The following is a 57,671-nucleotide window of genomic DNA, read 5'->3' as shown; positions in this document are numbered from 1 at the left end:
GGTTATCCTACCGATGTGGAAGCCGTTTACTTTGGTTCATCTGGTATATTTGCAGCGGGAAGTGAAGGCCAGATCTTAATCGATATGACGACATCAAGTCCTGCATTAGCCAAACGTATTGCTAGCGTTGCCGTGAAACGTAACATGGCCTCTATCGATGCACCTGTATCCGGTGGCGACATCGGCGCGAAGAACGGCACGCTTTCAATTATGTGCGGTGGTGATGAGGCAGTATTTAATAAGGTGCTTCCAATATTGGAAGTTTTCGGGAAAGATATAATTTATCAAGGCGATGCAGGAGCAGGCCAACATACAAAAATGTGTAACCAAATAGCCATTGCGACAAATATGATTGGCGTTTGCGAGGCGATTGTCTATGCGGAGAAGGCAGGACTTGATCCGAATATTGTTTTAAAGTCGATTTCAACAGGTGCTGCTGGCTCTTGGTCACTTTCAAATTTAGCGCCTCGCATGCTACAGAAGGATTTCGAACCAGGATTTTATGTGAAACACTTTTTAAAGGATATGGATATCGCATTGGCAGAGGCTGAACAAATGGGATTGAACTTGCCAGGCTTGGAGCTCGCGCGTAGCATGTATCACCAATTGCTTGAACAAGGATTTGGGGACAATGGCACACAGGTCTTGTATAAAAAATATCAATCATAATTGTAATTAAAAAGGTGGACGAGCTGATTGCGATTATGCAATTAACTCGTCCACTTTTATTATTAGCCATCTAAATATGACGAACGAAAACTATTTGTTTTGTGAACGTTATGAACACTTTTCTTTTTTAGTTTACTTTTCTTTATAATTGGCTTTTTTGGGGGGATTCCTATGAAACCTTCAAGGAGCTCTTTGGCAACGCGTAAACTCATGCGCTCTTGAGGATTACGAGCAGTTTGGTCTTGTTGACCAAGATGTGGAAGAGATTTGAAGTCTTCTTTTTCAGGGATCATGTGGAAGAGGAAATCGCAACAACGAACCAAGGTCGTTGAATGTTGTTGACTAAACTTTGGATTATCGACGAAATGCAATCCGATTTTTGTTGCGTGACCTTTTTTTATGAGTTTCTCAAGCGCTAATTTTTTGAGGTCATATAACTCTTTATTATCCGGCGCGGTTTTTGCATGTCGATTTACAGTATAGATAGCGACTGTAAGGTCTCTAATAGTTGGACTGCTTTTCAAAATAGGCCTCCTTCTAGTATTGTTAAAATATATCTAATCTTTATAATATCAAAAAGGTGATTCTTTGTACATGAATTAAGCGGATTTGTGGAACGTTATGAATGACTGGAAAAGATAATTTAGAATCTTTCGTCGTCATTCTACTTCAGATGTGATATATTATGAGTGAGCATTCATTCACTAAGGGGGAATAATATGTTTAAGGAAAAAGTGATTATTGTTACAGGTGGATCAAATGGCATGGGGAAATATATGGCGAAAAAGTTTACAGATGAAGGCGCAAATGTTGTCATTACCGGCAGAAATCTAGACCGCTTACATGCGGCCAAAGAAGAAATTGGCGAAAATGCTTCTGTTTTTCAAATGGATGTCAGAGATGTTGAATCTGTTCAACAAATGGTCAACTTCGCAGATAAGAAATTTGGACGCATCGATGGCCTCGTTAATAATGCTGCAGGAAACTTTATCGTTCGTGCAGAAGACCTTTCAGCAAATGGATGGAAATCTGTCATTGACATTGTATTAAATGGAACATTTTATTGTTCGAGTGCGGTCGGAAAGTATTGGATAGAGAACAAGCAAAAAGGCGCGATTTTAAACATGCTTGCAACATATGCTTGGGATGCTGGTGCGGGTGTCGTACATTCGGCGGCAGCCAAAGCGGGTGTCATGTCGTTAACAAGAACACTTGCGGTTGAATGGGGAACGCAATATGGTATTCGAGTGAATGGGATTGCACCAGGTCCAATTGAACGGACGGGCGGAGCAGATAAGCTGTGGGAATCAGAAGAAGCAGCAAAACGAACACTAGCTTCAATACCATTAGGGAGAATTGGGAAACCGGAGGAAATTGCAGAACTAGCGGCATTCATCATGTCTGAGAAAGCTGCATTCATGAATGGTGAAATTGTTACGCTTGATGGCGGACAATGGTTAAATAAATTTCCGTTTTAAAAATATTTCAACGGTTAATAAGGGATTAATTGCACATCCTTTTATAAAGGAGTGATGTGTGTATGGACATTTGGACGATACCGTTTATTATTGTTGTCATTATTATTAGCACGATTTGTATTTTAACCGTTAAAAAAACAAGTCGAGCTGTCGGAATTTTGAACGAAAAAAATGCGTCAATACCTGAAGCGGTTGAGGATCATCCATTTACATTAAATCCAATATTCTGGATAATATTGGTGGCTACACTATTTGTCGGGATTATTATTTTGTACTATGCATTTTCAAACTATGTATGATAAATTGGATATCTCACTACTGTAAGAAAACCTCTTTTTCAAGGAAGAGGTTTTCTTTTCGCTCTATACAAAAGGCTTCTTGTGATATGATAGATGAGTAGGTTTAGAATTGTCTAGCACAGAGATAGAAGGAGCCGATTTGCATGATTTCTGTTAGAAATAAAGAGTTTTTGTTTACCCCTATCGCAGATTATATTATTTCAGCTGAAAAGGTAGTTCACGTTCAAATTGGTAACAATGCGGAACATGCCCTCCTCGTTTTAACTAAAACAGGATATTCATCAATTCCAGTGCTTGATGCAAACGACCGTTTAAAGGGACTTCTTAGCATTCGAACAGTTACGGATTCTATTTTAGGCTTAGCACATATCGAATATGAACGATTACCCGATTTAAAAGTTGATGAAATAATGAAAACCAATATTCCGACGATACGGACTACAGATCGCTTTCAAAGGGGATTGGACTTAGTAATTGATAATCCTTTTGTTTGTGTTGTAGAAGAAGATGGAACATTTGCCGGTATTTTAACAAGAAGGGTAATCTTAAAACAGTTTAAGAAGTATATATATTCCGTTGACTAACGGTGATGAAACAACCTGAGAAGGCTCCGTAGTAGGGGCCTTCTCTTTTTGAAAGGTGAAATATATGAGATTAAATAAAAAAGCAACGAACAGACCGCTCGTCCTTATATCAGTCATGCTTGCTATGTTTGTTAGCGCAGTCGAAGCGACTATTGTGACAACTGCAATGCCTGTGATTGCATCAGATCTGGGTGGTTTTTCGAGATATAGTTGGATATTTTCTGCATATTTGTTAATGAGTACCGTAACTGTTTTAGTTTACGGAAAATTAGCCGACCTATTTGGAAGAAAGCCAATTTTATTTATCGGTATGACGATTTTTATTATTGGTTCTTTTTTATGTGGATTTGCAACCACCATGGAACAGCTAATTTTATATCGACTTATCCAAGGCCTGGGGGCTGGTGCCGTTATGCCAATTGTGACGACTATTGTGGGGGACATTTATACAACAAAAGAACGAGCAAAAGTGCAGGGTTATTTATCTAGTATTTGGGGTATTTCGGCCGTTTTGGGACCAGCGCTAGGCGGCGGGATTGTTTATTACTTTAGTTGGGAATACGTTTTCTGGGTAAATATTCCACTTGGCATTTTAGCTATGATTGGGATTGGTGTTTTTCTTCAAGAACCTGAAAGGGAGAAAGAAGTTTCAATTGATTATAAAGGCGCAATCTTATTAACGATTTCTTTGTCTGCCATTTTATTTTGGCTAGTTGAAGGCGGTCAATCTTTCGGAAGGCTATCTTTCTCTAGTATCGCATTATTATTGATGAGTTTTGGTCTATTTACATTATTCGTTTTTGTGGAACGGACTGCTAAAGATCCATTAATGCCTTTTTCAATTTGGAAGAATCCAGTAATTTTATATGCCAATTTAGTTTCCTTTACCACTGGTTTTATATTAATAGGGATATCTGCCTATTTACCGACCTTTGTAACAGGCGTTATGGGTCAACCTGCAATTATCGCAGGATTTACTTTGACTGCAATGTCGATTGGTTGGCCAATAGCTTCATCATTCGCAGGGCATTTATTAATCCGTTGGGGGACATTCAAGGTGTCGTTTGTCGGAGGGATTTTTCTCGTTATCGGATCGATGTTGTTTGTCACGATGACTGCAACTTCAGGTCCATTATGGGCAGCGATTTCAAGCTTCTTCGTCGGCATAGGTATGGGGCTAACGGGTACTGCTTTCGTCGTTACAATCCAAGGAGCTGTACCGAGACACAAGAGAGGATCCGCAACAGCGGCGAATATGTTCATGCGTAATTTCGGGAATACAGTGGGCGCAGCTTTTTTTGGCGCAATATTAAATGCTACGCTGATGACTGCCTTTAAAAAGAATCAATCTAGCTTGGACGTTGATGATGTAAATCTTCTATTGACAGAAGAGGGGCGCAAAGCAATTTCGGTGCCAGACATTAATCTTCTCGAAAATGCACTTGGCCAATCCCTTCAATGGGTCTATGTTGGCGTTGCTGTATTTGCAGTAATTAGTCTTTTGCTCATTTTACGAATACCACGGGGAAAGGAGCTTTTAAATGTCGATGATTGAACTCGAAATCATAAAAACACTTGCCGAGGAAGGGAATATGCGAAAAGCTGCTGATCGTTTATTCCTATCCCAACCAGCCTTATCACAACGTCTCCAATCAATTGAAAAAGAATGGGATACATTATTGTTTATTCGCTCACAAAAAGGATTGGAACCAACGCCTGCCGGTGAACTAATCGTTGAGTATGCAAAAGAGGCTTTACTGAAAAAAGAAGAAGCCCTTGAAATGATTGCATCGATGGCGGATAAAGTGCACGGGACATTAAAAATAGCCTGTGCATCAATTATTGGCCATACGTGGTTGCCTCAGGTGCTGAAGGAATTTGTTGAGCGTTACCCGGATGCACAAATATCCCTAATGACTGGTTGGAGCTCAGAAATTGTGAAAGCGTTAAACGAACGGGAAGCGCATATAGGAATTGTTCGTGGTCAAACGGATTGGAAAGGTCGTAAGGAGTATTTATTTCGAGACCAATTGTATCTCGTAGACAATGAAATAACATCCCTTGATCAAATAAAAGAAACGACGCGTCCATTTGTTCAATTTAAAAGCGATTCGAACTACCATCGAGAAATTCAACATTGGTGGCAACGACACTTCGCGCAAAAACCTCAAAGGCAAATCACAGTAGACCAAATTGAAACCTGCAAACAACTTGCGCTTAATGGAATTGGTTATGCAATCCTGCCATCAATCACGTTAATCGGTGATGAAATAGTTAATAAAATCCCACTTTTGAACAGCGATGAAGAATTTGAATTGACGCGGGATACTTGGCTTATTGGATATGAATCGTCTTTTGCATTAAAGCAAGTATCCGCATTCACGGAAATTGTTCAACAACACGCGAAAAAAGTTCAAAGAAATAAAAATTTTCAGTAAGGGGAACTTTACTCTCGCTAATTCGTACTATTATGAAAGTATCATACAAAACGGGGGCCATAAATTATGATGAAAAAAGTTATGGGATTTTTACTGGCAATCACAGTATTTATCTTGATAATTCCGGGTGTAACTGCCTTGGCAAAACCAGATTTGACTGTGAAAGTGTCCGCCGGAATTGATGGGAAAGCAAAGTATGAAAAAGGTGCGCCCGTATCAATAACTATTGAAAATACGGGAACTCATTTTAGTGGTGATCTAGTAATCGATGTGGTGGAGTCCTATCAACAAGGAATGGGTAAAGCCTTTCCTCTTGAAATCGGAACAGGAGAAACAAAGACGATTTCTTTCTTTGTGAATAATTTAGATGGCATGTCTGGCATGTACGGAAATCAACATTTCAAATCCATCTACTTGTACGAAGGCGGTTGGAAAAAAGGTAAGGAAATTAAATATTCAGGTGCAAAGTTTCCAACTGCAACGATGTATCATGACGAAAAGATGATTGTGACATTTACAAATAACATAGACCGACTTATTGCACTAAAAAGTGTCGACATCGGACCCGTCCCCAATGTGTTGGTAATTAATTCGGAAAAAATAGATGTTATGAACTTTCCGGATGATGCACGCGGTTGGGATATGGTTGATTATGTTGTCATGGATGAATATGCTTTTGCTGATTTACAAAGCGAAAAACAACTTGCATTACTTGAATGGGTGAAAAATGGCGGAATTATAATAATAGGTAGTTCAGATAACTTGGAAAATGAAGTTGGCGTTTTTGCACCTTATTTACCATTGAAATTGACTGAACAAATTGACGTTGTCCCCACGGTGTTAAATGAATGGGCGGATACAACGGAATTCGAGGAAACAATCCGTGTATATTCATCCGAACTTAATGACGGCGCGTTTACACTCCTTGAAGAAGAAGGTCATTTACTAATTGCCGACAAAAAGCTTGGTCAAGGGCTAATCATTCAAACTGCATTTTCCTTAGGTGATGAGCCAATGGCAAAATCTTCTGGAATGACAGCTGTCTGGAATAAAATATTTTCTGTTGGAGAAAATGTGGTCAATTCTCCTTTTAAAAAAATGTATGATCCGTTGAATCAACTATCCTATACAGTTGGTACTACTAATGAATTATTTCCTTCCTTTAAAGTTTCTGCATCTCTAATTTTTGGAATCATTACATTATATATCATTATCATTATTCCGATATTGTACTTTATATTAAAACGTAAAGATAAACGTGAATATGCTTGGTGGATTATCCCTGCGATTGCGCTATTAACATCAGTTGCAATTTTCGGATACGGTGCGAAAGATCGAATTGGCCGGGCACAAATTCAACATACAGCAATTTTAAATGTAGAACCGGATGGAAACGTCAAGGGATATTTCGCGGAATCGATACTCTCCAATAAATCGGGAGATTATATCTTTAAGGCTCCTCATGGAACACTACTTGCTGCTTCACCCCAAAATACAATGTTTAACACAAGTGGCAATCTGTTGCATAAAAGAGCGATGCTTGAAAATGATGCTGCAGGTACCGCATTACATTTTAGAAATGTAGGCTATTGGAATGTGGCATCGGTTTATGGCGAAACAAACCTAAAAGACGTCGGGGAGATTGTAAACGATTTAATAGTTAAAAAAGGGTTGTTAACGGGTTCAATAACAAATGATTTTCCATTTGAATTAAAAGATGTAGCAATATGGTCAGGAAGTGATTTTATTCCCTTAGATAATATTGGCGCAGGGGAAACCGTTGAAATCAAAGAAGAATTAAAAACAGCTCTGTTAAGCCCAAGATTGCCGTATCAAGGGATGTACACTTCAGCTGCAAACGACGACCTTATGAAAATACGAAAGAATGATGCGCTAGCTTTTTTTAGTGAGAATATGAGCGCATCAAACAAACCAGTTTTGGTTGGCTATACGGATACGCAAATAGTCCCAGTCACACTTGAAAATGTTAACACTTCACTTTCTTCATTAACTTTGATTGTTCAACCTATAAAGTCAGATCTCATACTACAAGGCAAAATAAATGCTGATGAAACTATGCTTGAAATGTATATGGCGGTCAATGAACCGGGTTATGGTGAGTATGTTATCGATAATCCAATACAGGAGACATACACAGAGGGAATGGAATATACACAGTCATGGAGACTGCCGGAAGAATTAGTGGCCGCGGATATTGACTGGATTAGCATGAAGCTATTCAATCTTGACCATCAATTGTACAGTAGCCAGATATTGAACATCCTAACCGGTGAATTTGAATTAATCGAATCAGATGAGCTGGCATTAACCGAAAACATGTCTGATTATATAGCTGAGGAAGGGATTGTCACCATTCAAATTAACTTTAATAGTGGGAAATATAGTACTGGTGAAGTTCTCCCAAAACTGGAATTAGTCGGGGAGGTGTCAAAATGATTGAGATAAAAGGTGTTACAAAAAAATACGGTAACTTTAAAGCACTAGATGATATTAACTTGTCCTTAAAAGAAGGAACAGTTTTCGGTTTCGTCGGTGCTAACGGTGCAGGAAAATCAACGATGTTTCTGATGCTTGCGACGCTTTTACAACCAACATCGGGAGAATTATTTATCAATGGAATCAGTGTTCGAAAAAATCCTACGGAAATTCGTAAAATGATTGGATATATGCCGGATTTTTTTGGTGTATATGATCAATTGAAAGCGGATGAGTATTTGGATTTTTACGCTGCAAGTTATGGTATTTCTGAATCAGAACGTAAAAAAATTATTCCTCAACTGTTGGAGCTTGTCAATTTGACACATAAACGTTATGAATACGTTGACTTATTATCAAGGGGAATGAAACAACGACTATGTTTAGCACGCAGTCTTATCCATGACCCTAAAGTTCTGATTTTAGATGAACCCGCTTCTGGTCTAGATCCAAGGGCTCGTATTGAAATGCGAGATATTTTAAGATCTTTGAAAAAAATGGGGAAAACAATATTAATATCTTCGCATATCTTGCCTGAGTTAGCGGAAATGTGTGATGAAATTGGCGTCATCGACAATGGTAGAATAATTGCGCATGGTTCGGTCAATGAGATTCAAACTCAACTCAGAGGAGAAAAAGTGATTACAGTCTCTATGACGCGACCAATTGAACAAAAAATCATTCGTTTTTTCGAAGAGAATCCATTCATTACGAATATTGAGTTGTTAGAAGCCATTCATGGATTTAGTTTTGCATTTAAAGGAACTGATGATGACCAGGTTGAATTGTTGAAAAGTGCGATGATAAATGACATTCCTATTCTTTCGTTCACAGAGCATGTTACTAATCTAGAAGATGTATTCATGGAAATAACGAAAGGAGCGACTGAAGATGAAGCTAAAATTAAATAATCCAGTTTTATCGAAAGAAATAAAGTTAAGATTTAGATCACCGAAAAGTTTTAACGGAATACTGTTTTATTTAATCATTATGTGTATTTTCGTTTTCGGTTTTATCTTCGTTACGATGAGTGTCAATCAAACGGCTTATTTCACGCCAGATGAAAGTTTCTTCCTGTTTACGCTGCTTTCGTTTATTCAATTGGGATTAGTATTATTTATTAGTCCCGGACTGACAGCAGGCGTGATTAGTACAGAGAGAGAAAAACAGACGTTGCCCATTTTATTGACGACATCACAAAGTTCCTTTCAAATTATTTTGGGAAAATTACTGTCATCTATCGCCTTTTTATTACTACTAATCTTTGCCGGACTTCCGATTTATAGCCTTGTATTTCTATTTGGAGGGATATCACCTGTCGATTTCGGATTGGTTTTTCTATTTTTATTCGTCACATTATTAGCCATTGGCAGTCTTGGGGTTATGTTTTCGACAATTATTCGTCGCACGATTGTATCGATGATTGCGACGTATGGAACAATGCTGTTTTTAACGACTGTAACGGGGTTCTTAGCTATAATGTTCGCGCAATTGATGTCGTTAAGTACAAACGCAGTACCGACGTCGTTTCCTACCTATTTTTTGGCGTCGATTAATCCCGGAGTCCTCATGGCTTCTTTATTATCACCGGATGTCAAGGAAGGAATTACTTCGTTTACGGTCATAGATTTTCCGATATGGGGAACGTATTTAATCTTTTATTTATCTATCACCGCGTTGTCGTTGTTCATTGCGGTTAAAAACTTACGCGTAAATATGAAACGACTTAAATAAGAGGAGGTTTGGCGAATGGATAGAAAAACATTGTTACACACCTATATTAACGCTGCATTGCTTCGTCTGCGTATTGAGAAAATCGTCTATAGGATGCAAACGGGAATGTTCTTTGCGGTTGTGAGTGCAGTATTAGTATTTATGCTTTCGAGGCTATTCGTCATTCCCTATTATGAACGTTTTGCGATTACCTTAGCGGTTCTTATCTTAGTGGGAACTGCTCTTTATACTGTTTACAATCGAGTTAGAAAAAATGAAGCGACACGACAATTGGATCGATATATTCCACATAATCTTCTGGTGACTGCAGTTTCAATTAAAGATAGTGATTCCTTATTAGCTTCGTCTGTTATTGAAGAGGCTAATGTAAAGGTTTCAAAGGCTTATGAGAGTTTTAAAAACCGAGAAAAGAAGTTTGTAAATTTAAAAATGTTACTCGCAAGTATAGTAAGTTCTGCATTTCTAATTTTATTAATTACTTTTCCATCAGAGGCGCAAATTGAGGCCGAGGCAATTGAAGAAGAAAATCTAATTGTTGATGAGTTGAAAAAGGCGGTTAAGGATTTAGTTGAAAAGGAAAAGATACCGGAAAACAAAACGGCACTAGAGGATTTGCTTGTTAGTTTAAAGGATGCGAAGACCTCTGAAGAAGCACTAAAAGAATTGGTGAAAAAACAAAAAGAACTCCGTTTGCAAGAGTTGCGGTTAACTGAAAAGAAAAAGCTTGCCGCGGATACCGCCAATCCATCTGATGATGGACTATCTGATGCAGAGGAACAAGAATTAACAGCGCTAAACGAACTGTCGACAAATCTAGCGAAGAGCATTGGGAAGGCTAATACAGCATTAAGTAAAATTGGGAAAAGTATGGCTTTACCTGCATTAGCAGAGAAAAATGATTCACCCGCGGTTAAAGAAGCAGGCAAAGGCGAACCTTCAGGAGCAGGCGAAGGTCAAGGGGAGGGCAAAGGGGAAGCTAGTGGGGAAGGTAAAGAGAACGATGGCATAGGCGAAGGCCAAGATGATGGTCAGGGTCAAGGTCAGGATCCAGGTCAAGGCCAAGGCCAAGGTCAAGGTCAAGGTCAAGGTCAAGGCCAAGGCCAAGGTCAAGGTCGGGATCCAGGTCAAGGCCAAGGCCAAGGCCAAGGTCAGGGCCCTGGTCAAGGTGCCGGAATAGGAAAGGGATCCGGCGGACGTGATTTGCTATCTATCCCATCAGAACGGATTGGGACGGCAAAAGATCCTATGATTGATGGCGGAAACCTCAATGAAGGAGAATCTACCGAAGAGCGGGAAGCTTATGGGCTTACAGAAAGAGGAACTATTCGACCTTATAACGAAGTAATTGGCAATTATAAAAAGTCTTATTTGGAAAGTACCGGGAAAATGAATTTATCACCAGATTTACAACGAGTCCTATCCGATTACTTTTCGTCTATTGAATAGAAGATATGGGAGTGAATTGAGCTTATGCCTTACACGCAGGAACAAATTAAAGAAATGAGCGAAAAGCTACGAAACGTGAAAGACGAAATTGGTAAGTTTATTGTTGGTCAACATGAGGCGGTTGAGTTTTCGCTCTATTCGATCTTAGCCGATGGTCATGCACTTCTTGAAGGGTTACCTGGGTTGGGAAAAACAATGCTGATTCGGACGATATCCGAGGTACTTGATCTCTCATTTTCAAGAATTCAATTTACACCCGACCTGATGCCTGCTGATATAACGGGAACAAGTATTATTGAACGAAATGAAGATGGAAAACAAAAATTCGTATTTAAAAAAGGCCCTATTTTTAGTCAAATGGTGCTTGCTGACGAGATTAACCGGGCAACACCGAAGACGCAAAGTGCCTTGCTTGAAGCAATGGGGGAAAAAACGGTTACCGTTCTTGGAGAAACGCGTGAGATGTCGCGTCCATTTTTTGTCCTTGCAACACAAAACCCAATTGAGATGGAAGGAACGTATCCACTCCCGGAAGCCCAAATGGACCGTTTTCTTTGTAAAATCCATTTGCCATTTCCAAAGAAAACAGAGTTGAAAGAAATCATGATGCGTACTACAGGCTCTAAAGAAATAAAAATAGAAAAAGTGATGAATGCCGACGAAATTGTTGTTGCCCAGCAAATGGTAAAAGAAATAATTATTGCCGAAGAAATGATTGATTATGCAGTCGATCTAATTTCGGCAACACATTTTAAGGACGAAACAAGCGGTGAATGGACGGATTATGTTCAATACGGTAGCGGTCCCCGTGGGTTGCAATCAATTATTAAATTAGCGAAAGCACGAGCATTCCTTGCAGGAAGACTTCATGTTTCAATTGCAGACATTAAAATCGTGGCCCTTCCCGCGCTTCGTCATCGTATTTTAATCAATTACGAAGGGGAAGCAGAAGGAGTAGAAGTTGATCATCTTCTATTGAAATTAATTGAAGATGTGAAACAAGGGGCATCTGTTTAATGTCTGAGAATTTATTTCCAAATAAGCTTCTAAATCGATTGGGTGGGCTATCAATTGCGACAAAATCTGGGAGACTCGGCCATCATAAAGGGACACACCGTTCTAAAAAGACAGGTTCTTCATTAGATTTTTCGGATTTCAGAGAATATCATATGGGCGATGATATTCGTCATATCGATTGGAATGTGTATGCGCGAACAGGTCAACCGTTTATCAAACAATTTCTTGATGAACAAGAGATGCGCATTCATGTCGTATTGGATTCAACGAAATCCATGAAGGTAGATGGAAAATGGGATTATGCTCGTAAAATTTGTGCTGGTCTAGGTCATATTGCGTTAAAAAGCGGCGATACTGTTTCAGTTTCGACACGGGTTCATGGTCAAAGTCGTTTCATTCGCAAGAAAGGGATTATGCATCGAGCCGCAGTTACTAAATTTCTATCGTCAATTGAGGAACCGAATTCAGAAAGTGGTTTTACGGACAGTATATTAAGCCATATCCCAAAAGCGGTAACCGTTTTATTTCTTGTGACGGATGGTCTTGAAAAAACGGAAAACTGGGCACATTTATTTAAAAGGTTACGAGGCATTTGTAATGATGTACGTATAATTCTTGTACAGTCGGAATCAGAAGAACTGCCATCATATGAAGGTGATGTACGATTGGTGGATATTGAAAGTAACGACGGTGTCGAAGTTACAATGACAAATCGTTCAATTCGACAATATATCGAGGCGAAGGAAACCCATGAAGGTAAATTATTCATGTTGGCAAAACAATATGGAATCCAGCTTATTCATGGGCAAGTACAGGTCGGCGTCATGACATTGATGACGAAAAAGATGCGCCAAGTCGGTTGGCTGGAATAGGGGGAAGGGTCATTGGGATTTGCTAATTTACTTTACAGTTGGACAGTTCTTTTCCCGATAGCCGTCCTTCTTTATTATTTTTTCCGCAAGAAGTTTGAAGTGAAAACAATATCCTCCACTATGTTTTGGGAACAATCGATGCGCGAAACAAAGGTATCTCCGTATTTGAAGAACCTGCAGAAAAATGCTTTATTTTATTTGCAAATGTTGGCGTTATTACTATTATTATTTATTTTATTGGCACCGTTTATTACAAAAGAAGAAGCGATTCGCGGCCAAACGATTATCATTGTTGATACTTCGGCCAGCATGCTGGTGGAAAAAGACGGAACTTCATTGTTTGATAAACATAAAGATGCGATCAGAAAACTTGTGAATGAACGGTCAGGCCAACCGATTACGATTGTAGCGACAGGCAAAGAACCTACGACAGTCATTCGAGAAGAAAAGAATGCAGAGGAAGTAATTTTAGCAATTGATCAATTGAAAGTTTCGTATGAACATGAATTTATGGAAAGAGCCATTGAATTCACACAGTCAATTGCGGCTGAAAGGGAAGTGGATATTCATATCTTTACAGATTCACTAGAACAGCAAACCCTTCCCGAAGCGAGTGATAAGATGGCGTGGTCGGTGAATGCATCCAATGACAATTATCAGAACGTTTCAATTGATAAGTTTGGCGCTATCGCTACGCAAGATGGAACAGAAGCGATTATTAAACTCATCAATCAATCAGGAAAAAACATCGATGGGATTCTCATTCTGACTGATTCATTAACCGAAACTGTATTCGTAAAAAGTGATTTTATGGTCGAGGGGGAAGATGAGTTACTTTTATCATTTAAAGACTTGCCAACCAGTACTGCTTTAACAGCAAAAATTTTAGTCGACGATGATTACGCAGTCGATAACGATGCGCATATAATCCTTGGCAATGACGCAACTAGTGCGATTATAGATAATCAGTTACATGAGCTTATCAAGAAAGCATTCGAGGCCGTAGGTTTGTCCGTTTCCACCGGGTCTAAAAACGAATTAATTGCATCCACAGATGCATCGATAATCGTGACAAATGATGTTGCATTTCTTGAGTTGGGCAATAAACCAATCATTCTAATTGGTAGAAATGATGGAAATCCGGAAGAAGTTACTGGTGTAATTTCAACTTTATCAGATCCTTTGTTTTCTATTGCAGATCTCTCGGATGTCTATGTAAGTGAAGTTTATCCAGCATTCAATGAACATGAAACAATCGCGATGATTGGAAACAAACCACTTATCCAAAAATCGAGCCGAGGCGATATTATTATTCTAGCGGATGTTGAAATGACAGATTGGCCACTTCATGCTTCATTTCCATTATTTATATGGAGCGCGATTGGGCAAGTGGGTGCTGAAGGAAACGCGTTGGGGACTTTTACTCCAAATGAACGAAGAGCAGTCCTCTCAAGCACCCAAGCAGGGAGAATCGAAGTTTTTACAATTGAAGATGAATATGTGACGACAATCGCAGATTCTTCGAGTTTCATCGCGCCGCAACCGCCTGGTGTTTATAAAGCGCGGGAAGAAGCTATTGAAAAACTATTCACCGTCCAACTCGAACCAGAGGAGCTAAACCTGGAAACAGGCTCATCTTATCGTATTGGCAAAGCGATTAACGGCAAGGGAACTGAAGTGAATAAGTGGATGATTGGAAAATATTTTATATTTCCGGTTTTATTGTTGATGTTGATGGAATGGGAGGTGCAGCGAAGACGTGGATATCCGAATTGAACAACCATTATGGCTACTTCTCTTCATTCCAATTGGGCTATATCTAATCTATACATGGCGGTCATCGGGGCAGAAAATGATAAGCCGCAGTACGATTTTATTTGTACTGCGCGGTATTGCGGTCGCTTTACTTATCTTTGCTTTGACATCACCCTATTTAACACTTCGGGTTACTGAAGAACAAGTCTTATTTGTCGTTGATCGATCAGCTTCAATCGATGAGGTAGGAACGGCTGCGGATTCTTGGATTATGGAAAGTTTGAAGGGAAGAAAAACAAATCATTCCGTCGGGATTTATTCTTTTGCCGAAAATTTTCGCACTGATGTGAAACTGACAGATGTGGAAGTCGTTGTTCCAGTAATTGATAATTTGGAGAAAAATGAAGCAACAGATATTGCAAAAGCAATCGACTTATCTTCAGCCCTTGCAAATCCTAATTTAGCTACTCGCATTGTTTTGTTATCGGATGGGTTAGAGACGGCTGGATCCATCGAAAAAATCATACCTAAATTTAAAGATAAGCGAACAGTGATTGATACAGTGATATTAGAACGCCCTGCAGGAGCTGATGCGTCGATTATTTCATTTGAGACGCCAAGAACTTCCTATACCGGTGAACAACAATTGCTTCGTGTAGAAATAGAGGCTTCCGAACGAACGACTGGCAATCTCTTTATTTATGAAAATGATCAAGTGATTAGTCAACAAGAGGTAAAACTCGAACAGGGTGGAAATTCGTTTTCGGTTAGACGGGCTTCAAGTATGGATGGATTATTGAAATATGAAGCAAAGTTAGTTGTTCCGGATGATAAAATTTTGGAGAATAATCGAATGGTTTCAGTTACAATGATTGAAAGTTCTCCACGCGTGCTCGTTGTAGAAACTGACGGGAATGCATCGATTATTCCAACATTGCTCGATCAAGAAGCGATGGCGGTTGATACAATCAATGCGAAGCTGTTGCCGGAAACACTTTCTGGATATATGGGGTATAGTGCAATTATTTTTGATAACGTTCCGGGTCATATTGTCGGCGAGAATCGAATGGCAATTATCGAACAAGCGGTAAGAAAATTCGGAACAGGATTCATGATGGTTGGCGGAGAAGAAAGCTTTGGGCTTGGCGGTTATTTCAAGACACCTATCGAGCGACTTCTTCCAGTCGAAATGGAGATTAAAGGGAAAGAACAACTTCCATCCCTTGGCTTAATCATTGTACTGGATCGGTCAGGCAGTATGTCGGGTTCTAAAATAGTCCTTGCAAGAGAAGCGGCCGCTCGTTCAGTCGAACTGCTGCGAGATGATGATACTTTTGGTTTTATTGCCTTCGATGATCAGGTTTGGGATATTATCCCACTAGCGCCATTAGGAGATAGGAATAAGGCAATTGAGAAAATATTATCAGTTTCTGCGTTGGGCGGAACTGATATATATCCAGGAATGAAACGAGCCTATGATGATCTTACGAAATCCGATTTGCAACGCAAGCATATCATTTTATTGACAGATGGCCAATCGGAAATGCCGCGTGGTTATGAAGAAGTAATTGCTAATGGAAAGAGTAATAATATTACAATGTCAACGGTCGCCATTGGAAGCGATGCGGATCGAAGATTGTTGGAAAGCCTTGCGGAAAGCGGGGGTGGTAGGTTCTATGATGTCATTGATGAATCGACCGTTCCAGCAATCCTATCACGGGAAACTTCTATGATGACCAGAACCTATATCGAAGACAATCCGTTTTACATGTCTCTCGGTGGTGTTCCCGAATGGAATGCATTATTCTCAGAAGGGGTTCCGGAAATGAATGCCTATATCGCAACGACATTGAAAAATACGGCAACCATGATTGGAGAAAGTACCAAAGAGGATCCGGTTTTATCTGAATGGATGTATGGTCTTGGGAGAACCGTTGCATTCACGTCAGATTCGACGGGGAAGTGGACTGGAGATTTTGCAAAATGGGGCGGGTATGGAGACTTTTGGAATACGGCCGTAGGACGCCTTCTGCCGGCATATGAAGATGTTCCATATATTATCACTCATGAACACGGACGGACGTATACGGTGATGGACAGCGCGCGTAGCGCGGCGTTTCTCGAGGTCGCAATCATTGATGAAAAAGGTGTCGAAGTTCCTTTCACATCCGAGCCATTAGCGCCCGGTAAAATGCGCATAACCGTCGATGCAAATCCAGGACTTGTATTTTTTGGCGTAACGGATGATAAAGGCGGTTATTTTGAAGCTGGAATTTCTGTGCCTTACAATGAAGAATACAAAAGGGTTCCATCAAATGTTCAGTTGCTCGAAAAAATTGCCGACTCGACAGGTGGGATTGTACTGGAAAATCCAACTGATGCCTTTCGTAGCCACCCATATAAGAGTGGGGAAAAGAAAAAGATTGCGCAGGGACTTATTCTCGCAGCGATGATTTTTTTCTTTATTGATATTACGCTACGTCGGTTTGGATTTTTTAAAGGATTAGGGACGAAACGGCTTACTGAAGAGCTTGTAGAAGATACATCAACAACTGCTGAAGAAAGTTTTTCCGAGTTACTGAAAAACAAACGCAAACGATAAATAAACAAAAAACGTTAGACCCGACAATGGTCTAACGTTTTTTCTATCTGATGGGGTCAAGTAATTCCGAACTTCGTCTCGACCATAATAAGGCGATTGAAAAACAAATAAATAAAATAACTGTTCCAATAATATATGGATAAATAATATTGATATCGAATAAAACACCTGCTAATGCTGGACCAATCATATTTCCTAGGCTCATATACGCAGTAATCATTCCTGCCGCGAAACCTTGTTCATCGCCTGCTAATTTTGAAACCAGCGTATTAACAGCGGGGCGCAGAAGTGCTGTTGCTGTGAAAAATACCATGGATACAATCAGTATCATTGAAAATGAATTCACGAATAATATCCAAAGCATCGCAACCGCTGAAATTACAAGATTGACAAGGATAACACGCATTTCACCAAAGCGTTTAAACAATGGCCCAATGACAAACATTTGCGCTATGGTTCCAACGAAACCACCGACTGTGATGATAATGGCAATTTGTGAGATTGTATACCCGTATTTATGATCGACATATAAAGAAATCGTTGATTGAAAATTAGCAAGTCCGAATGAGAAAACGAACATGACAATGAACATAACGAAATAGGGAGTTGCCGCTGAACGCTTTAACTGCTGAAATATATTTTCACGTTTTCGTACAATGCTGGAATCATGAGCCACGTTAGGTTTTGGATTTGGCAGTGCGAAAAATGAAATGATTGCTGCGATGATTGCTACGGATGCACCGATGAAAAAAGGGAATTCCAAGCTGACTTTCGACAAGAACCCACCTATTCCTGGTCCAATCACGAATCCAAATGACATTGATGCAGCTAGCAACCCCATTCCTCTACCACGCTTTTCAATCGTTGTTAAATCCGCAACGAATGCCATAGTCGGTGGAAGAATGAAAGCCGCTCCTAAACCTGAGAAGAACCTAGATGCAAATAACATCCATAGCTCTGTAGCCATCCCAAAAGTTAGCTGCGATATACCATAGACAATCAATCCTATGATAATTAGACTTTTCCGTCCATGTTTGTCGGATAAGTCACCTGCGAGCGGTGAAAAGATAAATTGTGAAAATGAAAACATTGCAATCAAGAAGCCAAGAACTTGTCCTGCCACACCAAATGTACCCAAGTACTCTGGCATAATCGGAATGATGAGACCGATTCCTGACATGGTAACGAATGTATTAAACATTAGTATGTAAAGTGCAAAATTAGTTGATTTGGTCATAATTATCCCAGCTTTCTAAACTGTTTCGAGGTACAAAGTATCTTAACATATGTCCTCGCTTATTACACTTACTTGAAACCTAAAAGATCGAGTAAATGAGTTTGCTAGTTTGTCTTACGTTGCTTAGTTAGGGAAAAACGTTTCCTTCTTTTACAAAAACGTTGCTTGCTTATTGTGAAACGTTTCCTTCTTTTACAAAAACGTTGCTTGCTTATTGTGAAACGTTTCCTAGTTTAGCGAAAACGTTTCTAAGTATGTCTTACGTTGCTTAGTTAGGGAAAAACGTTTCCTTCTTTTACAAAAACGTTGCTTAGTTATTGTGAAACGTATCTTAGTTTAGCGAAAACGTTTCTAAGTTTGTCTTACGTTGCTTAGTTAGGGAAAAACGTTTCCTTCTTTTACACAAACGTTGCTTGCTTATTGTGAAACGTTTCCTGGTTTATCGAAAACATTTCTAAGTTTGTCTTACGTTGCTTAGTTAGGGCAAAACATTTCCTTCTTTTACAAAAACGTTGCTTGCTTATTGTGAAACGTTTCCTAGTTTAGCGAAAACGTTTCTAAGTATGGCACACGTTGCTTTCCGTGATTAATATATCCCTATCCAAAAAAACCACCCGTGAAGGGTGGTTTCAATTTATTGTAATTCCATTTTTAAACCAAGAAATAGCTCGTTGTATGTTCCAAGCATTTCAAGGCCTAAGTTTTTATAAACTTCTAGATGATCCCTGGCTTCTTCATCAGGATAGTATCTTTCATCTTCAATGACTTCTGGATCCATAAAATTCATCGCCGCCAAATTCGGTGTAGAGTAGCCGACGTAATCTGCATTTTGAGCAGCAACTTCTGCATCCAACATAAAGTTTATAAAAGCATGAGCGCCTTCGATGTTTTTCGCGGTTCGAGGAATGACCATATTATCAAACCATAAATTTGAACCTTCTTCGGGTACGACATAGTCGATATCTTCATTATCCCACATCATATCCGCGGCTTGGCCTGACCAGGTTAATGCCACGGCAGCTTCACCGTTCACCATTAATTGTGTAATTTCATCGCCAATAATGGCCTTTATATTCGGTTTAAGCGTTTTTAGTTTATTGGCGGCTTCCTCTAATTCCAAGCTATTCGTCGAATTCAAGGAATAACCGAGTGCATTTAATCCCATACCAATTACTTCACGAGCACTATCTACTAAAACAACTTCTTGTTCGAGCGTTGGATCCCATAAATCTTCCCAGCTTTCGAATGTCTGGCCTTCCAGCAATTTAGGGTTATAGGCAATGCCTAGTGTTCCCCAAAAATATGGGACTGAAAATTTGTTCTCAGGGTCAAATGCCAAATCCAGAAAATAAGGATCGATATTTTGAAAGTTAGGAAGTTTGGCTTTGTCGATGGGTAATAGCAACCCCGATTCATTCATTTTTTCGATTGCATATTCTGATGGGACAGCAATATCATACGTCGTTCCACCTTGTTCAATTTTGGTCATCATCGCTTCGTTGGAGTCGAAAGTTTCATAAATGACTTTAATACCGGTTTCTTCTTCAAATTGCTTAAGAAGATCAGGATCCAGATATTCTCCCCAGTTAAAAACTGTAATTGAATTTTTTCCAGAAGTCCCGCTTGTATTAGCAAGTTTCGCATTTATAAACAATAGAATAGCAGACACGGCCAAAATTACAATTGACACGCGAATAATATCCTTCATTTTCTCACCCCCGAAAATGGCGTTTTGGATTTTCGGTTAATGGCATAATACCCGAATACAAGTAAGAGTGTCACGATAAATATTAAACCTGAAAGGGCATTAATCGTTAATGTAACTCCAGCCCTAGCCATGGAGTAAATTTCAACTGACAAGGTTGAAAAACCGTTACCAGTTACGAAGAATGTCACTGCAAAATCATCAAGCGAATAGGTAAGCGCCAAGAAAAAACCAGCAAATATTCCTGGTTTAATAAAAGGAATAATAACCCGAGTCAACACATCGCGTCTAGATGCGCCAAGATCTATTGCCGCATCGATTAAGGACGGACTCATTTCCTGCAATTTCGGCAACACCATAATCACAACGATTGGTATGCTAAAAGCGATATGCGAAATTAATACCGAAGCAAACCCAAGTTTTACGCCAACCATCGTAAATAAAATTAAGAAAGATGCGCCGATGATAACGTCAGGACTTACAATTAGAATATTATTCATAGAAAGAATCGCGTTTCTTAAAGCCTTTTTCCGGATGAAAGTAATCGTAACCGCACCTAGAACGCCGATTGTTGTAGAAACAAGTGCGGATAGCAATGCGACGATAATTGTGTTAAACAAAATCATGATGAGGCGGGTGTCCTCGAAAACTGCAGCGTAATGTTCAAATGTAAAAGATTCGAAGCCGGACATCGTTCCGCCGGAGTTAAAAGAATAATATAGTAAGTAAAAAATGGGTGTATACAAAACTATGAACACAAACGCTAAATACACTTTAGGTAATTTACTTAGTTTTCCCACTGCCGGCCGCCCCCTTTTCAGAACCACTTGTGAGTAGCATGATTACGAACATGAATAGAATGAGAAATACAGCAATTGTCGATCCCATTCCCCAGTTTTGAGCGACCAAGAATTGTTGCTCGATAGCCGTACCTAATGTAATGACCTTATTCCCTGCGATAAGTCGCGTAATCATGAATAATGAGAGGGCGGGGATGAAGACGACTTGAATCCCAGATTTAACCCCGTTCATCGTCAATGGCAAAATAACGCGTGAAAATGTAGTCCATGAATTTGCACCAAGATCCCGCGCAGCGTCAATCAATGCGGGGTTTAATTTATCAAGCGAATTAAAGATTGGTAAAATCATGAACGGAATGAAAATATAGACCGCTACGAAAACAAAGCTGAAATCAGTAAACAAAAGTTGGTGTTGTCCAATTCCAATCATTTCAAGGAAAGCATTTATTGGTCCGTAGAGACCAAAAAGTCCGATGAAAGCATATGTCTTCAAGAGTAAATTGATCCAAGAAGGAATAATAATTAACAAGAGCCAAAGTTGTTTATGCTTCGTTTTCGTTAAAAAGTATGCAGTCGGATATGCAAAAAGCAATGAGAAAAATGTAATAAGAAATGCATACCAAAATGAGTTCACAATCAGTTTGAAATAAATGGACGTAAAGAAATTTTGGTAGTTGGCGATAGTGAAATTACCGGTTAAATCGAAAAATGAATAGTAAACAATTAGTGCAATGGGTGCAACAACGAAAAGGATAATCCAAGCCGCATAGGGAATAAACGTTAAAAAACGGGTAGGTCTAGCGTTCATTGTCTCCGCCTCCATAAGAGTCGAGTCTTGCGTCAAACTCCTCTTCTGTTTCATTCAAACGCATGACATGAATGTTTTCTGGTACGAAATCTAGTCCGACAGAACTTCCAACTTCAGCCTTTTTGGTTGAGTGAACGAGCCATTCGTTTCCATCTTTATCGTATGTGGACAATTCATAATGGACCCCGCGGAATAATTGCGTATCGACAGTGACAGTTAATTTACCTTTTTCAACAGTTGTTAACACGAGGTCTTCAGGTCGAATAACGATATCAACATTTTCGTTCGGATTAAGACCGGCATCAACACATTCGAATTTTTTACCAGTAAATTCGACTGTGAAATCTTCAATCATAATTCCCGGAACAATGTTGGATTCTCCGATGAAATCAGCAACGAAACGATTGATGGGCTCGTCATATATATCAAGGGGCGTACCAGATTGCTGAATTTCTCCGTTGTTGAGAACGAAAATTTCATCTGACATCGCAAGCGCCTCTTCTTGGTCATGAGTAACAAAGATAAAAGTCTTACCTAATCGTTTTTGTAAATCACGGAGTTCATATTGCATTTCGGATCTAAGTTTCAAATCAAGTGCTGATAATGGTTCATCCAACAAAATGACTTCTGGGTCGTTAACAATTGCACGCGCAATCGCAACTCGTTGTCGTTGTCCGCCTGACATCTCGGATATTTCTCGATTTTCATAACCATCTAAGTTAACAAATGTCAGCGCTTCTTTGACGCGTCTTTTCATTTCTTCTGTTTTTACTTTTTTTATTCTAAGACCAAATGCGATGTTTTCGAATACATTAAGATGTGGAAATAGCGCATAGTCTTGAAAAACAGTGTTTACTTTCCGCTCATTTGCAGGGACATCGTTAATTTTTTTTCCGTTAAATAATATAGTGCCCTCAGTTGGTTCGATGAATCCCGCAATAAGACGTAGAATGGTTGTTTTCCCGCAACCAGATGGTCCAAGAAGCGTATAAAATTTCCCTCTTTCTAGTTCGAATGAAACGTTATTTAACACTGTAGTATCTTCATCATATTTTTTTGTTACATTATCAAAGCGAATAATTGACTCGATTGACATAAGATCCCCCCTTATTTTTCTAAATACGTTTTTTGAAAAAATCCAATCAAACATTTTTAAATTATACGAAAAACAACGTAGAATGCAAGAACTTTTTTGATGAAATAAAATTAAATACAATTGTTATTGTCCCACAGGTTCATTCGATAGTACACAATTTAGACACAAATTAGAGAAGGTGAGCAATACACGGATTTCTATCGAATGTTTGGCGATTGAATTATTGGCATACCATGGTACAATATAGCGGAAAAGGGGGGCGAAACGATGGGAAAGAAAAAGGTTTTTTATTTAGACCCTGATGATAGAAAATGGACGATGGAAGACCTCGGTTTAAGTTGGGATGACTTAGAAGTGACCGAAGAGAAAGTGGCATCAATTGAAGGTGTATTCTTTGCTAATAAAGGTAAAGTTATTAACCGTATGGAACTACCGAATCACTGCCCCGATTGCCTAGATACATTGGCATATAATGATGAATTTGATTCAATCTATTGTGAGGATTGCGATGAGTGGCGTGACAGTCCATGCACCGACCCATCCTGTGAATATTGCGCAAGTAGGCCCGAAAAACCCTCCGACTGTAATTAATAAAACATTCCTAAGTTATTTCTTCCAATGGAACAAGACACAACAATCAGTGGAGGATTTAAAAACTTGAGGAGGATTTTGTTGAAGTTACATGAATTCATGCCAGAGCTTGTTGGCGCAACAGCCTGGATTAACGGTGTTACATCAAAAGAACAGCTGGTAGGGAACAAACCAGTACTTTTTCACTTTTGGTCAGTTAGTTGTTACATGTGTAAAGATGCGATGCCGGTGATAAATCAGTTCCGCGACAAATATAAGGATAACCTAAACATTGTTGCAGTTCATATCCCGCGGTCTGAAGCAGATGTAGACATAAATCTTGTTAAATCGAGTGCGGAAGCACATGATATAAAACACCCGATTTTTATCGATAACGCACTTAAGCTGAGAGGTGCTTTTGGTAACGAGCAAGTCCCTGCCTATTATGTTTTTGATAAAGATGGGCGACTACGGCATTTTCAATCGGGCGGGAGTGGTATGAAGTTACTTGAGAAACGAATTACCCGTTTACTGAATGAAAAGAAATGAATTAACAACCTTTATTATTAATAAGGACATTATTACTCGGCAATGCAATTATTTATATTGCCGAGTATTTTTGTTCTTTGAGCCGAGCGCGACTGTATGCTACACTATTCGGAACAGTGACCTCGTTAGGAGAGATGGTATTAATGAAAAAAGAGTTTGTTGTAATAGGACTTGGGCGTTTCGGGGGAAGCATTGTGAAAGAATTGATTGTATTGGGATCGAATGTTATGGCTATCGATATTTCCAGTGCGCGAGTTGATGAGTATGCATCGATCGCAACACAAGCAGTTACCGCTGATACAACTGATGAATCTGTCCTAAAATCACTAGGGATTCGAAATTTTGAACATGTGATTGTTGCGATTGGAGAAAATATACAAGCTAGTATTTTAACGACGCTGATGTTAAAAGAAATTGGCGTGCCTAAAATAACGGTTAAAGCGCAAAATGATTACCATGCGAAGGTTCTTCGGAAGATTGGTGCCGATAAAGTGGTGCATCCAGAGCGTGACATGGGGATCAGGATCGCAAACAATATGGTCTCGAATAATATTCTGGATTATCTTGAATTATCGGAGGAACATTCCATTGCTGAAATAATGGCAAATGAGAGGTTAGTAGGGAAGACGTTAGTCGAACTCGATATCCGGGCGAAATACGGGATTAACATCGTTGCGATAAAACGAGGCAATGACATTGTTGTATCGCCTCAGGCGATTGAAGAAATTCAAATAGACGATATTTTAATTGTCATTGGATCTGATCATGATATTCATCTTTTTGAGAAGAAGTTATTTCATTAATAAAAGCTTTTATAATAAATTAGTGAGTACTTGAATAAGCCATTATTCGAGTATTCATTTTTTATATGGTTCGTCGATTTACGTTCCGGGCGGACGCGTTCCTGCGGGCGAGCGCCGAGCCTCCTCGTCGCAAGCTCCTGTGGGGTCTCGACTGTCTCGCTAATTCCGCTGGAGTCGCCGCCCTGCACTACAATCAACTGATGTCATTATACTTAGCGTGTTAGTTAGTGCTTTTTTGAATGTAGAAATCTATATGAACTAATAGTGTCTTGAATATATCCAGGTTTTCTAAGAATTAATAGAACATTAATTTAAAACTGCAACTATTTAAATTTAGCGTCTAAAATGAAACGTCAAAAGTCTACCAAGAAAAACCGGCGAAGGCGTTTTACAAGTGGTAGCCGGAGCGTTTTTATAGGGAATTCTAGTAAGCCAATAAAATTTATAGAAAACAAAAAAGTACAGAAATGGAATTGTTGAATTCCTTCTGTACTTTTGTTTTGGGTTAAACTCATTTTTTTTGTTAAACTTCCAAAATAACTGGAAGGACCATTGGTTTTCTTTCTGTTTTCTCATACAGATACGGTCCGACTACATCAATGATTTCAGTTTTTAATGAAGCAATGGTTGTTGGTGAAGTTGATAGTTTTCTTTGCAACTGTCTAGAAAGCATCCGTTGTGCATCATGAATCATGACACCTGACTCACGCATATATACAAAGCCACGAGAGATGATATCCGGACCAGAAACAATTCGGTTTTTCTTTTTATCGATTGTAGCAACCACGATAACTAGTCCATCTTCAGACAGCATTTTACGGTCGCGTAAGACAACATTACCAATGTCGCCAATTCCGCTGCCATCAATATAAACATCGCCGGAAGGAATCCGTCCAGCGTGTCTAGCCGAATCTGCGGTTAGAGCGAGTACGTCGCCGTTTTCTAAAATGAATGTATTCTCTTGTGGAATATCGCAATCTACTGCTAATTCTGTATGCATTTTCATCATGCGGTATTCACCGTGAATCGGCATAAAATACTTTGGTTTCATAAGGCGAAGCATAAGTTTTTGTTCCTCTTGCGAACCATGTCCAGAAGTGTGGATATTGTTAAGTGTTCCATGTAAAACTTCAGCACCGGCACGAAACAACGAGTTAATCGTTTTGTTGATGCTGAGCGTGTTTCCTGGAATTGGAGAAGATGAAAAAATAACAGTATCTCCAGGATGTATTTGAACTTGGCGATGCGTGCCATTTGCAATTCGCGATAACGCAGCCATTGGTTCTCCTTGACTACCAGTACACAAAATCATCACTTCACTAGCTTGTAGTCTATTTAATGAGTGTGTGTCGACAAATAATTCTTTCGGGGCGTCGATATATCCGAGTTCGCGCCCAATGCGAATTGCATTGTCCATACTACGTCCAAATACAGCTATCTTACGGCCAAACTCTTGAGCCGCTTCGATGACTTGTTGCAATCTGTGAATATTAGATGCAAATGTAGCAAATATGATACGTCCATCGACTTTGCGGAAAATTTCATTTAAACTATCGCCGACTTTGCGTTCCGACATTGTAAAATTTGGTATCTCAGCATTCGTGCTATCGGATAAAAGACATAGAACGCCTTCGCCGCCGATTTTTGCCATTTTCGTTAAATTTGCTGGTTCTCCAACAGGTGTGAAGTCAAATTTAAAATCACCAGTGTGAACGATATTACCGGATGGTGTTTTTACGACAACACCAAATGCGTCTGGAATACTATGCGTTGTTCTGTAAAAACTAACTGAAGTTTTACGGAATTTAATGACGTCATCTTCATCGATTGGAATCATCGTTGTTGATCGTAATAATCCATGTTCTTCGAGTTTGTTACGAAGTAAACCGAGCGCTAGCTTTCCGCCGTAGACAGGAACATTTACTTTTCGAAGTAAATATGGAATCCCGCCGATGTGGTCTTCGTGCCCGTGTGTGATGAAAAGGCCTTTAATCTTGTCGACATTACGTTCGAGATAGGAGTAATCAGGAATAACATAATCGATTCCTAGTAGATCATCATCTGGAAATTTAATACCAGCATCAATTAAGATGATTTCGTCTTGAAACTGTACACCATATGTGTTTTTGCCGATTTCGCCTAGTCCGCCTAGAGCGAAAACGCCTGTTTCATTATTTTTAATAGACTTCATTATTATACCTGCTCGAGTTCGAAATGCGGTGAAGCCTTTTCAAATTCAAGGTGCTCTCCTTCAAGTAGTTGAATATATTCAATATTGAAGTTTCGACCTGCAAGAATTTCACGAACCGTTTTCTCTGATTCAGCTTCGATGTACATGCTTTTTGTATTTTCGCGGACAGGTACTTCTAGCACGTTTTCTTGGTAATAAACTTTATAAATCATAATTTTTGCTCTCCTTTTGACGTTCAATTGAAATCATTCTCTATATAGTATCATGAGATTTAGGTAAAATAAAGAAAAGCCGACCAAATTATAGGCCGGCTATAAAATTTATGCTATTGTTTTTTTGCCGAGTATGCCATTAAGCCGTCTCAACATTTTTCGTTTTAGGCGTTTGTACATGGCAGATCACTCCTCACTTATATTATAAGCCGTTCAGAACTTTCTGTCAAGTGTTCATAGTGCTTAATGAGGTGAGGTCAAAAGTCATGCGCGTTCAAAGGGTGTCGCGCCAGGAATTTCTTTGAAGGGCTCGTTCTTATCTATATGATCATAGAACATTATCCCATTTAAATGATCCAATTCGTGTTGAAAGGCAATTGCAGCAAGTCCACGCAACCGTTTCTTAAATTCATTACCGTCCTTGTCGAATGCTTTAATCGTAATTCTAGAATATCGCGGCACAAATCCTTCGACGTTCCTATCGACTGATAAGCAACCTTCACCTGATGTTAGATAGGTTCTTTCAACAGAATGACTTATGATTTTCGGATTGATTGCCACAAAACTTATAGGCTCTCCTTTCATTTCTGTAATATGAAGTGCAAATACTCTTTTGGATACATTGACTTGGGGGGCAGCTAGACCTACGCCTGCACGCAAATTATATTTTTCGGAAATTACTGGGTCATGACTATTTTTTAAGTACGCGAGTAAATCATCGCATAGATCAATCTCTTCAGTAGTGAGAGGGAAAGTCATTTCTTCGGCTGTTTTTCGTAATGTAGGGTGACCTTCTCTTACTATGTCTTTCATTACTATCATCGCAAAATTCTCCTTTTAACCTTTATTATATACATTAGTATAATCGAATGAGATTGAGCTTAAAAGGAATTTAGCATTTGGTTGTACTTATTGTCGTAAACAGATATAATTCAAAAGAAATCGGAGGGGTATTATCTTGAGGAAATATATAGTAAGCATCATTTTAATCGGCACATTATTTCTATCAGCTTGTAATTTTGGTTCATCTACAGAGAAAGACCTTGCGGATGTATTATCGAAGTTAAATAGTGCTGAAGAAAAGTACCGCGAAGCACAAGGGGAACTTTCCAGTCTTGAGAAGTCCGAGCAAAATCTTTTCAATGAAATCATTCAATTAACACAGGAGGAAAAGGAAGAACTTAAAACAAAGGTATCTGAAGCAGAAGAATCCCTTGAAAAACGTCTAACCTTTCTTGCTGACGAAGAAAAGTCTATGAATAAGGCGAAAGAATCTGTAGCAACATTCGACGAAATTATAGAAAAAGCAGATGAAGAAAAAGTAAAAGCTGAAATAACGGAACTAAGAGATTCAGTTAATAATCGATATGATCTGCATTCCGACTTTGTTGAAAACTATACGAAGTTAACAGATTTGCAAAAGGAACTCTACGGAATGCTTGTTGATGAAGAAACTGATGTTTCAAAATTACAAGAAAAGGTTATAGAAGTAAATAAACAAAATGAAACTGTAAAAGAAATTATCAATTCATTTAATGAAGCCACTGGAATAGTGAACAAATTAAAAGAAGACCTATTCAATAAATTAGCAGAAAAGTAATTAATCAAAAAGACTAGATGTGTAAAAAAGCACTCTAGTCTCTTTTTGAATAAAAACTGTAAATCACTCATTCTATTGTAATACAGATTTGATATTGTACTAATACAGCAATCTATTTTTCAGTGAATTCGGACACCTCGTGTGTGCAAAAGTCCATAGTTTACAATGTTTGACCATGTCGATTCAATTACGTATACTAAAAAGTGTAGAGTTTGTATCAATCAATACAACCGTGTTTCATAATACAGTTGATAAAGGAGAGTTGTCGAAAATGGCTTCAAAAACAAACAAGCATTTCGATCCAGTGAAAACACTTCACGAGATTGAAGATAAGTTTGAAATGGTTCAAGTTTTGAATGAAGAAGGCGAAATCGTCAATAAAGATATGGATCCCAAGATGAGTGATGAGGATCTAGTTGAGTTAATGACACGCATGGTCTATACACGAATTTTGGATCAACGTTCAATTTCGCTTAACCGTCAGGGAAGACTTGGTTTCTACGCACCGACTGCTGGTCAAGAAGCGTCTCAAATAGCTTCTCACTTCGCATTAGAAAAAGAGGATTTCATCTTACCGGGTTACCGTGATGTACCTCAGATGATTTGGCACGGCCTACCATTGTCAATGGCATTTTTATGGTCAAGAGGACATTACAAAGGCGGACAGATTCCGGAGGGCGTAAATGTATTCCCACCACAAATCATTATTGGCGCACAATATATTCAAGCTGCAGGTATTGCACTAGGATTCCAAAAACGTGGAACAAAAGCGGTTGCTATGACTTATACAGGTGACGGCGGAACATCACAAGGTGACTTCTATGAAGGTATTAACTTTGCCGGTGCTTATCGTTCTCCTGCAATATTTGTAATTCAAAACAACCAATACGCAATTTCTACACCACGTGACGTACAAACTGCTGGTAAAACACTTGCTCAAAAAGGGATTTCAGCGGGTATTCCAAGCATTCTTGTTGATGGTATGGACCCACTTGCGGTTTATGCAGCAACTAGAGATGCACGTGAACGCGCAGTTAACGGAGAAGGTCCAACGCTAATTGAAACATTTTGCTACCGTTACGGACCACATACGATGGCCGGAGATGATCCAACACGTTACCGTACATCTGAAACGGATAGCGAATGGGAAAAACGCGATCCACTACTTCGATTCCGTAAATATCTAGAAGCGAAAGGTATTTGGAATGAAGAGCAGGAAGAAAAAGTAATTGAAAAAGCAACAGAAGATATAAGAGAAGCAATTAAAGAAGCAGATGCAGCACCTAAACAAAAAGTGAGCGATTTTATTAATATTATGTATAAAGGCGATCTTCCATTTAACTTGAAAGAACAGCTTGATGTTTATACTGAAAGGGAGTCGAAGTAACCGATGGCACAAATGACGATGATTCAAGCAATTAATGATGCTATGAAAACAGAGCTGAAAAATGATGAAAACGTCCTCGTCTTCGGTGAAGACGTTGGAAATAACGGCGGAGTATTCCGTGCAACAGAAGGTTTACAAAAAGAGTTTGGTGAAGAGCGCGTGTTTGATACGCCATTAGGAGAATCCGGAATTGGCGGGCTTGCAATCGGTCTTTCACTGACAGGGTTCCGTCCAGTAATGGAAATCCAATTCTTTGGTTTTGTTTATGAAGTAATGGATTCTATCAGTGGTCAACTTGCTCGTATGCAATTCCGTAGTGGTGGAAAATACAATGGTCCAGTTACAATTCGCTCGCCATTCGGCGGTGGTGTTGCGACGCCTGAGATGCATGCAGATAGTTTAGAAGGTCTCATGGCAGCTCAACCGGGCTTGACGGTAGTTATCCCATCTACTCCGTATGATGCGAAAGGGCTTCTCATTTCTGCAATTCGTGATGAAAATCCTGTCGTTTACTTGGAGCATATGAAGTTATATCGTTCATTCAGACAAGAAGTTCCTGAAGAAGAGTACACAATTCCACTCGGTAAAGCGGATGTGAAACGTGAAGGAACAGATCTTTCGATTTTCGCATACGGCGCAATGGTTCACGAAAGCCTCAAAGCGGCAGAAGAGTTGGAAAAAGAAGGGCATTCAGTTGAGGTAGTGGATTTAAGAACTGTTCAACCACTCGATATTGAAGCGATAATTGCATCTGTTGAAAAAACAAACCGTGCAATTGTTGTACAAGAGGCACAAAAACAAGCTGGAATCGCAGCGAATGTTGTGGCGGAAATTACAGAACGAGCAATTCTAAGTCTTGAGGCTCCGGTTCTGCGTGTAACAGCACCAGATACGATTTATCCTTATGCACAGGGCGAAAATGTTTGGTTGCCAAACGCTAAGGATATTATGGAAGCAGCAAATAAAGTTTTAACGTTTTAATTTAAATTTAGTAGTTATTGATAAATAGGAAGGGTGAACTAAGTGGCATATGTATTCCGTTTACCAGATATCGGAGAAGGAATTCACGAAGGTGAGATTTTAAAGTGGTTTGTGGCTGAGGGCGATAAAGTCGAGGAAGATGACGTTCTATTTGAAGTCCAAAACGACAAGGCTGTAGTAGAAATCCCATCTCCGGTTGCAGGTACTGTAGAAAAATTATTAGTTTCTGAGGGAACTGTGGCAGTTGTAGGAGATGCATTGATTCAAATCGATGCACCAGGATTCGAACATCTTCACGAAGAAAAAGTAGAAGATGAGGCTCAAGAAGAGACTGAAGCACAAGTTCAAGCTTCGGCAGAAAAGGGTCAAGCGATTGAAAAAGAAGAAGCACCAAAACAAGAAGCACCATCAGAAGGTAAGTCGGTAGCATCAGGACAAGATGTTGATCTTGATCGTAGAATTATTGCGATGCCATCAGTCCGTAAGTTTGCACGCGAGAATGATGTTGATATTCGCCAAGTTGCGGGGTCAGGTAAGAATGGTCGCGTTTTGAAAGGCGATGTTGAAGCATTTGTAAATGGTGAGCAGACACAGGCTTCTGCACCAGTTGCGGCAGAAAAAACGAGTCAAACAGCAACACCAGCTGGGGATAACCAAGTTTCACTTGAAGGAGACTTCCCAGAAACGCGCGAAAAAATGTCCAGCATGAGAAAAATTATTGCGAAAGCTATGGTTAACTCGAAACATACGGCTCCGCATGTTACATTATTAGACGAGGTGGATGTTACGGGACTTGTTGCACATCGCAAAAAGTTCAAAGATATCGCCCTTGAAAAAGATATTCGTCTAACTTATTTGCCATATGTTGTTAAGGCACTTGTAAGCACGTTGAGAGAATTCCCTGAGTTCAATACATCATATGATGAGGAGACTGAGGAAATTATTCAGAAGCATTATTATAATATTGGAATCGCTGCAGATACAGAGCGTGGACTTGTTGTGCCTGTTGTTAAGCATGCAGACCGCAAATCAGTGTTCGCGATTTCCGATGAAATTAATAAGCTAGCTGTAAAAGCGCGTGATGGCAAATTGTCAATGGCTGAAATGAGTGGCGCTTCATGCTCTATTTCGAATATCGGTTCTGCAGGCGGTCAGTGGTTTACACCAATCATTAACCATCCTGAAGTTGCGATTCTTGGAATTGGTCGCATCGCTGAAAAACCAGTCGTTAAAGATGGAGAAATTGTAGCAGTTCCTATGCTGGCACTATCTCTTGTTTTCGACCACAGAATGATGGACGGTGCTACTGCACAACATGCATTGAACCACTTAAAGAGATTACTTGCAGACCCAGAACTTTTATTAATGGAGGGGTAAGAAATGGTAGTAGGAGATTTCCCGATTGAAGTAGAAACACTCGTTGTTGGTTCAGGACCTGGAGGTTATGTTGCAGCAATTCGTGCATCACAACTTGGTCAAAAAGTAACAATTGTTGAGAGAGATAACCTAGGTGGCGTATGCTTGAACGTTGGGTGTATTCCATCAAAAGCGCTAATTTCTGTTGGACATCGTTATGTCCAGGCAAAAAATTCCGAGCAAATGGGAATTTCCGCAGAAGTTAATCTTGACTTTGCAAAAGCTCAAGAGTTTAAAGACGGTGTTGTTACTCGATTAACGGGCGGCGTAAGCGGTCTGATGAAGGGTAATAAAATTGACGTTGTTCAAGGAGAGGCATACTTCGTTGATGAGAACACTGTTCGTATCATCAGCGGCGAGTCAGCTCAGACATACAAATTTAAAAATGCGATTGTCGCAACGGGCTCACGTCCAGTTGAAATCCCATCATTTAAATTCTCAGAACGCGTTCTTAGCTCCACAGGCGCGCTAAGTCTTAAAGAATTGCCTAAAAAGTTAGTTGTTATCGGTGGAGGATATATCGGAACTGAACTTGGTTCTGCTTATGCAAACCTTGGATCTGAAGTAACGATTATTGAAGGCGCTGATGATATTTTGGCAGGCTTTGAAAAACAAATGACACAAATGGTTAAAAAAGGTCTAAAGAAAAAAGGCGTTGAAATTGTAACAAAAGCATCAGCTAAAGGCGTAGAAGAAACTGATTCAGGTGTAACAGTTACATACGAAGCAGGCGGCGAGGATAAAACGATCGAAGCTGACTATGTACTTGTTACTGTTGGTCGTCGTCCGAATACAGACGAAATGGGCCTTGAATCAACTGGTATCAACATTGGCGAACGCGGCCTAATTGAAGTTGATAAACAGTGCCGTACTAATGTTCCGTCGATTTATGCAATTGGTGACGTTGTAGCTGGACTTCAACTTGCGCATAAAGCATCTTATGAAGCAAAAGTTGCTGCTGAAGCAATTTCAGGTCTTAAGTCTGAAGTTGATTACCTAGCAATTCCAGCTGTTTGCTTCACGGATCCTGAACTTGCGACTGTTGGTTTAAGCGAACAGCAGGCAAAAGATGAAGGTTATGAAGTATCAAGTGGAAAATTCCCTTATGCAGCTAACGGGCGTGCAATCGCTCTAGACGCTACAGAAGGCTTTGTGAAGCTTGTTGCTCGCAAAGAAGACGGATTGTTACTTGGTGCGCAAATCGTTGGAGAAAGTGCCTCAGATATGATTTCTGAACTTGCACTAGCAATCGAAGCGGGCATGACTATGGAAGATATCGCAATGACGATTCATGCTCACCCAACATTAGCTGAAATTACGATGGAAGCTGCCGAAGTGTTATTGGGTAAACCAATTCATATGATGTAATTTAGTAAAAAACTTCGTCCACAAGGTGAATACATTCGCCTTGTGGATTTTTTTTATATCAGTTAGCTTTTCACCTTATTGGTCATATAGCGTGACTTATTGGTCGCATGAAGATCGTTATTGGATTAATTTATTTATGGTTTAATTTGATAGAAAAATTATGATACACTATACAAAATGAAAGGATGATTCAACATGAAAAAACAACTTGTATACATAATTACGGCACTGGTACTCTTGCTGTCTGCTTGTGCAGGAGATGGTGAAAAGGAGACGACTATTAAAGAAATAGAAGATGCTGCTACAACCGAAAATGGAGCTGGTGATGACAACGCAGTTGACGAAGAGGAAACTGAAGATGATGAGGTGGAAGATGAATCGGAAGAAATTGTAGAGGATGAAGTAGCGGAAAAACTTTATGAATTGGGAGCAGCATGGTATTTCAAGCCTATTGGAGATGCAAACCCGAAAGCGGTCCTTTTAACGATTGATGATGCACCAGACAAACGCTCTCTGGATATGGCTAAAACATTGAAAGAATTAGATGCGCCGGCAATCTTTTTTGTCAATGGGCATTTTATTGACACTGATGAGGAAAAGGCTGTATTAAAAGAAATTCATGATATGGGTTTTGCAATTGGGAATCATACGAAAACGCATGCTAATTTACAGCAAATTTCGGAGGCTGAACAAGAGGAAGAAATTATCTCAGTTAGTGATACAGTCGAAGAAGTTATTGGAGAACGGCCGCTATTTTTCCGTGCGCCGTTTGGGCAGAACACTGATTTCAGCAGAGAACTCGTTCAAAATGATGGCATGCTACTTATGAACTGGTCATACGGTTATGATTGGGAGAAACAATATATGGAAGCCGGCCCGTTGGCAGATATTATGGTGAATAATGATTTCTTGCGAGATGGCGCAAATTTATTGATGCATGATCGAGAGTGGACTGCGGATGCTTTGAAAGATATCGTAGAAGGTCTTCGTGGAAAAGGTTACGATTTTATTGATCCGGCAACAATTCAAGGAGTGGAACAATAAAAAAGGTGAAAATCGAGCTGAAGTAGAACAAGTAGGGGGAGTTAGGAATGCAATGGGAGACGAGAGTGACTGATTTACTTAGCGTTAAGTACCCGATCATTCAGGGGGGACTCGCTTATTTGGCGTATGCGGATTTATGTGCCGCTGTATCAAATGCTGGGGGACTTGGACAGATTACAGCTATGAGCTTGGATTCGCCGGATGCACTACGTGCCGAGATCAAAAAAGCAAAGACGATGACGGATAAGCCATTTGGTGTCAATTTTGCGATTGGACAACACGGCCGACCTTATTCGCATATGATCGACGCCGCATTAGAAGAAGGTGTAGAAGTGATGTCAGTCACAGGAGGAAATCCGACACCCTTTTTTGAGCAATTGAATGGAACAAATGTAAAGAAATTAGTTCTTGTCGCAGCAAAACGGCAAGCTATGAAGGCAGAAGAATTAGGCGCGGATGCGATTATGGTGGTCGGCCATGAAGGCGGCGGGCATCTTGGTCGAGATGATGTTGGGACAATGGTGCTGACACCTCAAGTAGTGGATGCTGTTTCAATTCCAGTCATTGCGTCTGGCGGAATCGGGGACGGCCGTGGTTGGATGGCGGCGCATGCACTTGGAGCCGAGGGGATTGAGATGGGGACGCGTTTTATCGCGACTAAGGAATGTGTACACGCCTCGCAGGCTTATTTGGATGCACTTTTAACTAGTAGCGAGACAGGTACGACGGTAATAAAACGTACATTAGGGACACCGGCGCGAGCGTTAACTGGACCTTGGACAGAAAAAATTATTGATTTGGAAACGCAACATGCAGATTATGAAATGTTGAAAGATTATATTAGCGGGAAAGCAAACCAGAAATTTATTCATGACGGTGACGTAGAAAACGGCTATGGATGGGCTGGTCAAGTTTCGGGTTTAATTACCGATGTGCCGACTGTAAAAGAATTATTTGTGCGAATGGTTAAAGAAGCCGAAGAAATTCGAAGTGGCTGGAACTTTAGTCGTTGAAAGGTGGAATTGTGAAATGGAATACAGCTATCCGCTGAGAACAGATTGGGCAACGGATGAAATTATCTCTGTGATTGCATTTTATGAAGTGATTGAGAAAGCGTACGAAGCAGGTACTGAACGAGACGAAATCATGAATGCTTATCGTGAATTTAAAAAAGTTGTCCCTTCAAAGGCAGAAGAAAAGACATTGTTAAAAGAGTTTGAAGAGGCAAGCGGCTACAGTAGTTATCATATTGTCAAAAGCGCGGAAAACGTAGCAAGTGGTGAAAAAGTAAACGGAACGTTGAAGTAATCAACGTTCCGTTTTCATTCTTTCCCGATAATAATATCGTATACTGGAAGCAATTGGTCGACTGTTTCCTCTGCAAATGCGATAAATTCATCAGTTGTCATAGCGATAGCCTCTTCACGCGTAAGGTGTCTACCGACTAGAAATTCTGCTTTTTTAACGGTTTGTAGCCTAGTAAGGAGTTGTGTAAGCCCTTCTCTTTCGGCTTTAGTAATATGTACGGCGTCTGGTTTCATATGATCGCCCGAAACAAGATACGATTCAGGAAGAGTTGTAAGGACATTAATATTATTTTCCAGCCGTTCAGCAATACCTTTTTTATCTGGGTTTTCATAAATAACTGCAATAATAATGAATAGATGAGTTTGCCATAAGCCAATTTGGAAATGGGGAAGCGCTTTATATCCGCGTTTGGAAGGTGCAACTGCAACCCAACTATCGGTCGGCGGATTGACAGTTCTTCGTAAATGTCTGGCTACATGGGGGAAGAACTCATCGCTACCGTGGGCTGATAATTGGTCCGCGAAATGTCTGCCTAATTTTTCGAATTTGGGTTGGACAAGTGTTTGCAAGGCATTCATTCGTTGTTCTAATCCGTCAATCAAAAATAAGTCGAAATCGTCTGACTTCCAAAAAAATTTTTTCAATCTTATTCCTCCTTTGCATAAAGCACGTTTATCGTAACAGAATTTGGGGAATAATGAAGCTAACGAGGCTCATGACTAGAATTATTCCTCTTGTCTGCATATTGTAGTTATAATAGACGGAATAAATAAACTCATTAGAAAAGGGGTGTCCACGATGAAACAAGTCGTGCATGTTATTCGAAAAGCGGACGTTGAAAAAGAATATGTGAGAGTCCTTAAATTGGAACTGGATTATGAATTGGCGACATTATATGATGCCATACAAGATGAAGATGAAAAGCAAGTTATGAAAAGTACCAACAGATTGCATCAGATTCATCGAGAGCTAGAAACGTTAAATGGTTTCGCACAATGATCATTCATTATCGACTTAGGCATCCGAAGACATCGTTCCTAAATGGAATTGTGTTATCGGGTGCCTATCTTTGTTATACTAGAGGAAATAAAGCTTATCATCGGAAGGGTTGAAGTTTATTGAATTGGGGACTTGTGGATCGCTACGCAAAATCTTTAATAAAGGAAGCTGGTCATAAAATCCGGGTTTCTTTTTTTAATCAAATACATATTGATTCGAAAGCAGATGCGAATGACCTGGTAACAAATATTGATCGTGAAATCGAACAATTTTTTATAAAGCGCATTAAAACTGATTTTCCTACACATAAAATAATAGGTGAGGAAGGTTTTGGCGATAAAGTCGAATCGATTGAAGGTGTTGTATGGATACTTGATCCGATTGATGGGACAATGAATTTTATCCACCAACAACGTAACTTTGCAATTTCGCTAGGTATTTATCTTGATGGGATTGGCATGCTAGGCTATATCTATGATGTTGTTCGAGACGACTTTTATCATGCGAAAAAAGATGAAGGTGCGTATTTAAACGATGAACGATTGCCTAAGTTGGAAAAAGTAGCAGTCAATAATGCAGTTATTGGTGTAAATGCAAGATGGGTTGCACCAAACAGGTATATCGACCATGAAAAAATGATCGGACTTGTGCTTGAATGCAGAGGGACACGCTCATATGGTTCCGCCGCTATTGAAATAGCTTATGTTGCTTCAGGCAGGCTGGATGCATATATTTCAATGAGGTTGTCGCCGTGGGATATCGCAGGAGGAATGGTTATTGCAAATGAAGTCGGGGCAATAACAACAAATTTAAACGATGAACCGTCACATGTTTTAGGACAAGACTCATTTATAGTTGCACGCCCTCGTTTACATGAAGATATATTGAAGAATTATATCCGGCTAATAAAATAAAAAAACTGTGGAAAGAATCGAGTCTCAATCCTTCCCAACAGTTTTAAGGGTAGCGTATATGATTATAACAAACCTTGTTCGCGCATTTTCTTCTTAGTTTTAAATCCGTAGCCCATTACTAAGGTTAATGCGATGATGGCGGCGATGCCACCAGGTATGCTTCTGAAACCAACAGCGATACCGATTGCGCACATTGATAAGATAGCAGCAATGGAATATAAAACGAAAATCCATTTAATGTCTTTCAACTGAAAACCCTCCATCAAATTAAAAAGATTTTATATTATTAACTCTTGTGCTATAATAGCACAGTTACCCAGATGAAAAAAGATTAATGGAGTGAAATCATGACAATAGACCGTAATGACTTAAGAAACATAGCAATTATTGCCCACGTAGACCATGGTAAAACAACACTAGTAGACCAGTTATTAAAACAATCAGGAATTTTTAGAGCAAATGAACAAGTCGATGACCGTGCGATGGATTCTGACGATATTGAACGTGAACGCGGAATTACAATACTCGCAAAAAACACGGCTATCGAGTACAAAGACACAAAGATCAACATTCTTGATACGCCTGGTCACGCCGATTTTGGCGGAGAAGTAGAGCGTATTTTGAAAATGGTTGATGGGGTAATCCTCGTTGTGGACTCGTACGAAGGTTGTATGCCACAAACGCGATTCGTGCTTAAAAAAGCACTCGAGGAAAACTTGAAGCCAATCGTTGTTGTTAATAAGATTGACCGCGAGTTTGCACGCCCTGAAGAAGTAGTGGACGAAGTACTAGAACTGTTTATTGAGCTTGATGCAAATGACGAACAACTTGAATTTCCAGTAATTTATGCTTCTGGATTCAACGGAACAGCAAGTTTGTCTTCTGATCCAGCAGACCAAGAAGAAACTTTACAAGTTCTTTACGATGCAATTCTTGAGCATATTCCTGCGCCAATCGATAATCGTGACGAGCCACTACAATTCCAAGTATCACTGCTTGATTACAGCGATTATGTAGGACGTATTGGAATTGGAAGAGTTTTTCGTGGTTCTATGAAATTAGGTCAGCAAGTTTCAGTCATTAAACGCGATGGTTCAATCAAGAACTTCCGTGTAACGAAAATGTCTGGATTTCTTGGGTTAAAGCGCGTTGATATTCAAGAAGCTTTTGCAGGTGATCTTATTGCGGTATCCGGAATCGAGGGTATCGATGTCAGTGACACAATATGTCCAGTAGAGCATCCCGAAGCACTTCCTGAACTTCATATAGACGAGCCGACTTTGCAAATGGCTTTCCTTGTAAACAATAGTCCTTTCGCTGGACGTGAAGGTAAATGGGTTACTTCAAGAAAAATTGAGGAACGACTTAACCAACAACTTCAAACCGATGTGTCACTACGTGTTGAATCTACAGGTGCCGACTCATGGGTTGTTTCAGGACGAGGGGAACTACATTTATCAATATTGATCGAAAATATGCGTCGTGAAGGTTTTGAACTTCAAGTTTCCAAACCTGAAGTAATTGTACGTGAAATAGATGGCGTAAAGTGCGAACCGGTCGAACGTGTTCAAATTGAAGTTCCTGAAGAGCATACGGGTTCGGTCATCGAATCTATAAGTGCGCGTAAAGGCGAAATGCTAGATATGGTAAATAACGGGTCTGGAACCGTTCGTTTATTATTCCATGTACCTGCGCGAGGCTTAATTGGTTATTCGACTGAATTCCTTACAATGACAAGAGGATACGGAATTATTAACCACACGTTTGATAGCTATCAACCAATGTCTACTGGTAACGTTGGTAGACGAGCACAAGGTGTTCTTGTTTCGATGGAAAATGGAACAGCAACTCCTTATGGAATCCTTCATGTAGAAGAGCGGGGCGTAATATTTGTTGAGCCTGGAACAGAAGTATACGAAGGTATGATTGTAGGAGAACATAACCGTGATACGGATTTGGCGATAAATTTAACCAGAATGAAGCAACAATCGAATATTCGTACTGCGAATAAAGACCAGACTGTTTCGATTAAAAAACCAAGAATCATGACACTAGAAGAATCCCTTGAGTATCTCGATGATGACGAATACTGTGAAGTTACACCATTATCTATTCGTTTACGGAAAAAGATTCTTAGTAAGAGCGAACGTGATCGGATAACTAAGAAGGCTAAATATCAGGATTGAATGTTGTAAATGAAAGGAATGTATTAAATGAATGCTCAGGATACTGAATTTGTATTTGGCCGCATGTCAGGCATTTCACGTTTCATTTATGAGGCGCTAGGGACGACCGCTAGTAATGGCGAAGTTGACTATACGATGGCAGGCTATGTACTGTTTGCCGTTGTATTCCTTATGTCAGCGCTCGTTTATAAATTGGGCTTTGCAAAAGATTTGAAACTAATGCAAAGCATTATTATCTATGTCTTTTTATTCCTAGGTTGTCTTGTGTTAACTTTTCTCGCATTTTTCTTGCCTATCGTAGAAGGGTTAATTGTGGCGGCGCTCATATTAATCATTTATCGTGTCCGTCGGATGAATGAATATAAAGAAGACAAAAACGACTCCCTCGCATAATCCGGGGAGTCGTTTTTTGTATTAAATGATTCATTTGTTTATTAAAATTCTTTTTCTATCGAATGTGAACTGCGTCTGAAAATAAAATTACCAGTGGCGACTCGTGCTAAAGTTTTTTCTTCAATTCGATCCGTACAAATCGGACACATATATGTGTGGATAGGGCGGTTTCTCAACTTTTTTGCGAGCGGTGCTTCATCTGGAAGTTTTCCGATATCGTCGCACATAACACATTTGACACGCATAAAAATTCCTCCTATTCGATGTTGACGGCGACTACACTCTGAATTGGATTATCGATATTGGAGCCATCCTTTAAAAGAACATGGACTGGACCGTTATCTCGAAGTGGTTTACCATCGGTGCTGTATTTTAAGAGTATATCATCTAGCTTCGTTAGTGGAAATGAATAGGATTCTCCGTCGTCGGTGACGAAGGAAATGGTTTTTGCATCCTCATTAGGCACTGCGTTTTTCACGAAATGATGTAGATAAATGCCATAAGTACCCGTTATATCTTTTGACTCTTCAAATTCTTTTTCGACTTCCAATGTCGGAGGGAATGTAGCCCCCTCCATAATTTCGCGAGACCAATGTTTTCCCATAGCCTTTTTATATTCTTCCATTTCATCTTTTTCAATATAATCCTCAGTAAAAAACTTAGTTAAGTCAATACGTCTATCATCAAAAATCCATATGCTCGGATCTAGTGTGATTGAATGTTTTACATTACCTTTTATTTGAATTACGTTATTCAATTTGACATCCTCCTACAAAGTAGCTTGATAATAGTATAGCTCTTTCCAGACGGAAGGAAAAGGTTTCTCGCAAAAACGATTAAATTGAGAGGAAAGACTTGCAATTTCCTTGCTTGAAAGATACAATTTATTAATAATCGATTAGAAGAAATAATAGCTTAATGGGGGCGTCCTCATGGATATTGAATTACAGGAAACATATCAGGAAAAAGCGATGAAACAGCTTCAGGCAGATGCTGATAAAATTGCTCAACTGATTAAAGTGCAGATGGATCATTTGACGATGCCTCAGTGCCCATTATACGAAGAAGTACTAGACACTCAAATGTTTGGACTATCTCGGGAAATAGATTTTGCCGTTAAACTTGGCTTAATTGAACGAATTAAGGGAGATGAAATCCTTACTTCACTCGAAAAAGAAATGACTGTCTTGCATGATTTATATACGAGTAAATAAGTAAAAGACTCAAACTAATTTAAATGGTTTGAGTTTTTTGTTTAAAGTAAAAGAGGTTTTGTCCAATGCATACTTATTCTAAACGATTTTTAAAATACTTTGATTTTCCATTGTTTTTTACATATTTATTTCTATGTTTATTTGGTTTGGTTATGATTTATAGTGCAAGTCTTGTCTATGCGGTAGGCGAGTACAAGTGGGCTCCTGACCATTTTTATCGCAGACAAATTTTCAACCTAGTCATTGCTTTTTCCGCTTTCTTTTTGGCTGCTTTTTTTCCTTACAAGAACTACAAGCGGAAGAGTTTGATGGTTATCTTAGTGAGTACTATGCTTCTATTGCTGGGTGCCGTTCATCTTTTCGGTTATGGAGATGATGTTGGTGCAAGAAGTTGGATTTTCCTTGGGTTTGGTAGTATCCAACCTTCTGAAGTTGCCAAACTCATTATTATTATTTACTTCTCTAGTTTTTTCGCAAAAAAATATGAAGCAGGTACAATTGATAATGTAAATCAGTCAATTGGACCTCCGGTAACTATTCTAGCGATTGCTGTGGGCTCCGTTTTAATGGAAACAGATATTGGAACTTCGTTAATTATAATGATTGTTGCACTTTCTGTGATGGCTGCAAGCGGCATAAAAGCAAAAACTTTTTTAAAGTTAAGTACGCTTATTGCAGGAATCCTTTTGTTAATAGCCCCTTTTGTCTATCTGAACTGGGAAAATATAATGACGACGAGTCGAAAAGGGCGCTTTCTAGCCTATTTAAATCCTTTCGATTATATTACAGGGTCTGGTTATCAAATCGCGAACGGATACATTGCAATTGGCTCAGGTGGTGTCAAAGGGCTAGGTTTTGGTAATTCAATTCAAAAAATGGGGTACTTGCCAGAACCGCATACAGATGTTATTATGGCAGTTATTTCCGAAGAATTAGGTATTTTAGGAGCAATCATCGTTATCGGTGGGCTAGGCTTTATTGTTTTACGTGCTTTATTAATAGCGCTAAAGACGAAGGATCCACATGCTAGAATGCTAGCTGCAGGTGTTGGGAGTATGATAGGAATCCAAACATTTGTAAATTTAGGTGGCTTGACAGGGTTAATTCCACTTACTGGTGTACCACTTCCGTTTATTAGTTTCGGTGGAACATCGGTCATTTTAACATCAATTGCAGTCGGGATTTTGATGAATGTATCAATGTTTATGAAATATGAAAAAAACAAATAGAAGGAAGTGTCTTGGATGGAAAGAATCACTAAGATTTTAGTAGCGAATCGCGGAGAAATTGCGATTCGAATATTTCGAGCGTGTACGGAGTTAGAAATTCCAACAGTTGGTATTTACTCGACTGAGGATAGTGGATCATTCCATCGTTATAAAGCGGATGAATCTTACCTGGTAGGTGAAGGGAAGAGTCCAATAGATGCTTACTTAGATATTGAAGGAATAATTGCACTCGCAAAAGACACGGGTGCGAATGCAATTCATCCAGGTTACGGTTTTTTAGCAGAAAATGCAGAATTTGCACGACGTTTGGAAGAAGAAAACATTATTTTTATCGGGCCGACTTCTACGCATTTAATGATGTTCGGAGATAAGGTGAAAGCCCGGGATCAAGCAATTGCTGCCGATATTCCTGTTATTCCAGGAAGCGATGGTCCGGTTTCTTCAGTTGAAGAAGTTGCAACATTCGGAAAGTCTTACGGATATCCGATAATAGTCAAAGCCTCCTTAGGTGGCGGCGGGCGCGGAATGCGTATTATTGAATCGGAAGATGAAGTAGCACAAGCCTTTGAACGTGCGAAATCGGAAGCGAAATCCGCTTTCGGATCTGATGAAATGTATGTAGAAAAATATGTCGATAAGCCAAAACATATCGAAGTTCAAATTTTAGGGGATGCCCATGGAAATATAGTTCATCTTTATGAGCGGGATTGTTCAATCCAACGCCGACATCAGAAAGTTGTTGAAATTGCACCTTCAATTTCGCTTAATGATGAATTGCGCGAAGACATATGTAATGCTGCAGTAAAGCTTATGAAAAATATTAATTATTTAAATGCTGGTACTGTGGAGTTTCTAGTAGCGGAAAATGAATTTTATTTCATCGAGGTTAATCCTAGAATACAAGTTGAACACACAATTACCGAAATGGTAACGGGTATAGACATTGTCCACTCACAAATACATATTGCTGATGGGAAAAATCTGCACGGCGAAGTTGCACAAATTCCGTTACAACAAGACATTCCACTTTTTGGCTATGCAATCCAATCGCGTGTCACGACTGAAGATCCATTAAACGATTTTATGCCAGATACAGGAAAGTTGACGGTCTACAGATCAGGCGGTGGTTTCGGCGTTCGGTTAGATGCGGGCAATGGTTTCCAAGGAGCCATTATTACACCCTATTATGATTCATTACTTGTTAAGGTATCGACATGGGGAATGACTTTCCGCGAAGCTGCATCTAAAATGGACAGAAACTTGCAAGAGTTTAGAATTAGAGGTATTAAAACGAATATTCCTTTCCTTGAAAATGTCGTTAAACATAAAAAATTCCTAGTAGGAGATTATAATACGAGCTTTATTGACTCAACTCCTGAGTTGTTTATATTCCCTACACGGTTAGACCGCGGAACGAAAATTTTAAATTATCTAGGAAATGTTACGGTAAATGGTTTTCCAGGCATAGACAAGCAATCGAAACCAGTATTCCATCCAGTTCGTAAACCAGTCGTTGATTTGAATGTGTCTCCTTTAGCAGGAACGAAACAGATCCTTGATGAACGTGGACCAGAAGGACTTGTTAAGTGGATTCAGGAGCAAGACGACGTTCTCTTGACCGATACGACGTTTAGAGACGCGCACCAGTCCTTACTGGCGACTCGGATGCGTACAGCGGATATGACTGGAATCGCATCTGAATCAGCTAGACTTATGCCGGATTTGTTTTCGTATGAGATATGGGGCGGAGCAACGTTCGATGTTGCTTATCGTTTCTTAAAAGAAAATCCATGGGATCGATTAATTAAACTGCGGGAACAAATTCCGAATGTATTATTTCAAATGCTTTTCCGTGGAGCGAATGCGGTCGGGTATACGAATTATCCGGATAACGTCATACGCGAGTTTGTTAAAAAATCCGCAGATGCTGGAATCGATGTTTTTAGAATCTTCGATAGTCTAAACTGGATTAAAGGAATGGAAGTGGCCATTGATGCCACACGTGAATCGGGAAAGATTGCTGAAGCAGCTATTTGTTATACGGGAGATATTTTAAATGACTCGCGTGATAAATATACGGTGAACTATTATAAGGAAATGGCGAAAAGTCTTGAATCAGCAGGGGCTCATATTTTAGCTATTAAAGATATGGCAGGGTTGTTGAAACCTGAAGCTGCATACCGACTAGTTTCAGAGCTAAAGGAAGTAACTACTTTGCCACTTCATCTTCATACTCACGATACAAGCGGAAATGGAATTTACACGTATGCACGTGCGATTGATGCCGGCATAGATATTGTCGATACCGCGCTTGGTTCAATGGCTGGTCTAACATCGCAACCATCTGCAAGTTCATTGCATTATGCGATGAATGGCAGTAAACGCGGCGTCCGTGCTGATGTTAAAGCGTTGGAAGATCTGGCCTATTACTGGGAAGATGTCCGGAAGTATTATCAGAACTTTGAAAGCGGCATGATGAGTCCGCATACAGAAATTTATGTTCATGAAATGCCGGGCGGCCAGTATTCAAACTTACAGCAGCAGGCAAGAGCGGTTGGATTGGGTGAACGTTGGGAAGAAGTGAAAGAAATGTATTCCCGCGTCAACTTATTATTTGGCGATGTTGTAAAAGTTACGCCATCTTCAAAGATTGTCGGGGATATGGCCTTATTCATGGTGCAAAACAATCTTGATGAAAACACTGTACTCACTAGAGGGAAGGCAATAGATTTTCCGGATTCAGTTATTGAATTTTTTGGCGGACATATTGGGCAACCCCATGGCGGGTTTCCGAAAGAACTTCAAAAAATTATTCTTAAAGACCGGGAAGCCATCACGGTTCGTCCGGGTGAACTGCTAAAAGATGCAGACTTTGAACAAATGAGAGATGAACTTAATAAAAAGTTGAATCGACTGGTGACCAGCCATGAAGTGTTATCATACGCACTTTATCCAAAAGTTTTCGAGGAGTATTCAGCGATATATAAAGAGTTCGGAGATGTTTCAGTTATAGCTACACCTGAATTCCTATATGGCTTGCGCCTTGGGGAAGAAGTCGAGATTGAAATTGAAAAAGGGAAGACGCTCATCGTTAAACTTGTTTCGATTAGTGAACCGCAATCAGATGCAACGCGTGTCATTTACTTCGAGATAAATGGACAACCCAGAGAGATCATTATAGAAGACGCGAATCTTGAATCTAATGTGGTTCGAAAAACGAAAGCTGATCCTGCAAATCGGTCACATATCTCGGCTACGATGCCTGGAACTGTATTAAAAGTAGCAGTTGACATTGGAGCGAAAGTGAGAAGAGGAGAACATCTTTTAATCACTGAAGCGATGAAGATGGAAACCACTATACAAGCACCGCATGACGGAGTTATTAAAGACATATTCGTTACTGCGGGTGAATCGATTTCTACTGGCGATTTACTGATTGAAATGGAAGATTAAATTTGCAAAAAAAGGGAAAGCACTTAGGAGACGATGAATTTCGTTTACTAAGTGTTTTTTTAATTAAAAAAGCCGCCTAATAATTAGGAGGCCGGTAAGTATTTACTTTTTTGATATTCGACTTCTAGATACGAGTAAGATCATGTACGTTAACAACCCGAACAATAACGTGATAAATAATGAATGGAGAAGTGCTAGATAAAGATTTAATCGAGTAAGCACAACTGTCATGCCTGTAATTACTTGCGATGACACGAGTATGAGTGCGATAATCCATCCCCAATAAAATACACGTTGATTTTTGTAATTCCGAATTGCATGAATCGCTATGTATAGGATCCACAGAAATATAAGTGCAGCCGCAAAACGATGTCCCATTTGTACCCATTGATTAAAACTACTTGGTAAACCAATGGCATCATTATTACAAAACGGCCAATCAAGACAAACAAGTTCAGAATTCGTATGGCGGACGAGCGCGCCCGTATAAACAACTACATACGAATATATGGTGACACCGATTGTATGCCATTTAAGATGGGATCCGATTTGTATGTTTTCTGTATCGTATTTTCGATCAATCTCAAAAATAAGTAGCGTTAAGAGAAAAACAGATGCAAATGAAATTAATGAAATTCCAAAATGAAGTGCTAATATAAAATCGCCTTGCCCCCAAAGTACTTGGGCAGCTCCAATTAACGCTTGTAAAATGAGGAAGAACACAGCCATAATCGATAGGAATTTAGTTTCCCGAATATGTCCGAGTGCACGCCATGACCAAATTGCCAATACCACAATTAGTATGCCAACTGTTCCGGTGACAATTCGATGGGAGAATTCAATGAGAACTTCCGCAGTAATTACATCGGGGATTAGTTGCCCGTTACATCCCGGCCAATGTCGACCACATCCCATACCACTGTCTGTTTTTGTAACTAACGCTCCACCCAGAAGGATAAGTAACATTCCGACTGTGGAAGCAACGCCAAACCATTTCAAGTATTTACTTTGCTTCAAAAACCCGACACCTACTTTGATTAAATGATAACCTACGTATTTTTGATGATAACGAATGAGAGACTAGAAAACAATGAATTGTTACTGGAAATAATGCATTCAAACGTTCTATTCACAAATTGTTCATAAAAAAGACCTTATAACTTCACAATTGGTACATAGAAATGATTTACTATAGAGAGTAGACTGTGATAGAAATCACAGCAAAGTTGTGATGAATGTCATCCGAAAAATATGTCGAAAAATAAAGGGATTTTTGCATTATTATAGAAATCGTAGTTAATCTTCGATATAGTGAAGTATAGGGACTTTATCAAGTACATTGAAAGGAGGGGTAATATGTCAAATGGTCGTGCTGTTCCAATACCTGCGAAATCCCAAACGAGCACAGAACAAACTTCTTTTCTTAAAGACTTTTTGGCGCTCATCAAAATCGGCATCGTGAACTCAAATATGATTACCGTCTTTACTGGATTATTTCTAGCGATGCAATTAAGCGGTTTACATTTCTTACATCATATAGATGTCCTTTTCTACACGCTATTTGGAACCGGCCTAATTATTGCGGGTTCTGCAGCGTTAAATAATTTAATTGATCGTGATATTGATCCAGTAATGTCCAGAACAAAACAAAGACCAACTGTAACGGGTCGATTTAAAGCACCGGCTGTATTGGCACTTGCGCTCGCTTTCATTATACTAGGAGAAGCATTATTGTTTACTGCATCACCAGCAGCAGGTCTTTGGGGACTTGCAGGCATCTTCAGCTATGTAGTACTCTATTCTATGTGGTCAAAGCGTAAGCACGTTGGAAACACTGTTGTTGGAAGCATATCGGGAGCTATTCCGCCTTTAATAGGTTGGGCTGCGATTGAACCATCCTTGGGGCTAGGCGCTTGGGCATTGTTTTTAATCATGTTCATCTGGCAACCGCCACATTTTTATGCGCTTGCAATGCGTCGAACAGAAGAGTATCGTGCGGCTAATATACCGATGTTGCCTGTTGTTAAGGGATTTTCTAGAACTAAAAAGTCGATGTTGTTCTGGGTATTGCTACTTTTCCCATTACCGTTCCTTTTAAGCGAACTCGGTGTTGTATTTATCGTTTTGGCTACACTACTGAACGTTGGATGGCTATATTTAGCGATTAAAGGATTCAAGGCGAAAGATGATATGAAATGGGCGACGAAAATGTTTGTCTATTCACTGAATTACATGACGATTTTATTCGTTTCCATCATTATTTTCTCCTTATTTGTTTGAATTGCAGAATAAGGTCAATACCTATGATACAGGTCGTTTGTAGAAGAGTAGACTTGGGTACATATGGTGTTTTATGATTATCGGAATTCTTTCTTTGAAACAGGAATTCATATACAGGGGTTCAATCCCCACAAACATAGTAATTATTAGAAAGAGAGGTATGATTAGGCGATGATGAAAGGACTTAAAAAGTGGCGTCTCTTTGCTCTGCTAGCAGCTCTTACCGTGTTCCTTTCAGGATGCGGTCAGGAAGAACTATCAACGCTTCTACCAGCAGGTCAAGTCGCTAAGGACCAATTTAATTTGCTTCTACTGTCTTCAGGGATCATGTTGCTTGTTATTTTGGTCGTTGTGATCATCTATGTAATAGCACTTGTACGTTTCAGGCGTTCAAAATTAGGTGAGGATCATATGCCTGAACAAGTAGAAGGTAGTAGCACATTAGAACTTGTATGGACAGTTATTCCAATACTTCTAGTACTTCTATTAGCTGTGCCAACGGTGTATTACACATACAAACTTGGCGATGTTACAGCAATGGGCGCAGTAGATGACGAGGGGAATGCTGAAAATCTGGTTGTCGATGTAACAGCGCATTTATACTGGTGGGAGTTTGAGTATCCAGAATTAGGAATCGTCACTTCACAAGAACTAGTTGTGCCGATGGATGAGAAAGTATACTTCAATCTTATGGCGGCAGACGTCAAGCACTCGTTCTGGATTCCAGCAGTTGGAGGAAAACTCGATAATAACGTTGAGAACGTCAACAAGTTTTATTTAAAATTCGAAGAGGATTCTAGCAAACTTGATGAAGGCGTGTATTTCGGTAAATGTGCTGAACTTTGCGGACCTTCACATGCTCTAATGGACTTCAAAGTGAAAACGATGCCTCGTGCTGAGTTTGACGATTGGGTAGCAGCTATGCAATCCACTATCAAAGACAAAGAAGATGCTGGCACTGATACTGCGGCAGCGAGCGAAGGCGAAGAATTATTTGCCCAAAGTTGTATTACATGTCACGCAGTTACAGCTGATACTGCAAAAAAACAAGGTCCTAACTTAACAGCTTTTGGTGACCGTAACCGCGTTGCAGGATTTATGGATCATACAGAAGAAGCACTAAAAGAATGGATGAAAAATCCACAGAAACAAAAACCGGGTAACACAATGCCTCCATTCGAACATTTATCAGAAGCTGAATTGGATGCAATTGCCGGATACCTGATGGGTCTATCCGTTGAAAAGTAATGTAATTTGAATTTGAAGAGGAGGTAAAAAAGTGAGTTCAGTTGCTCAAAAGAAAGGCTTTGGCTCATGGTTATGGGACTGGTTGACTACAGTGGACCATAAGAAGATTGGAATCCTTTATCTCCTAGGTGGAGGTTTCTTCTTCGTACTAGGTGGAATCGAAGCGATGATTATTCGAGTCCAGCTAGCGGTACCGAACAGCGATTTAATTTCTGCTGGATTATTTAACCAAATAATCACAATGCACGGAACAACAATGATATTCCTAGCCGCCATGCCTATATTATTTGGTTTTATGAACGCCATTATGCCACTTCAAATTGGTGCGCGTGATGTTGCATTTCCATTTTTAAACTCATTAGGATTATGGATGTTTGTATTTGGTGGTTTATTCCTGAACATTTCTTGGTTCATGGGGCAAGCACCTGATGCTGGATGGACTTCATATGCATCACTTGCGATTATATCTGAAGGACATGGTGTCGATTTCTATGCAATCGGCTTACAAATTGCAGGTGGAGGATCGCTAATCGCGGGGATTAACTTCCTTGTAACGATTATCAATATGCGTGCACCTGGTATGACATATATGCGTATGCCACTTTTCACATGGACAACGTTTATAGCGTCTGCAATGATTTTATTTGCATTCCCACCACTAACAATAGGTTTATTCTTCCTGACATTCGATCGAATGTTTGGCGGTAATTTCTTTGACCATGCAATGGGTGGAAATACAATTGTTTGGGAACATATTTTCTGGATTTTCGGTCACCCGGAAGTTTATATTTTAATATTGCCAGCATTCGGTATTTTCTCTGAGATCTTTTCAATATTCTCTAGAAAACGTTTGTTTGGATATACATCGATGGTGTTCGCTACTGTGCTTATCGGATTCTTAGGATTCATGGTTTGGGCGCACCATATGTTTACAGTTGGTCTTGGGCCGACAGCGAATGCGATTTTCGCAGTTGCAACAATGGCAATCGCCGTTCCTACGGGGGTTAAGATATTTAACTGGCTTCTTACAATGTGGGGTGGAAGTATCAAGGTTACAACGCCTATGCTCTATGCGATTGGATTTATCCCATCGTTCGTTATGGGTGGAGTAACAGGTGTCATGCAAGGTGCAGCACCACTTGATTACCAACTACACGATACGTACTTTATCGTTGCTCACTTCCATTACGTAATTGTTGGGGGTACTGTACTAGGTATTTTAGCAGCAACTCATTTATATTGGCCGAAAATGTTCGGTACGATGTTGAATGAAACATTAGGTAAAGTAACGTTTTGGTTCTTCTTTATCGGTTTCCACATGACTTTCCTAATTCAACACTGGTTAGGTTTCTGGGGAATGCCACGTCGTGTGTTTACGTACATGGACGGTCAAGGCTGGAACTCGGCAAACGCAATTAGTTCTGCAGGTGCAGTATTTATGGCTATAGGTGTTATCGTACTCCTTTATAACATAATTATGACATCTGTTAAAAATGTCCCAGTTGCTAATGATCCATGGGGCGATGGACGTACACTAGAGTGGGCTATTCAATCACCACCACTTTATTATAACTTTACGCAAACTCCACTTGTTCGTGGTCTTGACAGCGTATGGCTTGAAAAACAAGAAGGTAACGAATCTGGTATAACACCAGCGGTTCCAGTACAAGATATTCATATGCCACATGGTTCAATCATTCCGATATTTATGACATTTGGTATGTTCATTGCCGGTTTTGGTGCTATGTTCCGTGAAGAGACATCTTGGGGACTTCCACTTCTCGTATTTGGTTTGGCTTGGACATTTGTCTGTATGGCAATACGCTCACTGAAAGATGATTTAGGTTATTATGTTCCGAAAGAAGAAATCTTGGAAGATATGAAACGTGAAAGGGGTCGAAAATAATGGATTTAAATAAGAAATTTACCCCTGAGACGTGGCCCGACAATCCAGAAACAGCAACATTTGAAGCAAAAAACAAATTTGTTGGCTTCTGGCTCTTCCTTGGAGGAGAAACAATTTTATTCGCTACTTTGTTTGCAACTTATTTAGCGCTTAAAAACAAAGGACCAGCAAATCTCGAGTTTTCAACTCAAGAACTTTATGAATTACCACTTGTATTTGTTATGACAATGCTTCTTTTAACATCGTCACTAACAAGTGTGTATGCGATGTATCATTTAAGAAACTATAATTTCAAGAAAATGCAACTATGGTTAGGAATCACTGCATTCCTAGGCCTAGGCTTCTTGATACTTGAAGTGTATGAATTTTATCATTACGTTCAATTGGGTTTCGTTTTCAGTAACAGTGCATTTAGTTCAGCATTTTACACGCTTGTTGGAACACATGGTTTTCACGTAGCGATTGGACTTGTTTGGATTACGCTTCTCATTTTCCGTAATTCAAAACGTGGACTTAACTTGTATAATGCAACGAAATATTACACATTCTCATTGTATTGGCACTTTATTGACGTTGTGTGGGTATTTATCTTCACAGTAGTCTACTTGATGGGAAAGGTAGGTTAATATGGCGGACATCGAAGTTTATAAAAAGTCTCCTGGTGAGTTCGATCTTGGTCAAAGACGCGCGCGTAGAGCAATGCGCAGTCAAGTCATTATGTTTTCACTAATGATTTTCTTAACTTTAACATCGTTCACGATTGTAATTGCATCAAATGCTGAAGTTATTGGGTTTTCTAAGTACTATGTAATTCCAGTAATTATGCTGTTTGCTGCCGTTCAAGTCGGGTTACAATTGTATTACTTTATGCATATGCAAGAAAAAGGACACGGTATCGCAGCAATGTTTATGTTTACAGGAGCATTGCTTGCATTCTTAATCGTTTTAACATTTGTAACAATTGTTTGGTGGAATTAATTGAACAAAGCCTGGGGATAATAATATTATCCCCAGGCTTTTCCTATTTGTCATAGAACGTCCATTGAGTTTGGACATACATGTGTATTATAATAAAGGGACAGAGTATTTAAATTGAAATGAAGGGGCGTCTGCTTATGCCGTTAAGTATATTTGGATTTCGTGCGCTATGGAGTCCATGGTTTTTATTGTCACTTGTCGCAGTTGTTTTACTTTATTTTTTAATAACAGTTATATGGCGACATCGATTTGAGGGATCGACACCTCTTACTAAAAATCAAATTATTTTCTTTTTAAGTGGTATGACACTGTTGTATATCGTGAAAGGCTCACCAGTTGATTTATTAGGGCATATTTTATTTAGTGTTCATATGGCTCAAATGGTGGTATTACTGTTGATAGTCGCTCCATTCCTAATTATGGGTATCCCAAATTGGATATGGAAGAAAGCATTTGAAATTAAAATCATCGATCGCATCTTTCGCTTGTTCACAAACTCTGTCATAAGTTTAATGACATTTACGATTGCGTTTTCTGCTTATCATTATCCCATGATTCTTGATTTTGTTAAGCTAAGCATACCGCTACATGCGATTTTCACTTTAACTATATTTATGTCAGCCGTATTTTTATGGTGGCCACTTGTCAATACGCTAGAAGGTCAACCCAAATTGCATGGTTTGAAAAAAATTGGTTATATCGTTTTGAGTGCCTTGTTAGTTACGCCAGCATGTGCGTTAATCATCTTTGTAGACGTCCCTGTATATGAAACATACAGTAGCGGCGAGGCTTGGTTACAAGCGATGGCGTTATGTGTTCCTGCGGGTACACTTTCGGGGCTCGCTGGTCTGGGTATTTCAGGTCCAGAAATGTTTACAAATATGACCACTGTAAATGATCAAAAACTCGGCGGGATATTAATGAAGGTTGGACAAGAGTTAATATATATTGTCGTTATGGGAAAGATCTTCTTTAAATGGGCATATGATGAACGTGCGAATGCAGATGAAATTACTAGACAAGATCTGCTTAAAAGCCAAAATATGACGACCCATGGCTGATTGATAAAGAAGTTTTTCAAAGGGGAGAGTAAAGAATGTCTGTGCCTTTTTTACCTACGCTAAGTACATTTTTTATCATTCTTTCCGCGGTGTTTGTAGCTATCGGATGGAATTTAATCAGAAAAAAGAAAATCGAAGATCATAAAAAAATGATGATTGCAGCTGCAGTTGCTGCTGTTTTATTCTTCATTATTTATATTTCACGCACAATCGTAGTTGGGAATACCTCCTTCGGGGGGCCTGATAGTTTGAAACTATATTATACGATTTTCTTGGTTTTCCATATATTACTTTCCATAATAGGTGCGATTATGGGCGTAATTACAATCCGGTCTGGTTTGAAAAACAATCTTCAAAAACATCGGAAAATCGGACCGATTTCGAGCATTATCTGGTTCTTTTCAGCAATTACAGGCGTTATGGTCTACTTGTTGTTATACGTTTTCTACACAGGTGGAGAAACAACTTCAATGTTTAGAGCGATATTTGGATTGTGAATGAATAGGTATGAAAGGATTTTATTATCCTTTCATACCTTTTTTATTTACTTGCTCTCCTTGCTGCTGATCGGATTTACTGGATCTCACTTAGGAAAGGTTGATTATTCTTTTTACTTAATTTCGAACGGTAGTTTGTACGCACATTGTCTCCATTTGTAAGAAAAACTTATTAATAACGAATAACAAAAAAGCCGCCTAACCTAGACGGCTTGCCACATACACTTATATAAGATGGTCATTAATTCTTGTGTCATTAGATTTTAAAGTTAATTCGAATGATCCCAGCTTCACGTGCTGTCGTGAATAAGATGACTAAAAGTGGACCAAGGAAAAATCCGATGAATCCAAATAATTTTAATCCAATAAACATTGCGATTAAAGTGGGGAGCGGTTTTAATCCGATTTGGGATCCCATGATTTTTGGTTCTACGGTTCTTCGAATAATTAAAAGAACGATGGCTAGAAAGGTTAGTTGTGAACCGGTTGAAACATCTCCGCTGACAAAGTAATATAATGCCCAAGGAGCCAAAATAATAATTGAACCTAAAATAGGGATTAAATCGACAATCCAAATAACCAACGACAAGACAATCGCATATTGAGGTTTTATCAGTAGAAGTCCTATGAATGTAGTAGCTAAAATGATTAAACTAACTAAAAACTGTGCTTTAACAAATCCGAAAACAATTGAATTCAGCTTTGAAACCATAAAGCGAACTTTTTCAGCGGTTTCTTGTGTAAAGTATTTAAACGCCATTTTTTTCAATTCAGGCAACTCCAGCATAAAGAGAAAAAGTGCAATAATGAAAACGATTAAACTTACTAGGAAGTTCGGCACATCCGCTAAAAGTGAAGTTATCTTTTCATAACTCAGGAGATTGAGAATTGATTCACGCAACAGGTCAAAGATTGATTTGAATTCTTCTTGTATTGCTTGAATAACTTCTGCGGGCATTCCGGCTGTATATTGAAACAATTTGTTTTGCATATCAATCCAAATACCGGATAATGTATTAAAGTGACCTGGTGCCGCTTTTGTAAAATCGATAATTTTTCCTATGAGTCGTGTTACCGTATAATAGAGTAAAGATGAAAGTATAACTAAAATAAAAATAAAAACTGATATGACAGCTACTTTTCTTTTCCATTTAAATTTCTTTTCTGTTAGATTAACCAGAGGATCAATAATTAGCGCAGTAAATAGTGCTAAAATAATAGGTAAGGATACGGGAATGATATAAATAAAACAAAGAATAATAAGGATAATACTAAGCGCGATAAAAAAGTTGCGTTTTGTGAACCATTTTGCCAAATGCCATCCCCCCAATCATGTCTTATAAATCCATTATAACCAAAAATGTCATTTTGAATAGGCAAAAAATACCGGAGAACGAAAAGTTCTCCGGTATAAGCCACATTATGCTTTACATTATGCTTTATTCATATTATATGGTTGCAAGGCTTTATGAACAGCTTCCAGTGTTGCTTGGCAGTCTTTAAGAAGACTTTTCGGGAAGTTTTCATCTTCTCCGTATTCAACACCAAATGGATAATAATGTTTACCAATAACTGGTTTTTTCAGGTTCATGATAGCGTCTCGTTTATCAACGTCACCATCTTTAGTGTAACCAAAAATACGTAAGTAATATGTACCGTCTTTGACTACATATTTTTTATCATATGTTACCCGTTCATAGTCCCATTGTCCTGCTCTAACTAAATCATGTTCAAGCATGACTTCGTCAAGTATTAGTAAGTCAGCAACAATATCTTCAATACCAGTATTTTCAAAATACATGTTTAGAATCCTCCTCCAAAATATCGTCCAGCGAATGCTCTATACATATCCATAATAGAACAATTTCACAATAGTTGCAATGACAACATTGTGTCCAGTAGAAGTAGCGATGTTTGTTAGTACATTATATATGAAAGTGGGGATTGTAGTGAAAATATTAATAAGGGTAGCCATTTTATTATTAGTTGCATTAGCTATTTTTTATCTGACTGGAAACCATGTAAAAGAAAATGAACCGCTTCAATCTCCAGTAAAGCAGGGGGCACCAGTTCCAGTGACAGATAAAGGAGTAGGAACCGCAATTCCACAAACATCACGGCCAGAAAAAGGCTTGTCTATTTTTGTGGGTGACAAAACTAAAAAACTTGTTGAAAAGTGGGGAGAACCTACCCGAATTGAACCATCTGGATACGGATACGACTGGTGGATTTATTTAGATGATTTGAAGTTCATGGTGGGGGTTAATGACAACGGACTTGTAAATCAAATATACACCACGGAGTCTGCCGCAGAAATTTATCCTTTTCAAATAGGTCAAAATATTGATGATATATTTCGTTTTACAATTGTAGGATCTGAAGTCGATGTAATGATTGATGAGAACGTCTACACTTTTTCATTAAATGGCGAGGACTTAAAAACACGATTACTAATTATATATAAAGGTTTGTTCGTCCAACTCTATTTAGACAACGAAAGTGGAGATTTACAAGCAGTTAGATTTATTGACCCTGAGACACTTATACTACATCAGCCCTATGAAATGACCTATATGGGGGAATTAATCGTTTCTAAACCGCCATCATCAACATTACAAATTGAAGTTAATCGAACTGCCGAGCGTCAAACTTTTGAAATCACAAATTTGTATCGCAAGAAATTTAATGTTCCGGAAGTAATGTATGATTATGATTTAACTATTTTTGCCCGAGATTATAGTGAGAAAATGGCATTGAAAAATTATTCAGCGGAAGAAACAACAGATTCTGAAAAACTTTCTGATCGTCTAGACGAAGCGATGATTGAACATCGTAAAGCCGCAGAGAA

56 protein-coding genes (2 of these 56 running past the window's edge) are annotated in these 57,671 nt (G+C 39.3%); 40 read left to right on the top strand and 16 right to left on the bottom strand.

Translation table 11 applies throughout. From position 1 onward, the window contains the following. Window positions 1-669: the 3' portion of an NAD(P)-dependent oxidoreductase gene (locus J4G36_RS08340; RefSeq protein WP_210469560.1), read on the top strand. 201 nt of this gene lie to the left of the window's left edge; only the last 669 of its 870 coding nucleotides appear in the window; its start codon lies off the left edge, out of view; its stop codon occupies window positions 667-669. Between the two features lie 62 nt (window positions 670-731). On the opposite strand, the gene J4G36_RS08335 is transcribed toward J4G36_RS08340, so the two are convergent. Beyond that, window positions 732-1,193: a YkyB family protein gene (locus J4G36_RS08335; RefSeq protein WP_246880443.1), complete on the bottom strand. Its 462-nt coding sequence runs from the start codon at window positions 1,191-1,193 to the stop codon at window positions 732-734. A 195-nt stretch (window positions 1,194-1,388) separates the two neighbouring features. Here J4G36_RS08335 and fadH point away from each other — a divergent pair, with 195 nt between their 5' ends. The 13 genes from fadH to J4G36_RS08270 all read left to right on the top strand — a co-directional run bounded on the left by fadH (window position 1,389) and on the right by J4G36_RS08270 (window position 17,390). Beyond that, window positions 1,389-2,147, top strand: coding sequence for a 2,4-dienoyl-CoA reductase (fadH, locus tag J4G36_RS08330; RefSeq protein ID WP_210469559.1), 759 nt, complete (start codon window positions 1,389-1,391; stop codon window positions 2,145-2,147). Window positions 2,148-2,209: 62 nt separating this feature from the next. After that, window positions 2,210-2,446: a hypothetical protein gene (locus J4G36_RS08325; RefSeq protein WP_210469558.1), complete on the top strand. Its 237-nt coding sequence runs from the start codon at window positions 2,210-2,212 to the stop codon at window positions 2,444-2,446. Window positions 2,447-2,589: 143 nt separating this feature from the next. Further along, a complete protein-coding gene (cbpB, locus tag J4G36_RS08320; protein WP_210469557.1) occupies window positions 2,590-3,030 on the top strand; it encodes a cyclic-di-AMP-binding protein CbpB in 441 nt (146 codons plus the stop codon). Between the two features lie 64 nt (window positions 3,031-3,094). Next, a complete protein-coding gene (locus J4G36_RS08315; RefSeq protein WP_210469556.1) occupies window positions 3,095-4,585 on the top strand; it encodes an MDR family MFS transporter in 1,491 nt (496 codons plus the stop codon). After that, complete coding sequence (locus J4G36_RS08310) at window positions 4,572-5,468, top strand: transcriptional regulator CcpC (protein WP_210469555.1); 897 nt, start codon at window positions 4,572-4,574, stop codon at window positions 5,466-5,468. The genes J4G36_RS08315 and J4G36_RS08310 overlap by 14 nt, the downstream gene beginning before the upstream one ends. Window positions 5,469-5,534: 66 nt before the next feature. Next, window positions 5,535-7,925: a hypothetical protein gene (locus tag J4G36_RS08305; RefSeq protein ID WP_210469554.1), complete on the top strand. Its 2,391-nt coding sequence runs from the start codon at window positions 5,535-5,537 to the stop codon at window positions 7,923-7,925. Beyond that, a complete protein-coding gene (locus tag J4G36_RS08300) occupies window positions 7,922-8,875 on the top strand; it encodes an ABC transporter ATP-binding protein (protein ID WP_210469553.1) in 954 nt (317 codons plus the stop codon). The genes J4G36_RS08305 and J4G36_RS08300 overlap by 4 nt, the downstream gene beginning before the upstream one ends. After that, a complete protein-coding gene (locus J4G36_RS08295) occupies window positions 8,856-9,698 on the top strand; it encodes an ABC transporter permease (RefSeq protein ID WP_210469552.1) in 843 nt (280 codons plus the stop codon). Before J4G36_RS08300 ends, J4G36_RS08295 begins: the two co-directional genes overlap by 20 nt. A gap of 15 nt (window positions 9,699-9,713) precedes the next feature. After that, a complete protein-coding gene (locus tag J4G36_RS08290) occupies window positions 9,714-11,144 on the top strand; it encodes a hypothetical protein (protein ID WP_210469551.1) in 1,431 nt (476 codons plus the stop codon). Window positions 11,145-11,168: 24 nt separating this feature from the next. Beyond that, window positions 11,169-12,161, top strand: a complete 993-nt coding sequence (locus J4G36_RS08285; RefSeq protein WP_210469550.1) for an AAA family ATPase — start codon at window positions 11,169-11,171, stop codon at window positions 12,159-12,161. After that, on the top strand, window positions 12,161-13,033 hold the full coding sequence (locus J4G36_RS08280; protein WP_210469549.1) for a DUF58 domain-containing protein: 873 nt from the start codon (window positions 12,161-12,163) through the stop codon (window positions 13,031-13,033). The genes J4G36_RS08285 and J4G36_RS08280 overlap by 1 nt, the downstream gene beginning before the upstream one ends. A 12-nt stretch (window positions 13,034-13,045) precedes the next feature. Next, window positions 13,046-14,809, top strand: a complete 1,764-nt coding sequence (locus tag J4G36_RS08275) for a vWA domain-containing protein (RefSeq protein ID WP_210469548.1) — start codon at window positions 13,046-13,048, stop codon at window positions 14,807-14,809. Next, entirely contained in the window at window positions 14,793-17,390 is a 2,598-nt protein-coding gene (locus J4G36_RS08270; RefSeq protein WP_210469547.1) for a VWA domain-containing protein, read from the top strand. The genes J4G36_RS08275 and J4G36_RS08270 overlap by 17 nt, the downstream gene beginning before the upstream one ends. 43 nt (window positions 17,391-17,433) lie before the next feature. On the opposite strand, the gene J4G36_RS08265 is transcribed toward J4G36_RS08270, so the two are convergent. From J4G36_RS08265 to J4G36_RS08245, 5 genes are all read right to left on the bottom strand, one after another. Further along, the gene (locus tag J4G36_RS08265; RefSeq protein ID WP_210469546.1) at window positions 17,434-18,627 is read right to left on the bottom strand and encodes an MFS transporter; all 1,194 of its coding nucleotides are present in this window, start codon (window positions 18,625-18,627) and stop codon (window positions 17,434-17,436) included. A gap of 634 nt (window positions 18,628-19,261) precedes the next feature. Continuing rightward, window positions 19,262-20,335, bottom strand: a complete 1,074-nt coding sequence (locus J4G36_RS08260; protein ID WP_210469545.1) for an ABC transporter substrate-binding protein — start codon at window positions 20,333-20,335, stop codon at window positions 19,262-19,264. Beyond that, complete coding sequence (locus J4G36_RS08255; protein WP_210469544.1) at window positions 20,332-21,132, bottom strand: ABC transporter permease; 801 nt, start codon at window positions 21,130-21,132, stop codon at window positions 20,332-20,334. Before J4G36_RS08255 ends, J4G36_RS08260 begins: the two co-directional genes overlap by 4 nt. Further along, window positions 21,116-21,940 carry an ABC transporter permease gene (locus tag J4G36_RS08250; protein WP_210469543.1) on the bottom strand — a complete coding sequence of 275 codons (825 nt, stop codon included), beginning with the start codon at window positions 21,938-21,940 and terminating at the stop codon, window positions 21,116-21,118. The genes J4G36_RS08255 and J4G36_RS08250 overlap by 17 nt, the downstream gene beginning before the upstream one ends. Beyond that, window positions 21,930-23,036, bottom strand: coding sequence for an ABC transporter ATP-binding protein (locus J4G36_RS08245; RefSeq protein ID WP_210469542.1), 1,107 nt, complete (start codon window positions 23,034-23,036; stop codon window positions 21,930-21,932). Before J4G36_RS08245 ends, J4G36_RS08250 begins: the two co-directional genes overlap by 11 nt. A gap of 267 nt (window positions 23,037-23,303) precedes the next feature. On the opposite strand from J4G36_RS08245, the gene J4G36_RS08240 reads away from it, so the two are divergent. The 3 genes from J4G36_RS08240 to J4G36_RS08230 all read left to right on the top strand — a co-directional run bounded on the left by J4G36_RS08240 (window position 23,304) and on the right by J4G36_RS08230 (window position 24,958). Further along, entirely contained in the window at window positions 23,304-23,627 is a 324-nt protein-coding gene (locus J4G36_RS08240) for a hypothetical protein (RefSeq protein ID WP_210469541.1), read from the top strand. A gap of 81 nt (window positions 23,628-23,708) precedes the next feature. Beyond that, entirely contained in the window at window positions 23,709-24,155 is a 447-nt protein-coding gene (locus J4G36_RS08235) for a TlpA family protein disulfide reductase (RefSeq protein ID WP_210469540.1), read from the top strand. Window positions 24,156-24,298: 143 nt separating this feature from the next. Then, complete coding sequence (locus tag J4G36_RS08230; protein WP_210469539.1) at window positions 24,299-24,958, top strand: potassium channel family protein; 660 nt, start codon at window positions 24,299-24,301, stop codon at window positions 24,956-24,958. 523 nt (window positions 24,959-25,481) lie between these two features. Here the strand turns inward: J4G36_RS08230 and rnjA are convergent. The 3 genes from rnjA to def all read right to left on the bottom strand — a co-directional run bounded on the left by rnjA (window position 25,482) and on the right by def (window position 28,183). Further along, on the bottom strand, window positions 25,482-27,149 hold the full coding sequence (rnjA, locus tag J4G36_RS08225; RefSeq protein WP_210469538.1) for a ribonuclease J1: 1,668 nt from the start codon (window positions 27,147-27,149) through the stop codon (window positions 25,482-25,484). Window positions 27,150-27,151: 2 nt separating this feature from the next. Continuing rightward, a complete protein-coding gene (locus J4G36_RS08220) occupies window positions 27,152-27,361 on the bottom strand; it encodes a DNA-dependent RNA polymerase subunit epsilon (RefSeq protein ID WP_210469537.1) in 210 nt (69 codons plus the stop codon). 264 nt (window positions 27,362-27,625) lie between these two features. Then, entirely contained in the window at window positions 27,626-28,183 is a 558-nt protein-coding gene (gene def / locus J4G36_RS08215) for a peptide deformylase (RefSeq protein ID WP_210469536.1), read from the bottom strand. Between the two features lie 136 nt (window positions 28,184-28,319). Between def and J4G36_RS08210 the strand changes: the two genes are divergently transcribed. The 8 genes from J4G36_RS08210 to J4G36_RS08175 all read left to right on the top strand — a co-directional run bounded on the left by J4G36_RS08210 (window position 28,320) and on the right by J4G36_RS08175 (window position 36,465). Next, a complete protein-coding gene (locus J4G36_RS08210; protein ID WP_210469535.1) occupies window positions 28,320-28,961 on the top strand; it encodes a YkyA family protein in 642 nt (213 codons plus the stop codon). 271 nt (window positions 28,962-29,232) lie between these two features. Continuing rightward, complete coding sequence (gene pdhA, locus J4G36_RS08205; protein WP_210469534.1) at window positions 29,233-30,348, top strand: pyruvate dehydrogenase (acetyl-transferring) E1 component subunit alpha; 1,116 nt, start codon at window positions 29,233-29,235, stop codon at window positions 30,346-30,348. Window positions 30,349-30,351: 3 nt separating this feature from the next. Then, the gene (locus J4G36_RS08200; RefSeq protein WP_210469533.1) at window positions 30,352-31,329 is read left to right on the top strand and encodes an alpha-ketoacid dehydrogenase subunit beta; all 978 of its coding nucleotides are present in this window, start codon (window positions 30,352-30,354) and stop codon (window positions 31,327-31,329) included. Window positions 31,330-31,371: 42 nt separating this feature from the next. Continuing rightward, a complete protein-coding gene (locus tag J4G36_RS08195; protein WP_210469532.1) occupies window positions 31,372-32,706 on the top strand; it encodes a dihydrolipoamide acetyltransferase family protein in 1,335 nt (444 codons plus the stop codon). Between the two features lie 3 nt (window positions 32,707-32,709). Next, window positions 32,710-34,113 (top strand): dihydrolipoyl dehydrogenase, encoded by a 1,404-nt coding sequence (lpdA, locus tag J4G36_RS08190; RefSeq protein ID WP_210469531.1) that lies wholly within the window; start codon window positions 32,710-32,712, stop codon window positions 34,111-34,113. A gap of 195 nt (window positions 34,114-34,308) precedes the next feature. Continuing rightward, complete coding sequence (locus J4G36_RS08185; RefSeq protein ID WP_210469530.1) at window positions 34,309-35,157, top strand: polysaccharide deacetylase family protein; 849 nt, start codon at window positions 34,309-34,311, stop codon at window positions 35,155-35,157. Window positions 35,158-35,204: 47 nt separating this feature from the next. Further along, on the top strand, window positions 35,205-36,170 hold the full coding sequence (locus tag J4G36_RS08180; protein WP_210469529.1) for an NAD(P)H-dependent flavin oxidoreductase: 966 nt from the start codon (window positions 35,205-35,207) through the stop codon (window positions 36,168-36,170). Window positions 36,171-36,186: 16 nt separating this feature from the next. After that, the gene (locus tag J4G36_RS08175; RefSeq protein ID WP_210469528.1) at window positions 36,187-36,465 is read left to right on the top strand and encodes a UPF0223 family protein; all 279 of its coding nucleotides are present in this window, start codon (window positions 36,187-36,189) and stop codon (window positions 36,463-36,465) included. A 14-nt stretch (window positions 36,466-36,479) separates the two neighbouring features. Here the strand turns inward: J4G36_RS08175 and J4G36_RS08170 are convergent, their stop codons facing one another. Next, the gene (locus J4G36_RS08170) at window positions 36,480-37,109 is read right to left on the bottom strand and encodes a YktB family protein (protein WP_210469527.1); all 630 of its coding nucleotides are present in this window, start codon (window positions 37,107-37,109) and stop codon (window positions 36,480-36,482) included. 154 nt (window positions 37,110-37,263) lie between these two features. Between J4G36_RS08170 and J4G36_RS08165 the strand changes: the two genes are divergently transcribed. Then, entirely contained in the window at window positions 37,264-37,464 is a 201-nt protein-coding gene (locus tag J4G36_RS08165) for a hypothetical protein (protein WP_210469526.1), read from the top strand. A 119-nt stretch (window positions 37,465-37,583) separates the two neighbouring features. Next, on the top strand, window positions 37,584-38,378 hold the full coding sequence (locus J4G36_RS08160; RefSeq protein WP_210469525.1) for an inositol monophosphatase family protein: 795 nt from the start codon (window positions 37,584-37,586) through the stop codon (window positions 38,376-38,378). Window positions 38,379-38,440: 62 nt separating this feature from the next. Here J4G36_RS08160 and J4G36_RS08155 read toward each other — a convergent pair whose 3' ends face one another. Beyond that, window positions 38,441-38,626: a YlaF family protein gene (locus J4G36_RS08155; protein ID WP_210469524.1), complete on the bottom strand. Its 186-nt coding sequence runs from the start codon at window positions 38,624-38,626 to the stop codon at window positions 38,441-38,443. Between the two features lie 99 nt (window positions 38,627-38,725). Between J4G36_RS08155 and typA the strand changes: the two genes are divergently transcribed. Together typA and J4G36_RS08145 are read left to right on the top strand one after the other, a co-directional pair. Then, entirely contained in the window at window positions 38,726-40,564 is a 1,839-nt protein-coding gene (gene typA / locus J4G36_RS08150; RefSeq protein ID WP_210469523.1) for a translational GTPase TypA, read from the top strand. A 27-nt stretch (window positions 40,565-40,591) separates the two neighbouring features. Continuing rightward, window positions 40,592-40,957 (top strand): YlaH-like family protein, encoded by a 366-nt coding sequence (locus J4G36_RS08145; protein WP_246880442.1) that lies wholly within the window; start codon window positions 40,592-40,594, stop codon window positions 40,955-40,957. A gap of 41 nt (window positions 40,958-40,998) precedes the next feature. On the opposite strand, the gene J4G36_RS08140 is transcribed toward J4G36_RS08145, so the two are convergent. Both J4G36_RS08140 and J4G36_RS08135 read right to left on the bottom strand, forming a co-directional pair. Beyond that, window positions 40,999-41,202, bottom strand: a complete 204-nt coding sequence (locus J4G36_RS08140; RefSeq protein WP_210469522.1) for a YlaI family protein — start codon at window positions 41,200-41,202, stop codon at window positions 40,999-41,001. Between the two features lie 11 nt (window positions 41,203-41,213). Beyond that, window positions 41,214-41,714: a molybdopterin-binding protein gene (locus J4G36_RS08135; RefSeq protein WP_210469521.1), complete on the bottom strand. Its 501-nt coding sequence runs from the start codon at window positions 41,712-41,714 to the stop codon at window positions 41,214-41,216. Window positions 41,715-41,889: 175 nt separating this feature from the next. On the opposite strand from J4G36_RS08135, the gene J4G36_RS08130 reads away from it, so the two are divergent. From J4G36_RS08130 to pyc, 3 genes are all read left to right on the top strand, one after another. Next, window positions 41,890-42,171 carry an Fpa/YlaN family protein gene (locus J4G36_RS08130; protein WP_210469520.1) on the top strand — a complete coding sequence of 94 codons (282 nt, stop codon included), beginning with the start codon at window positions 41,890-41,892 and terminating at the stop codon, window positions 42,169-42,171. A gap of 65 nt (window positions 42,172-42,236) precedes the next feature. Beyond that, complete coding sequence (locus J4G36_RS08125; RefSeq protein WP_210469519.1) at window positions 42,237-43,400, top strand: FtsW/RodA/SpoVE family cell cycle protein; 1,164 nt, start codon at window positions 42,237-42,239, stop codon at window positions 43,398-43,400. A 15-nt stretch (window positions 43,401-43,415) separates the two neighbouring features. Continuing rightward, complete coding sequence (gene pyc, locus J4G36_RS08120; RefSeq protein ID WP_210469518.1) at window positions 43,416-46,853, top strand: pyruvate carboxylase; 3,438 nt, start codon at window positions 43,416-43,418, stop codon at window positions 46,851-46,853. Between the two features lie 102 nt (window positions 46,854-46,955). Here pyc and J4G36_RS08115 read toward each other — a convergent pair whose 3' ends face one another. Further along, on the bottom strand, window positions 46,956-47,870 hold the full coding sequence (locus tag J4G36_RS08115) for a COX15/CtaA family protein (RefSeq protein ID WP_305792222.1): 915 nt from the start codon (window positions 47,868-47,870) through the stop codon (window positions 46,956-46,958). Between the two features lie 339 nt (window positions 47,871-48,209). Between J4G36_RS08115 and cyoE the strand changes: the two genes are divergently transcribed. The 7 genes from cyoE (at window position 48,210) to J4G36_RS08080 (ending at window position 54,823) form a co-directional block, all read left to right on the top strand. After that, window positions 48,210-49,133 (top strand): heme o synthase, encoded by a 924-nt coding sequence (gene cyoE, locus J4G36_RS08110; RefSeq protein ID WP_210469517.1) that lies wholly within the window; start codon window positions 48,210-48,212, stop codon window positions 49,131-49,133. 171 nt (window positions 49,134-49,304) lie between these two features. Beyond that, window positions 49,305-50,381, top strand: a complete 1,077-nt coding sequence (gene coxB / locus J4G36_RS08105) for a cytochrome c oxidase subunit II (RefSeq protein WP_210469516.1) — start codon at window positions 49,305-49,307, stop codon at window positions 50,379-50,381. A 31-nt stretch (window positions 50,382-50,412) separates the two neighbouring features. Then, complete coding sequence (locus tag J4G36_RS08100) at window positions 50,413-52,287, top strand: cytochrome c oxidase subunit I (protein WP_210469515.1); 1,875 nt, start codon at window positions 50,413-50,415, stop codon at window positions 52,285-52,287. Further along, window positions 52,287-52,913, top strand: coding sequence for a cytochrome (ubi)quinol oxidase subunit III (locus tag J4G36_RS08095; RefSeq protein WP_210469514.1), 627 nt, complete (start codon window positions 52,287-52,289; stop codon window positions 52,911-52,913). The genes J4G36_RS08100 and J4G36_RS08095 overlap by 1 nt, the downstream gene beginning before the upstream one ends. Window position 52,914: 1 nt before the next feature. Further along, window positions 52,915-53,265, top strand: coding sequence for a cytochrome C oxidase subunit IV family protein (locus J4G36_RS08090; RefSeq protein WP_210469513.1), 351 nt, complete (start codon window positions 52,915-52,917; stop codon window positions 53,263-53,265). 137 nt (window positions 53,266-53,402) lie between these two features. After that, window positions 53,403-54,326 (top strand): cytochrome c oxidase assembly factor CtaG, encoded by a 924-nt coding sequence (ctaG, locus tag J4G36_RS08085; RefSeq protein ID WP_210469512.1) that lies wholly within the window; start codon window positions 53,403-53,405, stop codon window positions 54,324-54,326. 35 nt (window positions 54,327-54,361) lie between these two features. Beyond that, window positions 54,362-54,823, top strand: coding sequence for a DUF420 domain-containing protein (locus J4G36_RS08080; protein WP_210469511.1), 462 nt, complete (start codon window positions 54,362-54,364; stop codon window positions 54,821-54,823). Window positions 54,824-55,079: 256 nt separating this feature from the next. Here J4G36_RS08080 and ytvI read toward each other — a convergent pair whose 3' ends face one another. Continuing rightward, window positions 55,080-56,138: a sporulation integral membrane protein YtvI gene (gene ytvI / locus J4G36_RS08075; protein ID WP_210469510.1), complete on the bottom strand. Its 1,059-nt coding sequence runs from the start codon at window positions 56,136-56,138 to the stop codon at window positions 55,080-55,082. 117 nt (window positions 56,139-56,255) lie between these two features. Continuing rightward, window positions 56,256-56,624, bottom strand: a complete 369-nt coding sequence (locus tag J4G36_RS08070) for a YugN family protein (RefSeq protein WP_210469509.1) — start codon at window positions 56,622-56,624, stop codon at window positions 56,256-56,258. Between the two features lie 79 nt (window positions 56,625-56,703). Between J4G36_RS08070 and J4G36_RS08065 the strand changes: the two genes are divergently transcribed. Beyond that, window positions 56,704-57,671: the 5' portion of a CAP domain-containing protein gene (locus J4G36_RS08065; protein ID WP_210469508.1), read on the top strand. The gene runs 175 nt beyond the window's last position; the window shows 968 of its 1,143 coding nt (coding positions 1-968); the start codon lies at window positions 56,704-56,706; the stop codon falls past the right edge of the window.

The sequence above is a fragment of the Sporosarcina sp. 6E9 genome (assembly GCF_017921835.1).
Lineage (GTDB): Bacteria > Bacillota > Bacilli > Bacillales_A > Planococcaceae > Sporosarcina.
Note: the sequence above shows the minus strand (reverse complement) of the source record. Positions and strands in the feature narration are given on the sequence as shown.

What these genes read in the sequence shown, in the direction of transcription:
- J4G36_RS08175 (WP_210469528.1), top strand. Translation starts at nt 36,187, where the DNA reads ATGGAATACAGCTATCCGCTGAGAACAGATTGGGCAACGGATGAAATT.
- def (WP_210469536.1), bottom strand. Translation starts at nt 28,183, where the DNA reads ATGATAGTAATGAAAGACATAGTAAGAGAAGGTCACCCTACATTACGA.
- lpdA (WP_210469531.1), top strand. Translation starts at nt 32,710, where the DNA reads ATGGTAGTAGGAGATTTCCCGATTGAAGTAGAAACACTCGTTGTTGGT.
- typA (WP_210469523.1), top strand. Translation starts at nt 38,726, where the DNA reads ATGACAATAGACCGTAATGACTTAAGAAACATAGCAATTATTGCCCAC.
- J4G36_RS08305 (WP_210469554.1), top strand. Translation starts at nt 5,535, where the DNA reads ATGATGAAAAAAGTTATGGGATTTTTACTGGCAATCACAGTATTTATC.
- cbpB (WP_210469557.1), top strand. Translation starts at nt 2,590, where the DNA reads ATGATTTCTGTTAGAAATAAAGAGTTTTTGTTTACCCCTATCGCAGAT.
- rnjA (WP_210469538.1), bottom strand. Translation starts at nt 27,149, where the DNA reads ATGAAGTCTATTAAAAATAATGAAACAGGCGTTTTCGCTCTAGGCGGA.
- J4G36_RS08200 (WP_210469533.1), top strand. Translation starts at nt 30,352, where the DNA reads ATGGCACAAATGACGATGATTCAAGCAATTAATGATGCTATGAAAACA.
- J4G36_RS08080 (WP_210469511.1), top strand. Translation starts at nt 54,362, where the DNA reads ATGTCTGTGCCTTTTTTACCTACGCTAAGTACATTTTTTATCATTCTT.
- J4G36_RS08140 (WP_210469522.1), bottom strand. Translation starts at nt 41,202, where the DNA reads ATGCGTGTCAAATGTGTTATGTGCGACGATATCGGAAAACTTCCAGAT.
- J4G36_RS08315 (WP_210469556.1), top strand. Translation starts at nt 3,095, where the DNA reads ATGAGATTAAATAAAAAAGCAACGAACAGACCGCTCGTCCTTATATCA.
- J4G36_RS08300 (WP_210469553.1), top strand. Translation starts at nt 7,922, where the DNA reads ATGATTGAGATAAAAGGTGTTACAAAAAAATACGGTAACTTTAAAGCA.
- ctaG (WP_210469512.1), top strand. Translation starts at nt 53,403, where the DNA reads ATGCCGTTAAGTATATTTGGATTTCGTGCGCTATGGAGTCCATGGTTT.
- J4G36_RS08245 (WP_210469542.1), bottom strand. Translation starts at nt 23,036, where the DNA reads ATGTCAATCGAGTCAATTATTCGCTTTGATAATGTAACAAAAAAATAT.
- pdhA (WP_210469534.1), top strand. Translation starts at nt 29,233, where the DNA reads ATGGCTTCAAAAACAAACAAGCATTTCGATCCAGTGAAAACACTTCAC.
- J4G36_RS08125 (WP_210469519.1), top strand. Translation starts at nt 42,237, where the DNA reads ATGCATACTTATTCTAAACGATTTTTAAAATACTTTGATTTTCCATTG.
- J4G36_RS08230 (WP_210469539.1), top strand. Translation starts at nt 24,299, where the DNA reads ATGAAAAAAGAGTTTGTTGTAATAGGACTTGGGCGTTTCGGGGGAAGC.
- J4G36_RS08290 (WP_210469551.1), top strand. Translation starts at nt 9,714, where the DNA reads ATGGATAGAAAAACATTGTTACACACCTATATTAACGCTGCATTGCTT.
- J4G36_RS08180 (WP_210469529.1), top strand. Translation starts at nt 35,205, where the DNA reads ATGCAATGGGAGACGAGAGTGACTGATTTACTTAGCGTTAAGTACCCG.
- J4G36_RS08240 (WP_210469541.1), top strand. Translation starts at nt 23,304, where the DNA reads ATGGGAAAGAAAAAGGTTTTTTATTTAGACCCTGATGATAGAAAATGG.
- fadH (WP_210469559.1), top strand. Translation starts at nt 1,389, where the DNA reads ATGTTTAAGGAAAAAGTGATTATTGTTACAGGTGGATCAAATGGCATG.
- J4G36_RS08250 (WP_210469543.1), bottom strand. Translation starts at nt 21,940, where the DNA reads ATGAACGCTAGACCTACCCGTTTTTTAACGTTTATTCCCTATGCGGCT.
- J4G36_RS08310 (WP_210469555.1), top strand. Translation starts at nt 4,572, where the DNA reads ATGTCGATGATTGAACTCGAAATCATAAAAACACTTGCCGAGGAAGGG.
- J4G36_RS08265 (WP_210469546.1), bottom strand. Translation starts at nt 18,627, where the DNA reads ATGACCAAATCAACTAATTTTGCACTTTACATACTAATGTTTAATACA.
- J4G36_RS08325 (WP_210469558.1), top strand. Translation starts at nt 2,210, where the DNA reads ATGGACATTTGGACGATACCGTTTATTATTGTTGTCATTATTATTAGC.
- coxB (WP_210469516.1), top strand. Translation starts at nt 49,305, where the DNA reads ATGATGAAAGGACTTAAAAAGTGGCGTCTCTTTGCTCTGCTAGCAGCT.
- J4G36_RS08145 (WP_246880442.1), top strand. Translation starts at nt 40,592, where the DNA reads ATGAATGCTCAGGATACTGAATTTGTATTTGGCCGCATGTCAGGCATT.
- J4G36_RS08165 (WP_210469526.1), top strand. Translation starts at nt 37,264, where the DNA reads ATGAAACAAGTCGTGCATGTTATTCGAAAAGCGGACGTTGAAAAAGAA.
- J4G36_RS08090 (WP_210469513.1), top strand. Translation starts at nt 52,915, where the DNA reads ATGGCGGACATCGAAGTTTATAAAAAGTCTCCTGGTGAGTTCGATCTT.
- J4G36_RS08130 (WP_210469520.1), top strand. Translation starts at nt 41,890, where the DNA reads ATGGATATTGAATTACAGGAAACATATCAGGAAAAAGCGATGAAACAG.
- J4G36_RS08095 (WP_210469514.1), top strand. Translation starts at nt 52,287, where the DNA reads ATGGATTTAAATAAGAAATTTACCCCTGAGACGTGGCCCGACAATCCA.
- pyc (WP_210469518.1), top strand. Translation starts at nt 43,416, where the DNA reads ATGGAAAGAATCACTAAGATTTTAGTAGCGAATCGCGGAGAAATTGCG.
- J4G36_RS08260 (WP_210469545.1), bottom strand. Translation starts at nt 20,335, where the DNA reads ATGAAGGATATTATTCGCGTGTCAATTGTAATTTTGGCCGTGTCTGCT.
- J4G36_RS08185 (WP_210469530.1), top strand. Translation starts at nt 34,309, where the DNA reads ATGAAAAAACAACTTGTATACATAATTACGGCACTGGTACTCTTGCTG.
- cyoE (WP_210469517.1), top strand. Translation starts at nt 48,210, where the DNA reads ATGTCAAATGGTCGTGCTGTTCCAATACCTGCGAAATCCCAAACGAGC.
- J4G36_RS08220 (WP_210469537.1), bottom strand. Translation starts at nt 27,361, where the DNA reads ATGATTTATAAAGTTTATTACCAAGAAAACGTGCTAGAAGTACCTGTC.
- J4G36_RS08070 (WP_210469509.1), bottom strand. Translation starts at nt 56,624, where the DNA reads ATGTATTTTGAAAATACTGGTATTGAAGATATTGTTGCTGACTTACTA.
- J4G36_RS08285 (WP_210469550.1), top strand. Translation starts at nt 11,169, where the DNA reads ATGCCTTACACGCAGGAACAAATTAAAGAAATGAGCGAAAAGCTACGA.
- J4G36_RS08280 (WP_210469549.1), top strand. Translation starts at nt 12,161, where the DNA reads ATGTCTGAGAATTTATTTCCAAATAAGCTTCTAAATCGATTGGGTGGG.
- J4G36_RS08295 (WP_210469552.1), top strand. Translation starts at nt 8,856, where the DNA reads ATGAAGCTAAAATTAAATAATCCAGTTTTATCGAAAGAAATAAAGTTA.